This window comes from Eikenella halliae (genome assembly GCF_001648475.1).
Lineage (GTDB): Bacteria > Pseudomonadota > Gammaproteobacteria > Burkholderiales > Neisseriaceae > Eikenella > Eikenella halliae.
The window spans coordinates 1-56,159 of sequence record NZ_LXSQ01000011.1; the positions used below are offsets into that span (position 1 = coordinate 1).

At 55.0% G+C, this 56,159-nt stretch carries 58 protein-coding genes (1 of these 58 running past the window's edge); 41 read left to right on the forward strand and 17 right to left on the reverse strand.

The window, feature by feature from the left end; genetic code table 11:
* Window positions 1-330: 330 nt before the first annotated feature.
* Window positions 331-867 carry a crossover junction endodeoxyribonuclease RuvC gene (gene ruvC, locus A7Q00_RS03820; RefSeq protein ID WP_064089308.1) on the reverse strand — a complete coding sequence of 179 codons (537 nt, stop codon included), beginning with the start codon at window positions 865-867 and terminating at the stop codon, window positions 331-333.
* Window positions 868-1,072: 205 nt separating this feature from the next.
* On the opposite strand from ruvC, the gene minC reads away from it, so the two are divergent.
* The 20 genes from minC (at window position 1,073) to rfbD (ending at window position 18,478) form a co-directional block, all read left to right on the forward strand.
* Window positions 1,073-1,792, forward strand: a complete 720-nt coding sequence (gene minC, locus A7Q00_RS03825) for a septum site-determining protein MinC (protein WP_064089309.1) — start codon at window positions 1,073-1,075, stop codon at window positions 1,790-1,792.
* 124 nt (window positions 1,793-1,916) lie between these two features.
* Window positions 1,917-2,729: a septum site-determining protein MinD gene (minD, locus tag A7Q00_RS03830; RefSeq protein ID WP_064089310.1), complete on the forward strand. Its 813-nt coding sequence runs from the start codon at window positions 1,917-1,919 to the stop codon at window positions 2,727-2,729.
* Between the two features lie 3 nt (window positions 2,730-2,732).
* Complete coding sequence (gene minE, locus A7Q00_RS03835; RefSeq protein ID WP_064089311.1) at window positions 2,733-3,005, forward strand: cell division topological specificity factor MinE; 273 nt, start codon at window positions 2,733-2,735, stop codon at window positions 3,003-3,005.
* Between the two features lie 3 nt (window positions 3,006-3,008).
* Complete coding sequence (locus A7Q00_RS03840; RefSeq protein WP_064089312.1) at window positions 3,009-3,929, forward strand: hydrogen peroxide-inducible genes activator; 921 nt, start codon at window positions 3,009-3,011, stop codon at window positions 3,927-3,929.
* Window positions 3,930-4,163: 234 nt separating this feature from the next.
* Window positions 4,164-5,075, forward strand: a complete 912-nt coding sequence (gene glyQ / locus A7Q00_RS03845; protein WP_064089313.1) for a glycine--tRNA ligase subunit alpha — start codon at window positions 4,164-4,166, stop codon at window positions 5,073-5,075.
* 88 nt (window positions 5,076-5,163) lie between these two features.
* Complete coding sequence (gene glyS, locus A7Q00_RS03850) at window positions 5,164-7,227, forward strand: glycine--tRNA ligase subunit beta (RefSeq protein WP_064089314.1); 2,064 nt, start codon at window positions 5,164-5,166, stop codon at window positions 7,225-7,227.
* A gap of 64 nt (window positions 7,228-7,291) precedes the next feature.
* A complete protein-coding gene (locus A7Q00_RS03855; RefSeq protein WP_064089315.1) occupies window positions 7,292-8,323 on the forward strand; it encodes a WaaS/CpsH family glycosyltransferase in 1,032 nt (343 codons plus the stop codon).
* Window positions 8,324-8,341: 18 nt separating this feature from the next.
* Window positions 8,342-9,184, forward strand: coding sequence for a glycosyltransferase family 2 protein (locus A7Q00_RS03860; protein WP_082887738.1), 843 nt, complete (start codon window positions 8,342-8,344; stop codon window positions 9,182-9,184).
* 28 nt (window positions 9,185-9,212) lie between these two features.
* Window positions 9,213-10,019, forward strand: a complete 807-nt coding sequence (locus tag A7Q00_RS03865; protein ID WP_064089316.1) for a class I SAM-dependent methyltransferase — start codon at window positions 9,213-9,215, stop codon at window positions 10,017-10,019.
* Between the two features lie 91 nt (window positions 10,020-10,110).
* Window positions 10,111-10,926, forward strand: coding sequence for a glycosyltransferase family 25 protein (locus A7Q00_RS03870; RefSeq protein WP_082887739.1), 816 nt, complete (start codon window positions 10,111-10,113; stop codon window positions 10,924-10,926).
* A gap of 51 nt (window positions 10,927-10,977) precedes the next feature.
* Window positions 10,978-12,030, forward strand: a complete 1,053-nt coding sequence (locus tag A7Q00_RS12755) for an acyltransferase family protein (RefSeq protein WP_082887740.1) — start codon at window positions 10,978-10,980, stop codon at window positions 12,028-12,030.
* Window positions 12,027-13,097: a dTDP-glucose 4,6-dehydratase gene (gene rfbB, locus A7Q00_RS03875; protein WP_064089318.1), complete on the forward strand. Its 1,071-nt coding sequence runs from the start codon at window positions 12,027-12,029 to the stop codon at window positions 13,095-13,097. Before A7Q00_RS12755 ends, rfbB begins: the two co-directional genes overlap by 4 nt.
* A gap of 14 nt (window positions 13,098-13,111) precedes the next feature.
* The gene (locus A7Q00_RS03880) at window positions 13,112-13,486 is read left to right on the forward strand and encodes a hypothetical protein (RefSeq protein ID WP_082887741.1); all 375 of its coding nucleotides are present in this window, start codon (window positions 13,112-13,114) and stop codon (window positions 13,484-13,486) included.
* Between the two features lie 79 nt (window positions 13,487-13,565).
* The gene (rfbA, locus tag A7Q00_RS03885; RefSeq protein WP_064089319.1) at window positions 13,566-14,432 is read left to right on the forward strand and encodes a glucose-1-phosphate thymidylyltransferase RfbA; all 867 of its coding nucleotides are present in this window, start codon (window positions 13,566-13,568) and stop codon (window positions 14,430-14,432) included.
* 103 nt (window positions 14,433-14,535) lie between these two features.
* Window positions 14,536-15,531: a capsular polysaccharide synthesis protein gene (locus tag A7Q00_RS03890; RefSeq protein ID WP_064089320.1), complete on the forward strand. Its 996-nt coding sequence runs from the start codon at window positions 14,536-14,538 to the stop codon at window positions 15,529-15,531.
* Complete coding sequence (locus A7Q00_RS03895) at window positions 15,528-16,322, forward strand: glycosyltransferase family 25 protein (protein WP_064089321.1); 795 nt, start codon at window positions 15,528-15,530, stop codon at window positions 16,320-16,322. Before A7Q00_RS03890 ends, A7Q00_RS03895 begins: the two co-directional genes overlap by 4 nt.
* On the forward strand, window positions 16,319-16,462 hold the full coding sequence (locus A7Q00_RS13365) for a hypothetical protein (RefSeq protein ID WP_156503726.1): 144 nt from the start codon (window positions 16,319-16,321) through the stop codon (window positions 16,460-16,462). Before A7Q00_RS03895 ends, A7Q00_RS13365 begins: the two co-directional genes overlap by 4 nt.
* Before the next feature lie 106 nt (window positions 16,463-16,568).
* A complete protein-coding gene (locus tag A7Q00_RS03900; RefSeq protein WP_064089322.1) occupies window positions 16,569-16,970 on the forward strand; it encodes a hypothetical protein in 402 nt (133 codons plus the stop codon).
* 69 nt (window positions 16,971-17,039) lie between these two features.
* Window positions 17,040-17,582 (forward strand): dTDP-4-dehydrorhamnose 3,5-epimerase, encoded by a 543-nt coding sequence (gene rfbC, locus A7Q00_RS03905; RefSeq protein ID WP_064089323.1) that lies wholly within the window; start codon window positions 17,040-17,042, stop codon window positions 17,580-17,582.
* A 23-nt stretch (window positions 17,583-17,605) separates the two neighbouring features.
* Window positions 17,606-18,478, forward strand: a complete 873-nt coding sequence (rfbD, locus tag A7Q00_RS03910; RefSeq protein ID WP_064089324.1) for a dTDP-4-dehydrorhamnose reductase — start codon at window positions 17,606-17,608, stop codon at window positions 18,476-18,478.
* 479 nt (window positions 18,479-18,957) lie between these two features.
* Here rfbD and A7Q00_RS03915 read toward each other — a convergent pair whose 3' ends face one another.
* The 4 genes from A7Q00_RS03915 to A7Q00_RS03930 all read right to left on the reverse strand — a co-directional run bounded on the left by A7Q00_RS03915 (window position 18,958) and on the right by A7Q00_RS03930 (window position 24,128).
* Complete coding sequence (locus A7Q00_RS03915) at window positions 18,958-19,833, reverse strand: prephenate dehydrogenase (RefSeq protein WP_064089325.1); 876 nt, start codon at window positions 19,831-19,833, stop codon at window positions 18,958-18,960.
* A gap of 271 nt (window positions 19,834-20,104) precedes the next feature.
* On the reverse strand, window positions 20,105-22,399 hold the full coding sequence (gene metE, locus A7Q00_RS03920; protein ID WP_064089326.1) for a 5-methyltetrahydropteroyltriglutamate--homocysteine S-methyltransferase: 2,295 nt from the start codon (window positions 22,397-22,399) through the stop codon (window positions 20,105-20,107).
* 388 nt (window positions 22,400-22,787) lie between these two features.
* Complete coding sequence (locus A7Q00_RS03925) at window positions 22,788-23,309, reverse strand: hypothetical protein (protein WP_064089327.1); 522 nt, start codon at window positions 23,307-23,309, stop codon at window positions 22,788-22,790.
* A gap of 213 nt (window positions 23,310-23,522) precedes the next feature.
* Window positions 23,523-24,128, reverse strand: coding sequence for a tetratricopeptide repeat protein (locus A7Q00_RS03930; protein WP_245637521.1), 606 nt, complete (start codon window positions 24,126-24,128; stop codon window positions 23,523-23,525).
* Between A7Q00_RS03930 and ligA the strand changes: the two genes are divergently transcribed.
* The 4 genes from ligA (at window position 24,106) to A7Q00_RS03950 (ending at window position 29,450) form a co-directional block, all read left to right on the forward strand.
* On the forward strand, window positions 24,106-26,496 hold the full coding sequence (ligA, locus tag A7Q00_RS03935) for an NAD-dependent DNA ligase LigA (RefSeq protein ID WP_064089328.1): 2,391 nt from the start codon (window positions 24,106-24,108) through the stop codon (window positions 26,494-26,496). The two genes, A7Q00_RS03930 and ligA, sit on opposite strands and share 23 nt — an antisense overlap.
* Before the next feature lie 144 nt (window positions 26,497-26,640).
* On the forward strand, window positions 26,641-27,294 hold the full coding sequence (gene cmk / locus A7Q00_RS03940) for a (d)CMP kinase (RefSeq protein WP_245637522.1): 654 nt from the start codon (window positions 26,641-26,643) through the stop codon (window positions 27,292-27,294).
* A gap of 164 nt (window positions 27,295-27,458) precedes the next feature.
* Entirely contained in the window at window positions 27,459-29,135 is a 1,677-nt protein-coding gene (gene rpsA / locus A7Q00_RS03945) for a 30S ribosomal protein S1 (protein WP_023887868.1), read from the forward strand.
* A 12-nt stretch (window positions 29,136-29,147) separates the two neighbouring features.
* Complete coding sequence (locus A7Q00_RS03950; protein ID WP_003824966.1) at window positions 29,148-29,450, forward strand: integration host factor subunit beta; 303 nt, start codon at window positions 29,148-29,150, stop codon at window positions 29,448-29,450.
* Window positions 29,451-29,528: 78 nt separating this feature from the next.
* Here A7Q00_RS03950 and A7Q00_RS03955 read toward each other — a convergent pair whose 3' ends face one another.
* From A7Q00_RS03955 to A7Q00_RS03970, 4 genes are all read right to left on the reverse strand, one after another.
* Window positions 29,529-30,182, reverse strand: a complete 654-nt coding sequence (locus A7Q00_RS03955; RefSeq protein ID WP_064089330.1) for an IS1595 family transposase — start codon at window positions 30,180-30,182, stop codon at window positions 29,529-29,531.
* Between the two features lie 288 nt (window positions 30,183-30,470).
* Window positions 30,471-30,914 carry a hypothetical protein gene (locus tag A7Q00_RS03960; RefSeq protein WP_156503727.1) on the reverse strand — a complete coding sequence of 148 codons (444 nt, stop codon included), beginning with the start codon at window positions 30,912-30,914 and terminating at the stop codon, window positions 30,471-30,473.
* 305 nt (window positions 30,915-31,219) lie between these two features.
* A complete protein-coding gene (locus tag A7Q00_RS03965; RefSeq protein ID WP_082887743.1) occupies window positions 31,220-33,547 on the reverse strand; it encodes a heavy metal translocating P-type ATPase in 2,328 nt (775 codons plus the stop codon).
* A 99-nt stretch (window positions 33,548-33,646) separates the two neighbouring features.
* A complete protein-coding gene (locus A7Q00_RS03970; protein WP_003674677.1) occupies window positions 33,647-33,856 on the reverse strand; it encodes a heavy-metal-associated domain-containing protein in 210 nt (69 codons plus the stop codon).
* Between the two features lie 147 nt (window positions 33,857-34,003).
* Here A7Q00_RS03970 and cueR point away from each other — a divergent pair, with 147 nt between their 5' ends.
* Window positions 34,004-34,396 carry a Cu(I)-responsive transcriptional regulator gene (gene cueR, locus A7Q00_RS03975; RefSeq protein WP_064089332.1) on the forward strand — a complete coding sequence of 131 codons (393 nt, stop codon included), beginning with the start codon at window positions 34,004-34,006 and terminating at the stop codon, window positions 34,394-34,396.
* A gap of 149 nt (window positions 34,397-34,545) precedes the next feature.
* Here cueR and A7Q00_RS03980 read toward each other — a convergent pair whose 3' ends face one another.
* Together A7Q00_RS03980 and hslO are read right to left on the reverse strand one after the other, a co-directional pair.
* Window positions 34,546-36,192, reverse strand: coding sequence for an SEL1-like repeat protein (locus A7Q00_RS03980; protein WP_064089333.1), 1,647 nt, complete (start codon window positions 36,190-36,192; stop codon window positions 34,546-34,548).
* A gap of 236 nt (window positions 36,193-36,428) precedes the next feature.
* The gene (gene hslO, locus A7Q00_RS03985) at window positions 36,429-37,316 is read right to left on the reverse strand and encodes an Hsp33 family molecular chaperone HslO (RefSeq protein ID WP_064089334.1); all 888 of its coding nucleotides are present in this window, start codon (window positions 37,314-37,316) and stop codon (window positions 36,429-36,431) included.
* A 121-nt stretch (window positions 37,317-37,437) separates the two neighbouring features.
* Between hslO and rfaD the strand changes: the two genes are divergently transcribed.
* The 3 genes from rfaD to A7Q00_RS04000 all read left to right on the forward strand — a co-directional run bounded on the left by rfaD (window position 37,438) and on the right by A7Q00_RS04000 (window position 40,746).
* On the forward strand, window positions 37,438-38,439 hold the full coding sequence (gene rfaD, locus A7Q00_RS03990; protein WP_064089335.1) for an ADP-glyceromanno-heptose 6-epimerase: 1,002 nt from the start codon (window positions 37,438-37,440) through the stop codon (window positions 38,437-38,439).
* 198 nt (window positions 38,440-38,637) lie between these two features.
* The gene (locus tag A7Q00_RS03995) at window positions 38,638-39,315 is read left to right on the forward strand and encodes a response regulator (RefSeq protein ID WP_064089336.1); all 678 of its coding nucleotides are present in this window, start codon (window positions 38,638-38,640) and stop codon (window positions 39,313-39,315) included.
* Window positions 39,316-39,405: 90 nt separating this feature from the next.
* A complete protein-coding gene (locus A7Q00_RS04000) occupies window positions 39,406-40,746 on the forward strand; it encodes an ATP-binding protein (protein ID WP_064089337.1) in 1,341 nt (446 codons plus the stop codon).
* Between the two features lie 255 nt (window positions 40,747-41,001).
* Here the strand turns inward: A7Q00_RS04000 and A7Q00_RS04005 are convergent, their stop codons facing one another.
* The 5 genes from A7Q00_RS04005 to A7Q00_RS04025 all read right to left on the reverse strand — a co-directional run bounded on the left by A7Q00_RS04005 (window position 41,002) and on the right by A7Q00_RS04025 (window position 43,656).
* The gene (locus A7Q00_RS04005) at window positions 41,002-41,490 is read right to left on the reverse strand and encodes a YbjQ family protein (protein ID WP_064089338.1); all 489 of its coding nucleotides are present in this window, start codon (window positions 41,488-41,490) and stop codon (window positions 41,002-41,004) included.
* Window positions 41,491-41,499: 9 nt separating this feature from the next.
* Window positions 41,500-41,817, reverse strand: coding sequence for a YbjQ family protein (locus A7Q00_RS04010; protein ID WP_245637523.1), 318 nt, complete (start codon window positions 41,815-41,817; stop codon window positions 41,500-41,502).
* A 219-nt stretch (window positions 41,818-42,036) separates the two neighbouring features.
* On the reverse strand, window positions 42,037-42,930 hold the full coding sequence (locus A7Q00_RS04015; protein WP_064089339.1) for a LysR family transcriptional regulator: 894 nt from the start codon (window positions 42,928-42,930) through the stop codon (window positions 42,037-42,039).
* 6 nt (window positions 42,931-42,936) lie between these two features.
* Complete coding sequence (locus tag A7Q00_RS04020; protein ID WP_064089340.1) at window positions 42,937-43,239, reverse strand: hypothetical protein; 303 nt, start codon at window positions 43,237-43,239, stop codon at window positions 42,937-42,939.
* A gap of 3 nt (window positions 43,240-43,242) precedes the next feature.
* Window positions 43,243-43,656 (reverse strand): DUF2251 domain-containing protein, encoded by a 414-nt coding sequence (locus tag A7Q00_RS04025; RefSeq protein WP_064089341.1) that lies wholly within the window; start codon window positions 43,654-43,656, stop codon window positions 43,243-43,245.
* 123 nt (window positions 43,657-43,779) lie between these two features.
* Here A7Q00_RS04025 and A7Q00_RS04030 point away from each other — a divergent pair, with 123 nt between their 5' ends.
* Window positions 43,780-44,439 (forward strand): NAD(P)-dependent oxidoreductase, encoded by a 660-nt coding sequence (locus A7Q00_RS04030; protein ID WP_064089342.1) that lies wholly within the window; start codon window positions 43,780-43,782, stop codon window positions 44,437-44,439.
* A gap of 161 nt (window positions 44,440-44,600) precedes the next feature.
* Here the strand turns inward: A7Q00_RS04030 and A7Q00_RS04035 are convergent, their stop codons facing one another.
* A complete protein-coding gene (locus tag A7Q00_RS04035; RefSeq protein ID WP_064089343.1) occupies window positions 44,601-45,383 on the reverse strand; it encodes a polyamine aminopropyltransferase in 783 nt (260 codons plus the stop codon).
* 373 nt (window positions 45,384-45,756) lie between these two features.
* On the opposite strand from A7Q00_RS04035, the gene A7Q00_RS04040 reads away from it, so the two are divergent.
* From A7Q00_RS04040 to A7Q00_RS04095, 12 genes are all read left to right on the forward strand, one after another.
* On the forward strand, window positions 45,757-46,512 hold the full coding sequence (locus tag A7Q00_RS04040) for an SDR family oxidoreductase (RefSeq protein WP_064089344.1): 756 nt from the start codon (window positions 45,757-45,759) through the stop codon (window positions 46,510-46,512).
* Between the two features lie 15 nt (window positions 46,513-46,527).
* Window positions 46,528-47,016, forward strand: a complete 489-nt coding sequence (locus A7Q00_RS04045; protein WP_003823993.1) for a Fur family transcriptional regulator — start codon at window positions 46,528-46,530, stop codon at window positions 47,014-47,016.
* Entirely contained in the window at window positions 47,004-47,933 is a 930-nt protein-coding gene (locus A7Q00_RS04050) for a CobW family GTP-binding protein (protein ID WP_064089345.1), read from the forward strand. Before A7Q00_RS04045 ends, A7Q00_RS04050 begins: the two co-directional genes overlap by 13 nt.
* 229 nt (window positions 47,934-48,162) lie before the next feature.
* A complete protein-coding gene (locus A7Q00_RS04055) occupies window positions 48,163-48,411 on the forward strand; it encodes a hypothetical protein (RefSeq protein WP_064089346.1) in 249 nt (82 codons plus the stop codon).
* A gap of 104 nt (window positions 48,412-48,515) precedes the next feature.
* Complete coding sequence (locus A7Q00_RS04060) at window positions 48,516-49,142, forward strand: HI_0552 family protein (protein ID WP_064089368.1); 627 nt, start codon at window positions 48,516-48,518, stop codon at window positions 49,140-49,142.
* Window positions 49,143-49,258: 116 nt separating this feature from the next.
* Entirely contained in the window at window positions 49,259-50,026 is a 768-nt protein-coding gene (locus A7Q00_RS04065) for a sulfite exporter TauE/SafE family protein (RefSeq protein ID WP_064089347.1), read from the forward strand.
* Between the two features lie 279 nt (window positions 50,027-50,305).
* Entirely contained in the window at window positions 50,306-51,484 is a 1,179-nt protein-coding gene (gene metZ / locus A7Q00_RS04070; protein ID WP_064089348.1) for an O-succinylhomoserine sulfhydrylase, read from the forward strand.
* Between the two features lie 292 nt (window positions 51,485-51,776).
* Complete coding sequence (gene zapE / locus A7Q00_RS04075) at window positions 51,777-52,910, forward strand: cell division protein ZapE (RefSeq protein WP_064089349.1); 1,134 nt, start codon at window positions 51,777-51,779, stop codon at window positions 52,908-52,910.
* 63 nt (window positions 52,911-52,973) lie between these two features.
* Complete coding sequence (gene pth, locus A7Q00_RS04080; RefSeq protein WP_064089350.1) at window positions 52,974-53,546, forward strand: aminoacyl-tRNA hydrolase; 573 nt, start codon at window positions 52,974-52,976, stop codon at window positions 53,544-53,546.
* Window positions 53,547-53,610: 64 nt separating this feature from the next.
* Window positions 53,611-55,089, forward strand: coding sequence for a 4-hydroxy-3-polyprenylbenzoate decarboxylase (ubiD, locus tag A7Q00_RS04085; RefSeq protein ID WP_064089351.1), 1,479 nt, complete (start codon window positions 53,611-53,613; stop codon window positions 55,087-55,089).
* An 81-nt stretch (window positions 55,090-55,170) separates the two neighbouring features.
* The gene (locus A7Q00_RS04090; RefSeq protein WP_064089352.1) at window positions 55,171-55,746 is read left to right on the forward strand and encodes an NAD(P)H-dependent oxidoreductase; all 576 of its coding nucleotides are present in this window, start codon (window positions 55,171-55,173) and stop codon (window positions 55,744-55,746) included.
* Window positions 55,747-55,923: 177 nt separating this feature from the next.
* Window positions 55,924-56,159 carry the 5' portion of an ABC transporter permease/substrate-binding protein gene (locus A7Q00_RS04095; RefSeq protein ID WP_064089353.1) on the forward strand. 1,282 nt of this gene lie beyond the right edge of the window, so 236 of the gene's 1,518 nt are visible here — the first part of the coding sequence; it begins with the start codon at window positions 55,924-55,926; its stop codon lies off the right edge, out of view.

Sequence of the window (56,159 nt, forward strand, 5' to 3'; positions counted from 1 at the left end):
TTCTGGTCTGCTTCAAAGAAACCGACAGAACAATGTCAAACATCGTCTTGTCTTCTTCTCAACAGTGCAGGTGTAAAACACCCACACTTATCGGTAATCTGATTGTTAAAGAGCTGCTGAACCGAACTAACACATAAACACAACCACAACTGCAAATAGCAAGCGAAAAGTAAATTGTGCTGTAAGGAACAGCGAAGATGCGAACTATACGCCTCCCAGAATACTTTGTCAAATACTAGGAAACAAAACATCTAACGGAAAACGCTAAATCACTAAGCTGAAATGAAATTTATCCTGCACAGATGCGACCAACCACTGGCTACCTGAAAACTAAACCTGAAACCGACCGCCTTTAATCTGTGAAGCGTTGTGTAATTTTGCTGCCAAACTGTGGTTACGCAATGCGTGCGTGAGTGCTACAGCCAACCCGTCAGCCGCATCAGCTTGCGGCTTCCCTGATAGCTTCAGCATCTGCACCACCATATGCTGCACCTGCTCCTTGGCCGCCTTGCCCTGCCCCACCACCGCCTGCTTCACCTGCAAAGCCGTATATTCATACACCGGCAATCCTCGCAGCACCAGCGCCGCCACCGCCGCACCGCGCGCCTGCCCCAGCATCAGCGTGGCAGCGGGATTAACATTCACAAACACCTGCTCCACCGCCGCCTGATTCGGCCGATAAGTATCAATAATCTCACCGATGTGCTGCACGATAATGCCAATGCGTCCGGCCAGCTCGTCGCCCGGGATGGTTTTGATGCAACCGGATGCCACATAGCGCTGGCTCTGCCCCAGCACATCAATCACACCAAATCCCGTTACCCGGCTGCCCGGGTCGATGCCCAAAATCCGTATCGGCTTCTGCATAGCTTTTCCATTTAAATTGCTCAAACTGGTTTTCAGGTAGCCTCACTCTTGCCAAATAGGCTACCTGAAACCGATTGGCCACATTATAAGCCAAGTTTTCAGGTAGCCTGCTACAAGCCGATATGATGCGCAGATTTGAAGTAGCCTACATAAAACGGTAAACTGCGAGCCGTTTCAATTCCTAAATTACGACTCCATCGCACCGATGAAGCCAGCATTCGACATCAAATCCGCCCGTCTCAACGCGCTCGCCATCCAGCTCAACACCACCGATCTGGCTGCCATCCGGCAAACCCTCACCGAGCGCGCTGCACAATACTGCGAGCTCAGCGATATGCCGCTGCTGCTCGACGTGCAGGCATTCGACTCGCCGGATAATCTGGATTTAGACAGCCTGCTCGGCTTGTTTGCCGAACACAGCCTGCCCATCGGCACCCTGCGCCATCACGACGAACAATGGCAGGCAGCCGCCCGCGCCCATCATTTAGCCTTTTGCAGCGATAACGCCAATGGTGAGGAACACAAAAGGCTACCTGAAAACACGCAACACGAAACGCCCAACACCCCGCCAGCCCCTGTCGTGCGCCAAACCCTTGTGGTGGAGAAACCCATCCGCACCGGTCAGCAGGTGTATGCCGAAAACGCCGACCTGATCGTGCTGGGCTTGGTAAACGAAGGAGCCGAAGTGATTGCCGACGGCCATATCCACGTTTATGCCCCCCTGCGCGGCCGCGCCCTGGCCGGCGCGGGCGGCGACCAAACCTCCCGCATTTTCGCCCAATCGATGCAGGCCGAACTGGTATCCATCGCCGGCATCTACCGCACTTTCGACCAACAACTGCCGCCGCACCTACACCGCCAAGCCGTGCAGGTTTACCTGCAAAAAGAGCGGCTGGCCATCGCCGCCCTCAGCGAGATTATTTGAAAGCAGCCCACATTTAATCGGCTACACACAAAATACAAACGGCGGCAAACCATTTTCAGGTAGCCCGCCAAGCACAACAACCCATTTCACAAAACAGATTCACTTAAGGGAAAGGACCATAACCGTGGCAAAAATCATCGTAGTAACCTCCGGCAAAGGCGGCGTGGGCAAAACCACCACCAGCGCCAGCATCGCCAGCGGCCTGGCTTTGAAAGGACACAAAACCGCCGTCATCGACTTCGACGTCGGCCTGCGCAACCTCGACCTCATCATGGGTTGCGAACGCCGCGTGGTGTACGACTTAATCAACGTCATCCAAAACGAAGCCACGCTCAACCAGGCTCTGATTAAAGACAAACATTGCGACAATCTGTTCGTGCTGCCCGCCTCGCAAACCCGCGATAAAGACGCACTCACCCGCGAAGGCGTGGAACGCGTGCTCTCCGAGCTCACTGAAGAAATGGGTTTCGAATTCGTGATTTGCGACTCGCCCGCCGGCATCGAAACCGGCGCACTGATGGCACTGTATTTTGCCGACGAAGCCATCGTTACCACCAATCCCGAAGTGTCCAGCGTGCGCGACTCCGACCGCATCTTGGGCATCCTGCAGAGCAAGAGCCGTCATGCCGAAAAAGGCGAACAGGTGAAAGAACACCTGCTGATTACCCGCTACAACCCCGAGCGCGTGGAAAGCGGCGAAATGCTTTCTGTGAAAGACATCGAAGACGTGCTGCGCATTCCCCTCTTGGGCGTGATTCCCGAATCGCAAAACGTGTTGCAAGCCTCCAACGTCGGCTTGCCCGTCATTCATCAGGAAGGCGTGCCTGCCGCCGAAGCCTATAAAGACGTGGTGGCTCGTTTGTTGGGCGAAAACCGGCCGATGCGTTTCCTGGAAGCAGAGAAAAAAGGCTTCCTGCAACGCCTGTTCGGAGGATAGGCCATGTCATTGATTGATGTATTGTTCGGCAAGAAAAACAAATCCGCCAGCATCGCCCGCGACCGCCTGCAAATCATTATTGCGCAGGAACGCGTGAAATCCCAAGCGCCGGACTACCTGCCCACCCTACAGAAAGAGCTGCTGGAAGTGCTGTCGAAATACGTGCATGTTTCGCTCGACGACATCCGTATCTCGCAGGAAACGCAAAACGGCGTAGACGTGTTGGAACTCAACATCGTTTTGCCCGACCTGCAACGCAAAAGCGAAGAGGGCTGAGCCATGACCCTGACCGAACTGCGCTATATTGTGGCCGTTGCACAAGAACGCCACTTCGGCCGCGCCGCCCAACGCTGCTTTGTCAGCCAGCCCACCCTCTCCATCGCGATTAAAAAGCTGGAAGAGGAGCTTTCCGTTTCGCTGTTCGACCGCAGCAGCAACGAAGTCAAGCCTACAGAAACCGGCGAGCGCATCATCACCCAGGCGCACCGCGTGCTAGAGGAAGCCGACCGCATCAAACACCTGGCCGCCTCCGAGCAAAACGAGCTGGCCGGCGTATTCAAGCTGGGGCTGATTTTCACCGTAGCGCCTTATTTGCTGCCACGCCTGATTTTGTCGCTGCGCAAGCTGGCGCCCGATATGCCGCTGATGCTGGAAGAGCACTACACCGCCAACCTCACCGACTCCCTAAAAAAAGGCGAGTTGGACGCCATCGTGGTGGCCGAGCCCTTCCAAGAGCCCGGCATCATCACCGAGCCGCTGTATGACGAGCCGTTTTTCGTCATCGTACCGAAGGGGCACGAGTTTGAAGAGCTCGACGCCGTATCCGTGCAGCAGCTGACAGAACAGCAAGTGCTGCTGCTCAGCGAAGGCAACTGCATGCGCGACCAAGTTTTAGAAAGCTGCAGCAAACTGGCCTCCCGCCAGCGCATTCTCGGCCTGGCCAACACCCTGCAGGGCAGTTCCATCAACACCATCCGCCACATGGTGGCCAGCGGCCTGGGCATCAGCGTGCTGCCTTCCAACGCCCTCACAGATAACGACCACCTGCTGTTTTCCATCATCCCCTTCGAGCCGCCCGTGCCCAACCGCCGCATCGTATTGGCCTCGCGCCGCAACTTCGTGCGCCCACAAGCATTGCAGGCTCTGCGCCAAGCCATTCTGAACTCCCAGCTCACCGGCGTGCGTTTTGCCGAAGCCTAGCCGGTTTGGCGGGGCTACCTGAAATCGCCCGATTAGTTTTCAGGTAGCCTCTCGGTGGAAAGCAGCGAACCACCCTGCCCGCCGAAGCAAAATGCTTCAGCCGTGCCTTCTTAAAGATGAAAAGGCTACCTGAAAATCCCGGCAACCATTTTCAGGTAGCCTTTGGCTTTGTTTTGTTTAATCGGCAAACCAAGTACAATACCGCCATTATTTTTCCAACCTTCCCGCACAACCATGCTCACCTTCCAACAAATCATCTTCAAACTGCAAACCTACTGGGCCGCCCAAGGCTGCACCCTGCTCCAGCCGCTCGATATGGAAGTCGGCGCCGGCACATCCCACCCCGCCACCTGCCTGCGCGCACTCGGCCCCGAACCGTGGTTTGCCGCCTATGTTCAACCCAGCCGTCGCCCCAAAGACGGCCGCTACGGCGACAACCCCAACCGTCTGCAGCACTACTATCAATTTCAGGTAGCCCTCAAGCCCGCCCCCGCCAATATCCAAGACCTCTATCTCGATTCCCTGCGTGAATTGGGCATCGACCCCAAAGTGCACGATATCCGCTTCGTCGAAGACGACTGGGAAAACCCCACCCTCGGCGCATGGGGCTTGGGCTGGGAAGTTTGGCTCAACGGCATGGAAGTTACCCAATTCACCTACTTCCAACAAGTCGGCGGCATCGACTGCACCCCCGTGCTCGGCGAAATCACCTACGGCATCGAACGCCTGGCGATGTACCTGCAAGGCGTGGAAAACGTTTACGACCTCGTTTGGGCAAAAACGCTCGACGGCAACACCATAACTTACGGCGATGTGTACCACCAAAACGAAGTCGAACAATCCACCTACAACTTCGAATACAGCGATGCCGACTGGCTGCTGCGCCAGTTCAACGACTACGAAGCGCAAGCCAAACGCCTGCTGGCCGTGGAAGACACCAGCCTCGCCCTGCCCGCCTACGAGCTCGTCCTCAAAGCCGGCCACACCTTCAACCTCCTAGACGCACGCGGCGCCATTTCCGTAACCGAGCGCGCCACCTACATCGGCCGCATCCGCGCACTGAGCCGCGCCGTGGCGCAGAAATACGTCGAAAGCCGCGAGAAACTCGGTTTCCCGCTGATTAAAAACAGAGCGCATGCAGCCTGAAAATGCTAGAATCATTACTTAATAAAACAGCATAAACACACCGCACCATACAGCAGGCTACCTGAAAACTTTTAAACGATTTGCTCCAATGACCACCCAGACCCTTCTAATCGAACTCCTTACTGAAGAGCTTCCTCCGAAAGCCCTGAATAATCTAGGCAACCACTTCGCCGCTTCTGTTGCCGAAGGCTTGGAAAAAGCACAACTGATTGATGGCGCGGTCGAATACACTGCCTACGCCTCGCCGCGCCGTTTGGCCGTTCAAGTCAAAAACGTTAAAGCCGTTCAAGCCGATCAGAAAATCGTAAAAAAAGGCCCTGCCGTGGCGAATGCCATGAAAGACGGTGCGCCGACCAAGGCTTTGGAAGGTTTCGCACGCGGCGCAGGCGCGAAAATCGAAGACTTGACCATCGTCCACGACGGCAAGCAGGATGTGTACGCCTACGAATACGTCCAAACCGGCAAACTGCTGGGCGAACTTTTGGAAGACATTATCAATCAAGCCGTTAAGAAACTGCCGATTCCGAAAGTGATGCGTTGGGGCAGCAGCACGTTTACCTTTGTGCGCCCCGTTCACGGGCTGATTGTGCTGCACGGCGACGACATTGTGAACATCAGCGTTTTGGGTCTGCAAAGCGGCAATCAAACCCTGGGACACCGCTTCCTTTCCAGCGGCGAAATCACCATTGAAAACGCCGACAGCTATACCGCACAAATGCGCGAGCAAGGCAAAGTCGTCGCTTCGTTTGCTGAGCGTAAAGCCGCGATTCAGACGGCCTTGAACGAGCAGGCAGGTCGTCTGAAAGCCACCGTTGCCGCCGATGAAGCCCTGTTGGACGAAGTTACCGCACTGGTCGAATACCCCGTTGTTTTGGAAGCCGGTTTTGAAGAACATTTCCTCGCCGTGCCACAGGAATGTTTGATTCTGACCATGCAGCAAAACCAAAAATACTTCCCGATGCTCGACCAAAACGGCAAGCTAATGAATCGCTTCCTGCTGGTCTCCAACCTGCAAACCGAAGACCCGTCGCACATCATCCAAGGCAACGAACGCGTCTTGCGCGCGCGCCTGTCTGATGCCGAGTTTTTCTACAAACAAGACCAAAAAGCGACTTTGGAAAGCCGCCTGCCCAAACTGGCAAACGTGGTGTACCACAACAAAATCGGTTCGCAGGCCGAACGCATCGAACGCCTGCAAAGCATCGCCGCCCATATCGCCAAGGCTTTGGGTGCGGATGCCACCGCAGCCGAACGTGCCGCGCGTTTGGCAAAAGCCGACTTGGTGACCGAAATGGTCGGCGAGTTCCCCGAACTGCAAGGCACGATGGGCAAATACTACGCCCGCTTGGACGGCGAAACCGAAGAAATCGCCGAAGCCATTGAGCAGCACTATCAGCCACGTTTTGCCGGCGATAGGCTACCTGAAAGCAAAACCGCCACCGCCGTAGCGCTGGCCGACAAGCTGGAAACTTTGGTCGGCATTTGGGGCATCGGCCTGATTCCGACCGGCGACAAAGACCCCTACGCCCTGCGCCGCGCCGCCTTGGGTATTTTGCGGATGCTGATGCAGTATGGCTTGGACGTGAACGAACTGATTCAGACGACCTTCGACAGCTTCCCCAAAGGTTTGCTCAACGAAAAAACGCCGTCTGAAACCGCCGATTTCATGCAGGCGCGCCTTGCCGTGTTGTTGCAAAACGACTATCCGCAAGACATCGTCGCTGCCGTACTCGCCAAACAGCCGCGCCGTTTGGACGATTTGACCGCCAAACTGCAAGCCGTTGCCGCGTTCAAACAACTGCCTGAAGCCGCCGCGCTCGCCGCCGCCAACAAACGCGTGCAAAACCTGCTGAAAAAAGCCGATGCCGAATTGGGCGAAGTCAATGAAAGCCTGCTGCAACAAGACGAAGAAAAAGCCCTGTGCGCCGCCGCACAAGACTTGCAGCCGAAAATTGCCGCCGCTGTTGCCGAAGGCAATTTCCAGACTGCCTTGTCCGAACTGGCTTCCGTCAAACCGCAAGTCGATGCCTTCTTCGACAGCGTGATGGTGATGGCTGAAGACCCCGCCGTGAAGCAAAACCGCCTGAACCTGCTGAACCGTTTGGCGGAGCAGATGAACGCGGTAGCGGATATTGCGGTGTTGAGTGAGTGAATCTTCTTCATCTACATACCATACTCGTATTAGAGTTTAATGCTCATTATAGTGAATTATAGCAATGCCAAATAAAACTGTTCTTTTTGGTATGCCCCCCGTATCTGGGCTTTACAAGTTAGTCCATGATAATCTGAAATATCATGGATTCTGTGTAATTGATTTAAGAGAAATAGAGGAAAATAGTTACTTCCATTATCCATCTTTCACAAGTTGGCTATACACAAAATGGAGGAAACTTGTATATAAAGATGCCTCTCCTAAAAAACATCTGAAACTGCAGGCATTGCAGAATAATATCCTTGAAAGAATTAAATCAGAAAACGGCTTGGACTATGCCTTTTTTATTAATGGAGAAACCTATAGTCAAGACTTCATTAAATTTGTTCGGGATCAAAGCAAGAACGGCGTTGTAAACTATCAATTTGATGGATTACACAGATTTCCAAAAATTTATCCATTAATTAATAGCTTTGATAGATTCTATGTTTTTGACCCAGACGATTTAAATACCCTAAACTACCAACTCCTCCCGGCCACTAATTTCTATTTTGATCATAACCTAGATAATCAATTGGAGAGAACTGTCGATTTCTACTTTACGGGAGTCCACATGAACTCAAGGGTAGGGGTTATTACCTCTTTTGGTCGCTATATAAAAGAGAGAAAAAAAACAGCTGATATTAATGTGTTATGGCGGGAGAGTGGAAATGGGAGAGAAATTTATCCAGATGACAGTATTACACTAATTGATCAATACATTGACTTCCAAGAAAATTTAGAGAAAGCTAACAAGGCAAGAGTCTTAATAGATTTTGTAATTGATGAACATAAAGGATTATCTTTTCGAGCCTTTGAAGCACTAGGAAGAAAACAAAAGCTCATTACAACCAACTCTCAAATTAAATACTATGATTTTTACCATCCAAATAATCACCTAATCTGGGATGGTACAAATTTTGATATTATTGATAACTTTCTAGATAAACCATATTTTGATATTGACGAATCTATTAGAAAAAAATATAGCTTCGGAAATTGGATAAACTATATTTTACAGATTTACCCATACCAAAGTATTGATTTACCAAAATAATAGATCTTACTCCTTATAATGAAACCCTCATCAAGCCCTTTAATATCTGTTATTATTCCGTGTTTCAATACTGCCCAATATTTACCAGAAACATTGGATAGCTTATTTTCTCAGACACTGCAAAACTTTGAAGTTATTGCTATAGATGATGGTTCTACAGATAATACGCTAGATATTTTATATAAATACCAAGAAAAATATCAGCAACTAACTGTCATGTCTCAAGAAAATAGTTACTGCATGATTGCAAGGATGAATGCTATCAAACATGCCAAGGGTAAATACTTAGTTTGTCTAGACTCTGATGACAAACTACATCCTGATTTTCTGAAAAAATGCAGCAATATAGCTGAAAATGATGAAACGGTTGCCATTGTCTGTAGTGATGTTCAATTATTTGGAGCTAAGAATCAAACCTGGTGTCGCCAATTTGAAATCAAAGACTTTCTCTTAGAAAATAGTATTTGTATTACATCATTAGTTAGAAAGTCTTTTTTTGATATGACTGGTGGATTTGATACCAGCCTAGAAATGTATGAAGACTGGGATTTATATATTTCTATATTAGAGTTTGGAGGTAAAGTTCATAGAATACCTGAACCCTTATTTCTTTATCGGCAGCGAGAGGATTCATCTTCAATATGCAATACAGCTAGCGAACAGAAAAAATCTGATAATTTACTAAGACTATACAATAAACACTATTTATTTTACAAAGAAAACGGATTATTCTTTCATGAACTATTAGGTGTATTCAAAAAACATAGAGAAAAGAAATTAGCTCACTATAATATGCCATTACGAAAAATATACTATAAGATATTTAAACCAAGTCGTTATAAGAAAATATATAATTCATAACTAATCTTAATACAGAAAGGATATTATTATGCAACATTTCTACGAATTTGCAATTCAGCCATACTTAGAAAAAATTTCTCCTAAGCACATTATTGAAATTGGAGCAGAAAGAGGGCTAAACACAACTAAAATTCTGACATACTGTGAAAATCATGATTGTCGTCTAACCTCTATAGATCCCTTCCCTTTATTTGATTTCAACTCCCTAAAAGAAAAGTATGGTAATAAATTTAATATGGTTTCTGATCTAAGTCTAAATGCGTTACCACAAATAGATCCTTGTGATATTACTATGATTGATGGCGATCATAACTGGTATACTGTTTTCAATGAATTAAAAACTATTGAAAAAATAAATTTATTGAATAACCACCCATTCCCTATTATATTCTTCCATGATATTGGGTGGCCTTATGCAAGAAGAGATATGTATTACAATCCTGAAAACATTCCTCTGGAGTTCCAACAACCACATAAGAAACAAGGTATTATTCCCAATCAAAACGAATTATCAAATGACTCACAACTTGGTTTGAACCATGATGTTGCAAATGCTATACATGAAGGTGGAGAAAAGAATGGCGTATTAACCGCTGTAGAGGACTTCATAAAAAAAAGCGAGCTCAATCTTGCTCTTTATCTAATCCATGGACAACATGGATTTGGAATCCTATTTGAGAAAAATGAATTCAATAATTCACTCTTTGATTTATTAGATATTCAAAGCAATGCTGCAAAACTAGCTGAATATGGAAGAATAAATTATATGGTTAAATACACTAACCTGTATTCAGAGAAAGAAAATAAAAAATCCTGGTGGAAAAAGATATTTTGATATTGTAAATCTAATTACAGATACAGGTAGATTCTTTTATAAATTCATCAAGCTACCTATTTAATATAAAATCTATTATATCCATTATATTATGCTACATAACTATGTAATTAGCATCAGAACTAGCCTTAATAGAAGGCAGCATATTATTAATGAATTTTCAAAATATAATATACCTTTCTCCTTTTATAATGCCATTACTCCATCTATAGAGTTAACCGAACTTATTCAGAGTGTTGCTCCTAACCTTAATCGGGTAACACATATGACAGATGGAGAAAAATCCTGTCTAATGAGTCACATTATGTTATGGAAAAAATGTGTTGATGAGGAATGGCCATATATTGCTATTTTTGAAGATGACATTTGGCTTGGTAAACAAGCAAATATTATATTAAACGAATCAAAATGGTTGGATGATTTATTTCTATTATATAAAAATTTTGTTATAAAAATTGAAACCACTTTGCAACTTTGCCAAGTAGATACTATTGACTACAAACTACCAAATTCCAATCATAGTCTAATGAAGTTGTGTAGTGATCACTATGGTGGTGGCGGATATATCTTGTCTCGCCAATCTGCTGCTTTTCTTTTAAAAAAAATAAGAGAGATTGAAACAGAGAATTTTATTGCGGTTGATGGATTACTATTTGATCATCTTCTTGCCTCAAAAAATTTATCTATTTTTCAGCTCTATCCTGCGATATGTATCCAAGAAATCATTATCAGGCCTGAAGATACCTTATTAAGCAGTCAACTTGAATCAGATAGAAAACTAAAGAAAAATAATAAAATGAATAGAAATTTAAAACAAAAAATACTACGCGAGTTATGGAGAGTAAATAAGAAATTACATCTATTTAAATATAGAAATATTCCAATGGATATAATCCCATTTGAGTAATTTTAGACTTATATATAGCCTCTTCACAGATAATGCAGAATTAAATTAAAAATGAATAATAAACTATCTTATTTTATAGAAAAAGGTAATAATAATTTTGATCTACTTAGGCTAATTGCAGCTATTATAGTTATCTATTCACATAGCTTTGAACTAGCCTTCTCATCTGGCCAATCAGATGTTTTTACTAAATTATCTAGAGGTTTGGCTAATGGTGGGGGCTTAGCAGTTGAGTTTTTCTTTCTTCTTAGTGGTATCTTAGTTACTAACAGCCTTATATCGAGTGATAATTTAAAGAAATTTATAATTTCTCGCTTTTTTAGAATATATCCACCTTTCCTTTTTGTGCTTATTACAACTGCTGTAATTATCTCCCCATTTCTTAGCTCATTAGATATAACTCAATATTTTAGCGATGGTGGAGTATCTCAATACTTACGCCATAGCGCAAAATTGAAAATCGAATATAATCTTCCGGGTGTTTTCACAGGGAATATATATAAAAATGCTGTTAACGGTTCTTTATGGACAATTCCCTTTGAAGTAGGAGCATATTTCTCTTTATTTTCTGCCTACATTATAACTGGTGGTAAAAAGAATATAAGATATTTATCAGTCGTGTGCCTACTTATTATCATACTACCTATCTTGAATATCGGTGATGGCTTATTTTTCTCAAAACAAAACTTAAGCGTTTCTTTAGCATTAGCATGCTTTGCTCTTGGTGCTTTATTCGCTATACATAAAGAAAATGTTCCAGTATCCTTAGCATACCCTATTGCTTTTTTTATAATATCCTATCTATCTGAAGAAAACTACCTGAAACATTTAACATTTTTCTATTTTTCATCAACATTATTACTTTATATTGGAACACTCAACTTTATAAAAAAAATCCGGGTACCAATAGATATTTCTTATAGCGTATATCTATGGGGATTTTTTGTGCAACAAATTGTGTATATGTATTTGCCAAATTTAAATATATATGTTAACCAAATTATTTGTATATTATTGACCATTATTATCTCTATTCCTACTTTTAAATTTATTGAGAAACCCTCAATGACCTTAGGGAAAAAACTTAATCGGAGATTTGATTGAACCTCCTCATTACCGGCGGTGCCGGCTTTATCGGCTCGGCAGTTATCCGCCACATCATCCGCCACACTCGAGATTCCGTTATCAATCTCGACAAGCTAACCTACGCGGGCAACCTTGAATCCTTGGCAGAAGTTTCAGGTAGCCCCCGCTATACCTTCGAGCAAGTGGATATTTGCAACCGTGCCAAGCTCGACCGCGTATTTGCCCAGTATCAACCCGACGCGGTGATGCATCTGGCAGCAGAAAGCCATGTGGATAGGAGCATAGACAGTGCCGGTGAATTTATCCAAACCAATATTGTCGGCACCTTTAATCTGCTCGAAGCAGCTCGTGCCTACTGGCAGGGGCTACCTGAAAACCGCCGCTCGACATTCCGCTTCCACCATATTTCCACCGATGAAGTGTATGGCGACTTGCACGGCACGGATGATCTATTCACCGAAACCACGCCCTACGCCCCCTCCAGCCCCTATTCCGCCAGCAAAGCCTCCAGCGACCATCTTGTACGCGCCTGGCAACGCACCTACGGTCTACCCACCATCATCACCAACTGCTCCAACAACTACGGCCCCTACCACTTCCCCGAAAAACTCATTCCGCTGATGATTCTGAACGCCCTGGCCGGCAAACCGTTGCCTGTCTACGGCAACGGGCAGCAAATCCGCGATTGGCTCTTCGTGGAAGACCATGCCCGCGCACTGTACCAAGTCATCAACCAAGGCAAAATCGGCGAGAGCTACAATATCGGCGGCCACAACGAAAAAACCAATCTCGAAGTAGTGCAAACCATCTGCACTCTGCTGGAAGAACTTGCTCCAGAAAAGCCGGCCGGCGTAGCGCGTTATGAAGACTTAATTACCTTCGTACCCGACCGCCCCGGCCACGATTTGCGCTACGCTATCGATGCCGCCAAAATCGGCCGCGAGCTCGGCTGGCGGCCGCAGGAAACATTTGAATCCGGCATGCGGAAAACCGTACAATGGTATTTGTCCAACCGCCCTTGGTGGCAACGCATTCTCGACGGCCGCTACCGCCTGGAACGGCTCGGCCATTCATCAACCCGATAAATTGGAGCCTCTTCATGAACATCCGCCACACCGCACTACTCGGCTTCCTTGCCCTCGGCCTTGCCCTCTCCGGCAGCGTGGAAGCCAAAACCCGCCCCCACCGCGCACCCGCCGCCACTCAGCAGCAGCAACGTGCTGACGGCAGCAGCCAAGAGCGCGCCGTAGTTATCCACGAAAACGACACCCCGCGCGGCATTGCCGCCGAAAACCGCTGGATTGCCCAAAACATGCCCGGCTACCGCAAAGTCGGCCAAGCCCTGGTTCAAGGGCAAAACGGCATCTACGACCGCATCAGCGTAGTCGGCCCGAACGGCGAGCGCAAAGAAGTATTCTTTGAAATCAGCGAATTCTTCGGCCGCTACAACGGCAAACTGCTGGGCGCGGAATAAACACCTAGCAACTCGCAACAGGCTACCTGAAAACGCTTTACCGCTTTCAGGTAGCCTTCTGCAAAGGAGAAATGAAGGAATGAAAGGCATCATCCTTGCCGGCGGTTCCGGCACACGGCTCTACCCCATCACACGCGGCGTATCCAAACAGCTTCTGCCCGTATACGACAAACCGATGATTTATTACCCCCTATCGGTGTTAATGCTGGCCGGCATCCGCGACATCCTCATCATCACCACCCCCGAAGACAACGCCGCCTTCCGCCGCCTGCTCGGCAACGGCAGCGACTTCGGCATCCGCCTGCAATACGCCGTACAACCCAGCCCGGACGGCCTTGCCCAAGCCTTCATCATCGGCGAAGAATTTATTGGCAGCGACAACGTCTGCCTCGTATTGGGCGACAACATCTTCTACGGCCAATCCTTCACCCAAACCCTGCAGCAAGCCGCCGCCCAAACCCACGGCGCCACCGTATTCGCCTACCAAGTGAAAGACCCCGAACGCTTCGGCGTGGTCGAATTCGACCCGCACCTCAAAGCCCTATCTATCGAAGAAAAACCCAAACAACCCAAATCCAACTGGGCGGTAACCGGCCTCTATTTCTACGACAAACGCGTAGTCAAATTCGCCAAACAAATCAAGCCTTCCGCACGCGGCGAGCTCGAGATCTCCGACCTCAACCAACTCTATCTCGAAGACGGCAGCCTTTCCGTACAACTGCTCGGCCGCGGCTTCGCCTGGCTCGACACCGGCACACATGAAAGCCTGCACGAAGCCGCCGCCTTCGTGCGCACCATCCAAAACGTGCAAGCCCTTCAGGTAGCCTGCCTCGAAGAAATCGCCTGGCGCAACGGCTGGCTTTCCAATGAGCAATTGGCCGATTTAGCCAAACCCATGGCCAAAAACCAATACGGCCAATACCTGCTGCGGCTGCTCAAAAAATAGTTCAGGCTACCTGAAAACCCAGTAAACCCCGTCACAGCCATCTACCATTCCAATAGTGTAAAATAGCCCGTACCGTTTTCAGGTAGCCTAGGAACATCAGCCCATGCCGTTTCCCGCCGATCATTTCGCCTCCACCGCCACCCCGCTGCTGCGTCTCAACCAAAGGCCGTGGAAAATCTTCTACCGCGGTCTCATCCCCAAACCCCTGCGCAATACAATCAACGCATACGCCAGCCGGAAACAGATGTATCACACTGCCGAATTATGGCGACCTTTCCTGCAAGCCTACTTCCAAGGACAGCTGCCCCGTTTTAATTTTCAAGCCAAGCAAGATTTGCGCGGGCAAAAAATCATCTGGCAATACTGGGGACAAGGCCTGGAACCAGAGCAACTGCCAGAAATGGTGCGCCTGTGTTTCCGCTCAGTTGAACAAAATCTCGGCGACTACCAACTTATTCGGCTAGACGACCAAACTCTGCACAATTATTTGGATCTGCCCGATTTCGTTCAAGCCAAACGCCAACATCCAGCATTCAAACCCGCTTTTTTTGCCGATCTGTTGCGTTTGGCATTATTGGATATTTACGGCGGCGTTTGGCTGGATGCCTCTATACTGCTCACTGCCCCACTCCCAAAAGAATGGGCGCAAATAGATTTCTTTATGTACCAACGCTCTCCAAAAGCTGCCCATCAGGACTTTTGGCAGAGCTTCAACGCCGATGTATTCAATTGGTCGCCCGATCATCCAGTTCAGGTAAACAACTGCATTATCGCCGCCCGACCCAGCAACTTACTGATTCACACCTGCCTCGATGTGATGTTGAATTTTTGGCAAACCCAAAACCACATACCGCACTACTTCTTCTTTCAAATCATGTTCAATGAACTGGTGCGGAACCATCTGCAAGGCCAAGCCGGCGAACCCGTAGACGACACCCTGCCTCATCTGCTCCTGGCCAAATTAGAACAACCCTACAACGCCGAAGCTTTTGCCGAAATCACTGCACAAACCCCAGTGCACAAACTCGACCGCCGTTTAAGCTTCCAACCCGGCACCTTCGGCGCACACTTGAAACAACTCTTTGATCCCACGTCATGATTCCAACTTACATTATCTCCCTTGCCAACCAGCAAGACCGGCGCGAACACATGCAGCAGGAATGTGCGCGGGTGGGCATTGAAGCTACATTTATCGATGCCGTGGATATGCGCCAAGCCAGTCAATCCGATATCGAACGTCTCTCATCCCGGCTACTACATAAAAAAACCAAAAAACAACGCTGGCTTACCCAAGGCGAATTAGGCTGTGCCCTCAGCCATCATCAGGTTTATGCCCACATTGTCCGCCAACAGCACCCCTACGCCCTGATTTTGGAAGACGATGCCGAATTTATCCGCAATCCTCAGCCCTTATTGAATGAAGGCTACCTGAAAGCCCTATCCGCCCAATATCCGTTCGACATCCTGATATTAGGTTACGTCAAAACCCTGCCACACCAACTCCCCTACTACTACCGTCGCATCCCCATCAAGCATCGTGCCAAAATGAATACAGACGGCCACGCTATCTATTTTGGCACCCCATGGGAGCAATACGGCTGCGGCACCGTTGCCTACATCATCAGCCGTGAAGGCGCGGAAAAATTGTGCCGGGCAACACAAACCCCTTGTGCCACGGCCGATGACTGGCTCTACTTCGAACAACACCACGGCCTACGCATCTTGCACAGCCGCCCCGCCTTCGTACTCGAAGCGCTAGAAAAATTCGACAGTACCATCCGCCAAGAAAAAGCAGGCTTCCTCCAGCCGAAAACCAGCAGCGTTATCATCCGCAGCATCAAAGGCTACCTGAAACATATCGGCATGAACTACCTAGGTATGAAATCATGACCAAGCTCCACACCCTCCTCATTCTCCTGCTCGCTGCCCCATTCGCCCGAGCTGGCATCGGAAATGAACCCATCAGCTTCTACAGCAACACCCAAATGCTGGGCCACCTCAACCCCAGGAACTATATCGGATCAAAATAAGAATGAGGCCAGGCAGCAAGCCGCAGACAATATACACATACGGCAAAGCCAACCAACGCAGTAGCATTTTTATTTCAATTCACCATAACCCAGGCTACCTGAAACCATGCCCTCCAACACCAACCACGTCTGCTTCCACTGCCGCACCGCCGTGCGCCGCGCCAAAACCCACGGCCAAGCCGTGCCCTGCCCCGAATGCGGCCGCCCCTGCACCCGCCTCAGCTACAAGCTCGCCATCCCGCCCAAACACCAACCCAAAGCCTGGCAGGCGCTGCAAAATAAAATTCAGGCCTACCACGCCGGCCAAGCCGCCTATGCCGACCAAATGCAGCAACGCAACAAAGCCGAGCTGCAACAGCGCATCGCCCGGATCAAGCAGCAAGCCAAACAGCCCGGCTGCGGCAGCAAAGAACACGAACACCTCAGCCGCCAGCTGGCCGAAGCCCGGCAGAAGCTCGGGCAAATCCAACGGCAACAATACATCAGCCACACCCTGGAGCATTCGTAAACCCGTTTTCAGGTAGCCCCAAAGCAAGCACAGGCTACCTGAAACCCTTTTCCCAACCCAACGCCTATTATGAACATCCTCCCCACTGCCATTCCCGACGTCAAACTCCTCCAGCCCCAAGTCCACGGCGACGAACGCGGCTTCTTTATGGAAACCTTCCGCGACAACTGGTTTCGCGAACACATCGCCCCGCGCACCTTCGTGCAGGAAAACCACTCCAAATCCGGCCAAGGCGTCTTGCGCGGCCTGCACTACCAAACCGAAAACACCCAAGGCAAACTCGTGCGCGTGATTGCTGGCGAAGTGTTCGATGTGGCTGTCGACCTGCGCCGCAATTCCCCCACCTTCGGCCAATGGGCCGGCGCCATCCTCTCCACCGAAAACAAACACCAGCTCTGGGTGCCCGAAGGCTTCGCCCACGGCTTCTATGTATTGAGTGAAGAAGCCGAATTCGTTTACAAATGCACCGACTACTACAACCCCAAAGCCGAACATTCCCTGCTGTGGAACGACCCTGCAGTCGGCATCGAATGGCCGCTGCAAGGCGAACCCAAACTCTCACCCAAAGACCTCGCCGGCAAACTGCTGAATCAAGCCGTATTATTTGATTAACCATCCCCATTTCAGGTAGCCCCATGAAACTCCTCATCACCGGCCACCACGGCCAAGTTGGCCAAGCCCTCATCCAGCAGGCCGCCGCCCACAATTTTCAGGTAGCCGCTTACGACCGCAGCGGTCTCGACATCGCCGACCGTGCCGCCGTATTGCAAGCCGTCGAGCGCGAACAGCCCGCCGTGATCATCAATGCCGCCGCCTACACCGCCGTAGACAAAGCCGAAAGCGAACCGGCCGCCGCCTATGCCGCCAACGCCGAAGGCGCCGAAAACCTCGCCCACGCCGCCCACGCCACAGGCGCCGCCATCCTGCATATTTCCACCGACTACGTTTTCAACGGCCGCACCGAGCGCCCCTACCGCGAAACCGATGCCCCCGACCCCCAAACCATATACGGCCAAAGCAAGCTGGCCGGCGAACAAGCCGTGCAGGCCGCCTGCCCGCGCCACATCATCCTGCGCACCGCCTGGGTATTCGGCGAACACGGCCACAACTTCGTGAAAACCATGCTCCGCCTCGGCCGCGAACGCGACAGCCTCGGCATCGTGGCCGACCAAAGCGGCGCCCCCACCTATGCCGGCCACATCGCCGCCGCCCTGCTGCACATCGCCGGGCGCACCCAAACCGAAAACTGCCCCTACGGCCTCTACCACTTTTCAGGTAGCCCCTACACCACTTGGCACGGCTTTGCCGCCGAAATCTTCCGCTGCGCCGCCGAACAAGGCGTTCTGCCCCACGCGCCCGAACTGCGCGCCATCACCACCGCCGACTACCCCACCCCCGCCCGCCGCCCCGCCGACTCCCGCCTCGATTGCAGCAAAATCCACCGCGCCTTCGGCCTCGCCCCCAGCGATTGGCAAAGCGCATTGGGTAATCTGGCCGACTATCTCTAGGGTCTGTTGACAGCCCTAGCCACACAAACTTTCAGGTAGCCTCCTCCCCCCGCAGGCTACCTGAAATCGTTTAGCACACTCATACATTGACGCTGATACGCCTTTCCCAATCATCAAAAACTTTCAAGTAGCCCCAAAGGCTACCTGAAAGCACAGCTTCAACGAAGTTAAAACGACACAAGGTTGGGCTAGCCGCAGGCATAACCCAACCAATAAAGTGAACCGTTGGCTTTCCCAACCCAAGCTACGCGCTGGGCGGCTGTAGGGTGTGTGCCGCAGGCACGCACGCCGCTGTTTGTGGGTTGAATAACGCGTGCGTGTGTTCCGCACACACCCTACACACCCCGCAAGGGAAGGCTACCTGAAAAGCCGTAGGTCGGACTCAAAAACACAACCTACTTCTGCTTCAACGAAGTTTAACCACCGTTGCCACTCATCCAAAAACTTTCAGGTAGCCCCAAAAGGCTACCTGAAATTCCCTACCCCTTTCCCTTTTCCCACTTCCGCCGCGCCGTGCTCGCCTCGGCAAACATTTCCCACAAGCCCGCTCCGTCTTCCTGCGCCAAACATTTGCGCAGCCGCGCCAGCTGTTGCTGTTGCCCGTCCAATAAAGCCAGCAGATTTTCGCGGTTGGCCAGCGCAATGTCCGTCCACATCGCTGGTTCGCTGGCTGCCAGGCGGGAAAAGTCGCGGAAACCGCTGCCCGCCAGCCGCAGCCATTCTTCACTCTCCGCCGCAATCGCCACCTGCCTCATATAGGCATAGGCCAAGAGCTGCGGCAGGTGCGATACCGCCGCAAACGCCGCATCGTGCGCCTCGGCATCCATGTGTTCCACCCGCGCGCCCACTGCCTGCCACAATGCTTCCACCCGCGCCAGTGCCGCCGCATCCTGCCCTTCGTGCGGGCAAATAATCAGCCGTTTGCCGGTAAACAACCCGGCCTGTGCCGCCGCCGCGCCCGAACGTTCCGTGCCTGCAATCGGGTGTGCCGCCACACAGCGTGGCCATGCAGCGGGCAAATACTGCGCAAACGCCGCCAGCGCCGACTGTTTGGTGCTGCCCACATCGCTTACCGCACACCCCGCAGGCAAGAGCGGCGCCAATTCCGCACAAATCCGCCCCAGCGCGCCCACCGGCGCAGCCAGCAGCACCAAATCCGTATCGGCCGATAAGGCTTGCCCAAGCGAAGCAACACCCTCATCCACCACGCCCAAATCCAGCGCCTGTTGCAGATTGGCCGCATCCGTATCCACGCCCGCCACGCAATCCGCCAGCCCCAGCCGCTTCACATCCAAAGCCAGTGAGCCGCCAATCAGGCCAACCCCAACCACCACCATCCGCCGCAGCACAGCCATTGTTTGTCCTTTTCCAATTCACTCATCACAGGCAAATATTCTAGCCGCAAAGCCCGCCCGGCAATAGGGCAGTTTCCTACCGCCGCATACCAAAGGCTACCAGAAAGCGCAGCTTCAACGAAGTTTCCGAAGAAAGCCGAGTTGCCGCAAAGCTAAAGCATAGCTTTGGCGAAGTCCAAACAGCGCTAAAGGCTACCTGAAACCCACACACCAGCAAAAAGGCTACCTGAAAGTTTCAGGTAGCCTTTGCTCATTCCAACTGCCTCAGCGTTTAGCGGGTAACGTTTTTATCCGCCAATTCCTTACGCAGTTTCTTAGTAACCGCCATCATCACTTCAAGCTGTTCCAAGGTTTCTTTCCAGCCGCGGGTTTTCAGGCCGCAGTCGGGGTTCACCCACAGGCGCTCTACCGGCACCACTTCCATCGCTTTGCGCAGCAGGCGTTCCACTTCGGCTTCGGTGGGCACGCGCGGGCTGTGGATGTCGTACACTCCGGGGCCGATGTCGTTCGGGTATTTGAAATCGCCGAACGCGGTGAGCAATTCCATGTCGGAACGTGAAGTTTCAATGGTAATCACGTCTGCATCCATACTGGCGATGGCGGGCAGGATGTCGTTGAACTCGGAGTAGCACATATGGGTGTGGATTTGGGTGCTGTCTTCCGCGCCGGTGCTGGACAGGCGGAAGGATTCGCAGGCCCAGGCCAGGAATTCGTCCCACTGCGCTTTTTTCAGCGGCATGGCTTCGCGGATGGCGGGCTCGTCAATTTGGATGACTTTGATGCCGGCTTTTTCCAAGTCCAATACTTCGTCGTTCAGTGCCAACGCGATTTGTTTGGCCACTTCGCCCAACGGGATGTCGTCGCGGACGAAAGACCATTTGAACATGGTTACCGGGCCGGTGAGCATGCCTTTCATCGGGCGTTTGGTGAGACTTTGCGCGTAGGTGGACCAATAAACGGTCATCGGATTGGGGCGGGATACATCGCCGAAAATAATCGGCGGTTTCACGCAGCGGCTGCCGTAGCTCTGCACCCAGCCGAACTGGCTGAAGCAGTAGCCGGCCAGCTGTTCGCCGAAGTATTCCACCATGTCGTTGCGCTCGGCTTCGCCGTGTACGGGCACGTCCAGCTCCAATTTCTCTTGGATTTCCACGCAGTAGGCGATTTCTTTCTTCATCGCGGCATCGTAGTCGGCAGCGGAGAGCTCGCCTTTCTTGAACGCGGCGCGCGCTTGGCGGATTTCAGTGGTTTGCGGGAAGGAGCCGATGGTGGTGGTGGGCAGCACGGGCAGCTTCATCCATTCCTGCTGTGCCTTAATGCGCTGGGCAAACGGCGATTTGCGTTGGTCGGCGCCTTTGGGCAGGTCGGCCACGCGTTTTTGCACGGCTGCGTTGTGGATTTTCTTGTTGGTGGCGCGGTCGGCGGCTGCGGCATCGGATTCGGCCAAGGCAGCCTGAACGGCGGCTTTGCCGTGTGCCAGCGCTTGTTTTACCACGCCCAGCTCCACCAGTTTCTGCGCGGCAAAGGCCATCCAAGATTTGATTTCGCCGTCCAGTTTTTCTTCCACGGCCAAGTCTTGCGGGCTGTGCAGCAGCGAGCAGGAGGGGGCAATCCACAAGTTGTTGCCGAATTTGGCTTTCACGGGCTCGAGCGTGTCGATGACCTTGTTCAGGTTGGCGCGCCACACGTTGCGGCCGTCAATCAGGCCCACAGAAAGCACGCGGTTGTCCGGCCAGCCGTCGGCAAACACGGAGAGCTGCTCCGGTGCGCGCACGCAGTCGATGTGCACGCCGTGTACGGGCAGGGATTTCAGCAGGTTCAGGTGTTCGGCCACGGAGGCGAAATAAGTGCCGATGACGATGCGCACGCCGGTGTTGGCCAGTTCCTGATACACGGGGGCGAATGCGTCCAGCCACACCTGCGGGGCTTCGGCGGCCAAAATCGGCTCGTCAATCTGAATCCAATCCACGCCTTCGGCAGCCAGCTCGCGCAAAAGTTGCGCATAAGCAGGCAGCAGCTTGGGCAGCAGCAGTTTGGTTACGCGGCAGCCGAAATCTTCTTTTTTCTTGCCCAACCAAGCCAGCGTAACCGGGCCCACCAGCGTGGGCTTGATGTCGTGGCCTTGCGCTTTGGCTTCTTTGATTTGGGCAATCAGGTTTTTGGCGTTTACCTTAAATTCGGTGTCGGCCGACCATTCGGGCACGATGAAGTGGTAGTTGGTGTCGAACCATTTGGTCATTTCCATCGCAAACTGGGTGGCGTTGCCGCGTGCCAGCTGGAAGTATTCCGGCAGGGTCAGCTTGGCCGCATCAAAGCCGAAACGGGAGGGGATGCCGCCCAGCGTGCAGAGTAAATCCAGCACATGGTCGTAAAACGAAAAATCGCCCACCGGCAGCAAATCGGCACCGGCGGCTTTTTGAGTAGCCCAGTTCGCACGGCGGATATCGGCCGCTACCTGCTGCAATTCGGCTTCGGATTTCGCGCCTTTCCAAAAGGCTTCAACGGCAAATTTCAGCTCGCGCTTCGCGCCGATGCGCGGATAGCCGGAGAGGTGGAATGTGTTCATAAAAACTCCTTCAATGGTTTGCAAAACGGGAAATATTTAGGAAATAAGTAAAATTTCTCAGGGGGCGAGTTTGCGGCAGGACGAGGCAAGTTGCAAGCGATAAATTTGCTGCTTTGTATGAATGAAATTAATGCAATCGGCAAAGCCAGCCCGAACTAATTCTATTTAATTTTAAGAAAAATATTATTTTTCAAAATATTGAATAAAATTCCAATATTCTACGTTCTTCTCTCCTTTCCACCTCACCCCTTCTTTATAAATAAATTTTTAATGGATAGAAGAAAAAAGTCTAAGCCGGATTGGTTCAGCCAACCTTACCGCGTTACGGCAAAAAGGCTACCTGAAAGCGCAGCTTCAACGAAGTTATAAACATAGCCGCACTCAGCTTTCAAAGCCATTTCGGCCACAGTTCACGGCTTTTCGGGTTGGCAAAAAACGGCTGCAACAGGCGTTGCAACTGCGGCAGGTAGGGGGTGGCGGCAGGGTCGTGGCAAATGGCAGCGCGGTAATACAGGGCAAAGATTTCAGCCTGCTGCTCCATATTGAGGCGGTTGAAGTGCGGTACGGTGTCGAGCATGGGCAGGCGGTAGGCGCGGTTTTTCAGGTAGCCCAAACGCAAAGCCTGCAAACTGCCGCCAAGCCACACGGGAAAGCCGTTTTGGTGCTGCCAAACATGCGTCAGCTCGTGTACCAGCCAGGCGCGTTCGATCAAGGGGCGCTGGGCGAAATCGGGGCAGAACCGGTTGGCGGGGAAGTAAACATGGCCGAAGGGGGCAACGGCGATATTGCGGGTAGGCAGCCACCACGCGCCGCCGTGCAGGCGGATGCGTTCATAGCGCAACCCGCTGCCAAACACGCTGCGGGCGAGCTTGGTTTCGGCGGGGGTGAGCGGGCGGGAACGTGGGGGCATGGGTGGTTTATCAATCCATAGGGTAAGAGGCTACCTGAAAATTGTTAGCCTTTTGGAAACAATAGCTTATAGTTTAACTAGCAGCAACTCGGCTTGCTTCACTTTGTTACAGCCTCGGCCTACTCCGCAGAAACTCAGCTTCTTGCGGAAGCCTTGTTTTAACCTCATTGAAGCTGTGCTTTCAGGTAGCCTTAAATGGCAAAACAACGCAGCTCAATGTTTACGGCTGTAGTTTTCGATGTCCTCGCACACAGTGGCGAGGAAGTCGAGGTATTTCGGGTCTTCGCCCGCCCACATTTCCTCTTCGCCCAGCGCGTAGGCGCGGATGAGTTCGTCGGCGGCGCGCTCGAAGTTGCCCAACTCAAATTGCGCCTGGCCGAGCCGCAAATGCAAAAAGGGGTTGCCGATGGCATCTGGGCAGTGCATGGCGTGACTGAGGGCTTCGCGGGCGGCTTCGTGGCTGCCGCGCAAAAATTCGGTGTCGCCCACCGCAGCCAGTATCCAAGTGGCGGCTTCCCATTCGGTTTGCGGCTCGGGCAGCAAATCCCATGCCTGCCAAAAACGTTCGATGGCTTCGGCATAGCGCTCCGCATCGGCCAGCTCGTCGCCTTGTTCGCACAGCGCGGGATTTGCTCGTAGATATGGTCGTTCAGTTCGGCCATGGCAGGCTCCTTCTTTAGAGATGCCGCGTATTATACAGGCTACCTGAAAGCCTTTATTCCTTCCTTTCAGGTAGCCTCTTCCCCTTGGGCGCGTGATAATATGCGCCGTCTTTTTGTTCACACCACCCGCCACCATGTCCACCCCCCAACAACGCATCCGCACCCTTGTGCAAACGCTCAACCGCTACGCCCGCGAATACTACACTTTGGACGCGCCCAGCGTGCCCGATGCCGAATACGACCGGCTCTACCGCGAGCTGGAAGCCCTGGAAGCCGAATATCCGCAGTTCAGGCTGCCCGAAAGCCCCACACAGCGGGTGGGCGGCGCGGTGCTGGACGGCTTTGAAACCGTGGTGCACGCCGTGCCGATGTTGTCGCTGAATAACGCGTTTTCGCCGCGCAACGACGAAACGGGCGCGTTCGACCACGCCGAATTTTTGGCGTTTGACGAGCGCGTGTGCAAAGAATTGGGCGTGTCGCAGGTGGAATACGCCGCCGAACCGAAGTTTGACGGACTGGCCGTCAGCCTGTTGTATCAAAACGGGATTTTGGTGCAGGCGGCCACGCGCGGCGACGGCACCACGGGCGAAAACGTGACCGAAAACATCAAAACCGTGCGCAATATCCCGTTGAAGCTGCACGGCGAAAAGCAGCCTGCACTGTTGGAAGTGCGCGGCGAAGTGCTGATGCTCAAAGCCGATTTTGCCGCGCTGAACCAACGCCAGCTCGAAGCCGGCCAAAAGCCCTTCGCCAACCCGCGCAACGCCGCCGCAGGCAGCCTGCGCCAGCTCGATTCCAAAATCACCGCGCAGCGCAAACTGCATTTCTTCGCCTACGGCATCGCCCAACTTTCGGGCGCGGAAAGGCTACCTGAAAGCCACATGGAAGAGCTCGCGCTGCTGCACGAACTCGGCTTTTCGCTGCCCGAAGGCTATTTCGGCGCGTACACCGGCGCGGCGGCCGTGTTGCGCGAATACGAACGGCTGGCCGAGCACCGCCCCCGCCTGCCGTATGAAATCGACGGCATGGTGGTCAAAGTGAACTCGTTGGCCGAGCAGCAACAACTCGGCTTCGTGTCGCGCGCGCCGCGTTGGGCGATTGCGCACAAATTCCCCGCCGAAGAAGCGCTCACCACCGTGGAAGCGATTGACGTGCAGGTCGGCCGCACCGGCGCAATCACCCCCGTGGCGCGGCTCGCGCCCGTGTTCGTAGGCGGCGTAACCGTGACCAACGCCACGCTGCACAACCAAGACGAAGTGGCGCGCAAAGACGTGCGCGTGGGCGACACCGTGGTCGTGCGCCGCGCAGGCGACGTGATTCCCGAAGTGGTGCGCGTGCTGTTGGAACGCCGCCCGATGGTTGAAAAGCAGCCTGCACTCGGCGGCGACTTATTTTTGCTTCGCAGAAACTCGCAAAGCTCGTTTTCAGGTAGCCTCGAACCGCTGCACGAACCGTTCAGGCTGCCTGAAACCTGCCCCGTATGCGGCAGCGCCGTCGAACGCGAAGCAGGCGAAGCCGTCGCCCGCTGCACCGGCGGCATGCTCTGCCAAGCCCAGCGCGCACAAGGGCTCATCCACTTCGCCAGCCGCAAAGCCATGGACATCGCCGGGCTGGGCGACAAGCAAATCGAAGCACTCGTCGCTGCCGACGTATTGCACAGCTTTGCCGATATTTATCAATTAGATATCGCCAAACTGCAAACCATCAAAGACAGCAAATCCGCCGCCACCAAATGGGCGCAGAACATCTTGGACAGCATCGCCCAAAGCCGCACCCCGCCGTTCGCCCGCTTCCTGTTCGCCCTCGGCATCCGCCACGTCGGCGAAAGCACCGCCAAACAGCTGGCAGCCGCGTTCGGCAACCTCGACACCGTGCGCCGCGCCCCCGAACCCATCCTCGCCTGCCTGCCCGACATCGGCAGCATCGTCGCCCACGCCATCGCCCACTATTTCAGGCAGCCTGCACAGCAAAAAATGCTGGACGACCTATTGCAGCACGTCACCCCCCAAGCTGCCGCCCCGTCGCCCCAAACCCGCGCCCACGCCGCCCCCGAACAATGGCTGCAACGCCTGCCCGGCATCAAACTCAGCGAAAAACGCGCCGCCGAACTCTGGCAGCTCGCAGGCAGCCTGCACGCCCTGCAAACCGACCAAGCCCTGCCGCAAGAATGGCAAGACTGGCGCAGGCAGCCTGCACACGCCACCTTGCTGCAAGACATCATCGCCTTCACCGAAGCGCTGCCTGAAAACAGCGCAGGCGACGTTTCAGGCAGCCTGCACCCCGAAAACAGCTCCATCGCCGGCAAAACCTTCGTCCTGACCGGCACCCTGCCCACCCTGAAACGCGACCAAGCCGCCGCCCTCATCGAAGCCGCCGGCGGCAAAGTGAGCGGCAGTGTATCCAAAAAAACCGATTTCGTAGTGGCGGGCGAAGCCGCAGGCAGCAAACTGGAAAAGGCACAGGCGCTGGGCGTGACCGTGTTGAGTGAAGAAGAGTTGCTGGGGATGCTGGGGGGAGCGGATTAAAATGCTACCTAAAAACCTGTTTCCTACCATTTAGCCCTCCCATTTTTCAGGTAGCCTTTTCTGCCCACACCGCCCCTATCTGCGCCATCCCTGCCCCGCTCATCGGCAATCTCGGGTAAGATGGCGCTTTTTTCGGAGACAGCTATGCCGCAAAAAGTAATCGCAATCGACGGGCCGAGCGCATCGGGGAAAGGCACGGTGGCGCAGCGGGTGGCGAATGCCTTGGGCTGGCGTTATCTGGATTCGGGTGCGCTCTACCGCATCACCGCGCTCTATGCGCGCAACCGCCAAATCGCTTGGGATAACGAAGCTGCGGTGGCCGCGCTGGCGCAGGCTTTGCCGGTGGAGTTTGTCGAGGGCGCGGTGCTGTTGGACGGGGAGGATGTTTCCGCCGCCATCCGCAGCGAGGAAATCGGCATGGGGGCATCACGGGTGGCGGCGCTGCCGACGGTGCGCACGGCTTTGTTGCAGCGGCAGCGCGCGTTTCTAACCGAACAGGGGCTGGTGGCCGACGGGCGCGATATGGGCTCGGTGGTATTCCCCGATGCCGTGCTCAAGGTTTTCCTCACTGCTTCGCCGCAAGTGCGTGCCGAACGCCGCGCCAAACAAATCGGCGTACCGCTTGCAGGCGCGGGTTTCGAGCGCATCTTGGCCGATATCGAAGCACGCGACGAAGCCGACCGCAACCGCGCCGTTGCGCCGCTGCAAAAGCTACCTGAAGCCCATCTGCTCGACACTTCGGCGCTGACGATTGAAGAATCGGTAAAAAAAGTGCTTGATTGGTATCGGGAAAAATAAAGTTACTGTATAATGCCGCGTTTTCGGCGCATCCGTTCCGCTTGGGCGCGGCTGTGTTGTATAAACAATTGATTTAACTCACGCCTGCCATGCCAAGGGTGGCAGGCTTCTATCAACTCCAACCCTCCGCACTCCTTGGCCGTGCGTGGAAAAGACAAAACCTTATGGAAAATTTTGCCCAGTTACTGGAAGAATACTCAGCCGTACAAGAAATGAATCAGGGCGAGGTGATTACCGCCGAAGTGGTGGCGATTACCGACAAACACGTTATCGTGAACGCCGGCCTGAAATCCGAATCCCTGATTGATTTGAACGAATTCAAAAACGCCCAAGGCGAACTGGAAGTTAAAGTCGGCGATTTCGTTACCGTAACCATCGAATCCGTAGAAAACGGCTTCGGCGAAACCAAACTCTCCCGCGAAAAAGCCAAACGCGCTGCCGATTGGCTGGCTTTGGAAGAAGCCATGGAAAGCGGCGAGATCCTCTCCGGCGTGATCAACGGCAAGGTCAAAGGCGGCCTCACCGTGATGATCAACAGCATCCGCGCTTTCCTGCCGGGCTCTCTGGTAGACGTGCGCCCGGTGAAAGACACTTCTCACTTTGAAGGCAAAGAAGTTGAATTCAAAGTGATCAAACTGGATCGCAAACGCAACAACGTAGTGGTATCCCGCCGCGCCGTGCTGGAAGAAACCCTGGGCGAAGAGCGCCAGGCCCTGCTGGAAACCCTGCAGGAAGGCACCGTGGTGAAAGGTATCGTGAAGAACATCACCGACTACGGCGCATTCGTGGACTTGGGCGGTATCGACGGTCTGCTGCACATCACCGATTTGGCATGGCGCCGCGTGAAACACCCCAGCGAAGTGCTGGAAGTGGGCCAGGAAGTAGAAGCCAAAGTATTGAAATTCGACCAAGACCGCAGCCGCGTATCTTTGGGCATGAAACAGCTGGGCGAAGACCCCTGGAGCGGCCTCGCCCGCCGTTACCCCGCCCGCACCCGCCTGTTCGGCAAGGTAACCAACCTGACCGACTACGGCGCATTCGTTGAAATCGAACAGGGCATCGAAGGCTTGGTACACGTTTCCGAAATGGACTGGACCAACAAAAACGTTCACCCGAGCAAAGTGGTTCAGCTGGGCGACGAAGTAGAAGTGATGATTCTGGACATCGACGAAGACCGCCGCCGCATCAGCCTGGGCATGAAACAATGCCAGGCCAATCCGTGGGAAGAATTTGCCGCCAACTTCAACAAAGGCGACAAACTCACCGGCGCGGTTAAATCCATCACCGATTTCGGTATTTTCGTTGGCCTGCCCGGCAACATCGACGGCCTGGTACACCTCTCCGACCTCTCTTGGAGCGAAAGCGGCGAAGAAGCCGTACGCAAATACAAAAAAGGCGAAGACGTGGAAGCCGTTGTATTGTCTATCGATGTAGAGAAAGAACGCATCAGCTTGGGCATCAAACAGCTCGAAGGCGACCCCTTCGGCAGCTACATCAGCATCAACGACAAAGGCGCTTTGGTGAAAGGCACCGTGAAATCTGTTGAAGCCAAAGGCGCCGAAGTGCAGCTGGCCGACGAAGTAGTGGCCTACCTGCCCGCTTCCGAGTTCGACAGCGAGCGCGTGGAAGACTTAACCACCAAGCTCAAAGAAGGCGACGAAGTGGAAGCCGTCATCGTTACCGTAGACCGCAAAAACCGCAATATCAAGCTGTCGGTAAAAGCCCGCACGGCCAAAGAAAACCGCGAAGCGCTCAACACCGTGAACGCAGCGGCCAGCCATGCCGGCACCACCAGCCTGGGCGATTTGCTCAAGGCCAAGCTGGGCGGCGAAAACGAATAAGGATAGCGCAAAATGACCAAATCAGAGTTGATGGCCCATCTGGCCGAGAAGTATCTGGCTCAAGGGCATTCCCGCCTGGCTGTTAAGGATGTGGAGCAAAGCGTGAAGGTTTTGGTGGATGCCATGACCCGTGCGCTGGCTCGTGGTCAGCGTATCGAGATTCGCGGGTTCGGCAGCTTCGACCTGAACCACCGTCCGGCACGCATCGGCCGCAATCCGAAAACCGGCGAAAAAGTGAACGTGCCCGAAAAATACGTGCCGCACTTCAAAGCTGGTAAGGAATTGCGCGAACGCGTAGACCAAGCCGCCAAGTAAGATTGGCATTCAGCCGAATAAAAGGCTACCTGAAAATTTCAGGTAGCCTTTTATTTTAGGGGCTGACGTAGATTAGCCCTAAATTCCACACCAATCCCGCAGGATTTTAAGCTGTTGAGACGGTGTGCCGAAGTTAAATCGAAACTCACATTCTTTCAAGAACAGCGGGAAAGATTTGCGGTCGATTCCGTTGTATTTCCGTAAGACGCGTTTTGCCTGATTCCAAAAATTCTCAATGCCGTTGATATGGTTCTGGCGGTCTGCAAATTCCTTGGAATGGTTGATGCGGTGATGGATAAAACCGCTCACGTCCAACTTGTCGTAGCTGCTCAGGCTATCCGTGTAAACAATGCTGTCCGGCATGATTTTCTGTTTGATAACAGGCATCAAAGTATCAGACTTGGCATTATCTACGACAACGGTATAGACCCGTCCGTTGCGTTTCAGAATGCCGAAGACAACCACTTTTCCTGCCGCACCGCGACCGCGTCTACCCTTGCGGTGTCCCCCGAAATAACTTTCGTCCAACTCGACAGGCCCCTCGAAAACCTCATCGGCAGCCAAGGCTAGATAATGGCTGATAACCATGCGGATTTTACGGTAAAACAGAATAGCGGAGTTGGGCTGAATGCCCAAAATATCGGCAGCGGAACGGGCGGTAACTTGGAGTACGAAAAATTCAAGCAGTTTATTTTGAATTCTCTTACTTAATTTACAATTAGTTATCTTCATTTCCGTAGCCTAGCATAGCTGCTAATCTACGTCAGCCCCTTATTTTATCCAACCGTTCCCGCAATGGCGTTATGTATGCACCTCGGTTGTTTAGATATAGCAGCCGAATCCACTTTCAAAACCATTCGGCAAGCCTCAGGCAATACAATCAGTACGGTAAAATGCGCATACCGTCATGCTTAGTTTAATCCGCCATATCTGTCCCATGCCTATCAGCCCCGGGGCTTTGAAAAGCCGCCCGTGCCTTTAAGGCACTTCGGGGAAGAAAGGCGGATGGAAGAATCCGGCCTATGACTGCTCCGCCACCTTGCATACCACGCGGGCAGCTACTTTCGATACACCTTGTAGGCGGTTAAACGGAATGCGCGCGCCTTGCGCATTGGTGTGGCGCGCCACTTCGCGCACGGTTTTTTCTGCACACTGCACCGAATAAACCTTGCTGCCGGCAGATCTGGTGTTGCGCACATATTCCGCCAGCGTTCTGCCCGGAACGACTACAAAGGCCGGAGAATTTTGGAGCACGCTCAACAAATGGATAGAGGCAATTTTGCCCTCGTGAGCGCCGCCATCCACAAAAATAAAGGTTTCCGATATATCTTGGGCGGGCGTGCCGTAGGTTTGATAGCCGTCAACCACATCCAGCGGTTTGAAATCGGCAAAACTCGGGTCTTTGGCCAAAGCTGCCGAAGCGGATACGGCCAATGCGGTAAGCAACAAGGTTTTTTTCATCATTTTTCCTTCAAGATAACGCCGCCTCGTCGGCAAAGGTGGTGCGGCACATGACGCATGGTTTCAGGTAGCCTGCAGCGGGCAGGCCGCCCAGGTAGTAAACACCGCCATTCTACACAGCCGCCTGAAGCCAGCCAATTTCCCGCATACCGGCAGGCCGGGCATGGCTGCCGCAGCGGGCAAAATAAGCGCAGGCGGTATTTATCTGCAATCCCGCCTACCTTTGCCTTACCCTTCTTTAATCTTCCGTATAACGTTAGAGGCCGCTTGAAAACCAAGGGGAATGTTTTCAAGCGGCCTCTAAATTCTCACTCAATCTTCACCCGTTTCAACCTCAAGGCATTGCCCAACACCGACACCGAACTTGCCGCCATTGCCGCACCTGCGATGACAGGGTTTAAGAAACCGAGTGCGGCGAGCGGGATGCCCAAGATATTGTAGAAGAAGGCGAAAAACAGGTTTTGCTTGATGTTTTTCAAAGTCGCCTGCGACACCAGCAGGGCATCGGCGAGCTGGTTGACCGAATGCTGCATCAGCGTGGCAGATGCGGTGTGTTCGGCAACGTCTGCGCCGCCTTTCATGGCGAAGCTGACGTTGGCGGCGGCGAGGGCGGGTGCGTCGTTGATGCCGTCGCCGACCATCGCCACGGTTTTGCCGGCGGTTTTGAGTTTCTGCACTTCGGCGGCTTTGTCGCGCGGACTCATGTTGCCGAAGGCGTGTGCGATACCCAGTTGTTTGGCGACGTATTCGACCGTGCCTTGGTTGTCGCCGCTCATGATGTAAACGTCGATGCCGTGTTTTTTCAGACGGCCTATGGCTTCGGTGGTGTCGGCTTTCAATGCGTCGGCAAGTGCGAATGCACCGATGGGCTTGCCGTTGGCGGAAACGGCGACGATGCTTGCGATGCGCCAGACGTCGTCTGAAAGGTTTTCAGGTAGCCCTAGGGCAGGCTGACGGTTTGAAATTTCGTCCCTTTCACGTCCTAAACCGCCGTCTGCCGCGTTGAAAATACTCGCAAGGTGTCCAACCTTGCTGCGTTTTTCGCCTTGCATCCGGTGGTTTATGCCGCGAAATGAACTTGAAATCAAACCATCATCCTGCCCTAATTCGGCAAAATCAAGTTTACCCGCTTTCACCAAACCCACGCCTTCAACTTCGGCGGCAATGCCTGCGCCGACGACGGTTTGCGCGTTTTGTGCGGCGGGAATGTCCAAACCGCGCGCTTGGGCGGCGGAGACGATGGCACGGGCGAGCGGGTGGGCGGCGTTTTGTTCGACGGCAGCGGCAATGCGGTACAAATCGTCTTCGTCAAAGCCGCTGTCGGGAACGTAATAGACGGCGGCAACCTGTGGTCTGCCTTCGGTCAGCGTGCCGGTTTTGTCCAACACGACGGCATCGACGTGGGCGGCTTCTTCCATCGCCGCCGCGTCTTTGAACCAAATGCCGTGTTTCACCGCCTTGCCCATGCCGACCATAATCCCGGCGGGTGTCGCCAGACCGAGTGCGCACGGGCAGGCAATTACCAAAACGGCAACGGCGTGCATCAGTGCAATCGTCCAATCGCCTTTCACCAGCCAAGTGGCGATAAAAGTCAAAAGCGCGATGCCCACGACGGTAGGCACGAATACCGCCGCCACTTTATCCGCCACGCGCGCAATCGGCGCCTTGCTGCCTTGCGCTTCAGACAGCGCGTTCATCATGTCGCCGAGCAGGGTTTGGCTGCCGAGCTGCGTAGCGCGATACACCACGCTGCCTTCGGTCATCAGCGCGCCCGCCAACACTTTGCCGCCCGCCTTTTTCTCTTCGGGATTGGATTCGCCGGTGAGATGGCTCTCATCCGCCCAGCCGCTGCCGCTTTCGATAATGCCGTCGGCGGCGATGCGTTCGCCGTGGTTGGCGCGGATCAGGTCGCCAATTTGCACTTGATCGATGGGCAGTTGTTTCCATTCGCCATCGCGTTGCACGTTGACTTGAGTCGGCGTGAGTTTCAGCAGCAGACCCAAGCTGTTCAGGCTGGATTTTTTGGTGCGGTGTTCCAAAAATTTGCCCAGAGACACAAAACCGATCACCGTCACGCCCGCTTCAAAATACACATGCGCCATGCCGTGCGCCGCGTGCGGGCTGAAAAACAGCATATAAGCGGAATACAGGTAAATCGACACCGTGCCAATGGTAACGAGCACGTCCATATTCGCCAGCCCGCCTTTAATACTCGCCCACGCGCTTTTGTAAAACGGGATTGCCAGCCAAAGCTGCACCACACTCGCCAATGCGAACTGCCACAACGGCGGAATCATCCAATCGTTTCTGCCGATCATCATCCCCGCCATGCCGATAAGGAACGGGACGTTGATGGCGAACAGCAGCCACAGCCGCCAGCTTACATGCGCGGTTTCTTCGGGTTGCGGCAGCGCGTCTTCCGTTTTTTCTTTTGCACCGTAACCGGTTTTCTCGATGATTTTGGCGATGTCGGCGGCGGAGGTTTGGCTGTCGTCAAACACCACCTGCGCCTCCTCGCTGGCGAAGTTCACCCCCGCCGATTCGACAAAGTCTTTTTTGTTCAACACTTTTTCAATGCGCGAAGCACATGCCTGACAGGTCATGCCTTCGATTTGGAAACGGACTTTTTGTTGCATGGTTTCTTCCTTCTGAATGTGGTTGGGCTACCTGAAAAAAGCGGAGCAGGGTTTTCAGGTAGCCTTTGGGGTGTTGCAGTCGATTTGTTGCGATTCGATTTACAAAGCCGCATCAAAGCCGCCGTCTTCCACCGCTTCTATCAGCGCGGCGGGGTTGGTTTGGGCGGGGTCGAATTCCACGACGGCGTTCTTGTTTTCCAGGCTCACTTCGGCCTTGTCCACGCCGTTTACGCCTTCGAGGATGCTGGTAACGCTTTTCACGCAGCCGCCGCAGGTCATGCCTTCGATGTTTAATGTGATGGTTTGCATAGGGTTTCCTTTCTGTTGGAATGAGGCTGAAGTTTTAAGGCCCGTTACCGCTAAAACTTTCAGGTAGCCTGAAATGATGGGTCTGCTCTTGCTTTCCCGCTAAGTGTCGCCACTATAAAGCTTCACCCGAAGTAAAGGTCAAGCATCATGATGAACATCAGCCAAGCCGCGGCCGAGAGCGGCCTTTCCGCCAAACAAATCCGCGACTACGAAAAGCACGGCCTGCTCGCCCCGGCCGCGCGCAGCGAAGCGGGCTACCGCCGCTACGGCCAGGCCGACCTTGCCCGGCTGCGCTTTATCCGCCATGCGCGGGAAGTGGGTTTTTCGCTGCCGCAGATCGGGCAGCTTTTGAGCCTGCAACACAATCCGCAGCGCACCAGCCGCGAAGTGAAAACGCTCACTGCGCAACACATCGCCGAGCTGGAAGCCAAAATCGAACACCTGCAGGGCATGGTGGCCGAGCTGCAACGCTGGCACGACGCCTGCGCAGGAAACGACTGCCCCGATTGCGCGATTTTGGCCGGGCTGGAGGAGCATTAGGCGGCGGGGGCAGAAGGGGAAAAGGCTACCTGAAAACTTGAGCTTCAACGAAGCGGAAAGTTTCAGGTAGCCTTTTCAGCGTTTGAGGCTACCTGAAAAATATAGCGCACGTTTTTCAGGTAGCCTTTCGGGCATGGGCAGCCTGCCCGTTATCTCAGTTGCCGCAATTTGGCTTTAGCCCCCGTATGCCCCAACCCGGCGGCATAGTAATACATGGTGCGTGCCTCGGTAATATCTCTTGGTATGCCTAGCCGACCCTGCTCATAAATTGTGCCGAGCGTATAGTAGGCCTTGGCCGCGCTTTCTATGGGTGCTGTGGCGGTAGCCTGTTCATACAGGGCTTTGGCACGGGCATAGTCGCGCTCTACCCCCCAGCCTTTCTCGTATAGCATGCCGAGATTGATTTGGGCAATGACATCACCTTGTGCTGCGGCTTTTTCAAACCAAGAGCGTGCTTGGGCGTAGTCCCGTTTCACACCCCGGCCTTTTTCGTACAGCATACCGAGATTGCTTTGGGCTCGGGCATTGCCTTGTGTGACGGCTTTTTCGTACCAAGCACGGGCTCGGGCAAAATCTTGCTTCACACCATTGCCGCTTTCGTACATCATGCCGAGATTGGTTTGGGCAACGGCATTGCCTTGCGCCGCGGCTTTTTCGTACCAAGTACGCGCACGGGCATAATCCCGCTTCACGCCCCAACCGTTCTCATACAGCACGCCGAGATTGTTTTGGGCACTGGCACTGTCTTGTTCAGCAGATTTGGCTAACCAAGCGTGTGCCTGGGTATAGTCCTGCTTCACGTCCCTGCCGTTTTCATATATCAAGCCAAGGTTATTTTGAGCTTCGGCATGGCCTTGTGCAGCGGCTTTTTCATACCAGGCACGGGCTTGGGTATCGTCTTGCTTCACACCCCAACCCTTTTCATACAGCACGCCGAGATTATGTTGGGCATAGGCATTATCTTGTGCGGCAGCTTTTGCGAACCAAGCGTGTGCCCGGGTATAGTCCTGCTTCACACCCAAACCGTTTACATACAGCACGCCGAGATTGACTTGGGCATCGGCATAGTTTTGTGCAGCAGCTTTTTCATACCAGGCAAGTGCTTGAGCATAGTCCTGCTTCACGCCCCGCCCCTCTTCATACAGCAAACCGAGACTGGTTTGGGCTCGGGCAAGGCCTTGGGCAGCGGCTTTTTCGTACCAAGCGCGGGCTTGATCGAAGTCCTGCTTTACACCATTGCCGCTTTCATACAATTCGCCAAGATTGGTTTGAGCTCGGGTATGGCCTTGCACGGCGGCTTTTTCATACCAGGCGCGGGCTTGGACATAGTCCTGCTTTCCACCACTGCCGTTTTCATGCAACAAACCCAGATTGTTTTGTGCATCGGCATTACCTTGGGCCGCGGCCTTTTCGTACCAGGCACGGGCTTGGGCATAGTCCTGCTTCACACCTAAGCCTTGTTCGTACACCCAGCCGAGACTGGCTTGGGCTCGGGCGTAGTTTTGAGCGGCAGATTTCTGATACCAATCCATTGCCTTAGCATAGTCTTGCTTTACCCCCAAGCCTTGTTCATATAGCCGGCCGAGTTCGTTTTGTGCGGCGGCGTGCCCTTGTTCGGCGGCTTGGCTGAAAAAACGGAAAGCAGTTGCGTGGTCTTGCCGCTTGAGGGCGGCGATGCCCTCTTGGTAGGCAGCTTCGGTGGTGGTAGGTGTATGGCTTTGTCGGTAATACACGCCGCCGCCAATCAGGGCGGCAGCGGCAATGGCTGAGGCAAGCAGGTATTTGGCCTTGGGCATGGGAATTTCCGGCTGGTGCTGTTTTAAAAAGCGGTATTATAGCCAAAGGGCGGTATGGTTCCGTTGGTTTCTCGGCAAAATAAAGAGGAGCAGCAATACCCGGGCACTTGCCGTTTCAGACCATGCGACCAAACAAGAAATTCGGGTTGGGCAATCCGCCGCCCAAAGTAAAGGCTACCTGAAAACCGAAAGCCGGTTTTTCAGGTAGCCTTCATGCTGATTCAAGCAACGCCGCTTTATTGCAGCTGCTGCCCGGTCATGGCTTCGATTTCCATGCCGAACAGGGCTTGCACGTCGGTGTCGTCGAACACGTATTTTTCGCCGCAGAAATCGCAGTCGATGGCGATGCTGCCTTGTTCGGCCACGATGTTGCCCACTTCCTGCCCGCCCAAAAGCAGCAGCATATCGCTTACTTTGCCGCGCGAGCAGGTGCAGGCGAATTCGATTTGTTCGGGCTCGAATACGCGCGGCGGGGTTTCGTGGAATAGGCGGTAGAGCAGGTGTTGGGCATCGAGTTTGATCAATTCCTGCGGGGTAACGGTGTCGGCCAAGGTGGTGTAGTGCGCCCAGGCGTCGGCGTCGATTTGTTGTTCGGGCAGCCTTTGCAGCAGCAGGCCGCCGGCGGCGTGTTCGGAAGCGGCGAGGCTGATGTGGGTGTCGAGCTGCTCGGAGCGGCGCATATAGGCGCTGAGCATTTCGGCGATGTTGCTGCCTTCGAGCGGCACGATGCCTTGCCAGGGTTCGCCTTCGTTGGGCTGGAGGGTGATGCCGAATACGGCGTTTTCGCCGAGCAGCTCGATCAGGCTGCGGCCGTCGTCTAAGTTGGTTTGTTCGTTCCAGCGGGCGGTGGCGCGGCAGCTGTGGTTGGAATCGGTTTCGGCCACGAGCATTTTGAGGTCGCCCTGCCCTTGGATTTGCAATATGAGCTTGCCGGGCAGTTTGAGGTTGCTGGAAAGCAAAACGCCGGCAGCCAGCAGCTCGCCCAGTGCGCTGCGGATGGCGGCGGGGTAGGGTTTGCGCTGTACGATGTGCTGCCACACGCTTTGCAGCTGAACATGCAGGCCGCGCACGGGCTGGTCGTCGAAAATAAAGCGGGTGCGCAGATTGGCGGATTGGGTGGTCATGATTGTTGTCCTTGTTGTTATCTTGATTGGGCTGCTATATGGTTTCCAAGAGCGGATATTCAAGTTTCAGGTAGCCTGAAATCGGTTAAAATACCCGCCAACCCGTTATCAGGAAAAGCTCATGACCATCATCGTTACCGGCGCCGCCGGCTTTATCGGCAGCAACATCGTGCACGCGCTCAACCGGCGCGGCATCACCGACATCATCGCGGTGGACAACCTCAGCCGCGCCGACAAATTCCGCAATCTGGTGCAGGCCGATATTGCGCACTATCTGGACAAACACGAATTCATCCGCCAAGTGCGCGCCCACCAAATCAACGGCGGCGACATCGAAGCCATCTTCCACCAAGGCGCCTGCTCCGACACCATGAACCACGACGGCGTGTACATGATGGACAACAACTACCAATACACGCTCGACCTGCTCGACTGGTGCCAAGACGACCGCATCCGCCTGATCCACGCCTCCTCCGCCGCCGTATACGGCAAAGGCCAAACCTTCCGCGAACAGCGCGAATTGGAAGCCCCGCTCAATGTATACGGCTATTCCAAATTCCTGTTCGACCAAGTATTGCGCCGCCGCATGGCAGAAGGGCTGCACAATCAAGTGGTTGCCCTGCGCTATTTCAACGTATACGGCCGCCGCGAGCAGCACAAAGGCCGCATGGCCTCCGTGGCCTACCACCACTTCCACGAATACCGCGAGCACGGCCGCGTTACCCTGTTCGGCAGCTACGACGGCTACCCCGCCGGCGCGCAAAGCCGCGACTTCATCTGCGTGGAAGACGTAGTCAAAGTAAACCTCTTCTTCTACGACCATCCCGAAGTATCCGGCATTTTCAACTGCGGCACCGGCCGCAGCCAGCCCTTCAACGACCTGGCCGCCGCCACCGTAAACGCCTGCCGCGCCCGCGAAGGCAAGCCCGAACTGCCGCTGGAAGAGCTGGTAAAACAAGGTTTGATTGTGTATAGCGACTTCCCCGACGCGCTCAAAGGCAAATACCAAAGCTTCACCCAGGCCGACATCAGTACCCTACGCGCCGCCGGCTATGCCGAAGCATTCGACGACGTGGCCACCGGCGTGCGCCGCTATGTGGATTGGTTGGCCGAGCAGGATTAAGCGCCACACCGTAGCATTCTGATTTCAATCTACTATACTTAGTTGCACTTATGTTTTCAGGTAGCCCTTCCGATATGGAGGCTACCTGAAAACATAGCAGCGCAAAGTTGCTGCCAAGCCCAAACCTTCCCGCCCTAATTTCCCCCTAATTCACGCCTGCTATACTGCCACCATACCCCCACCCCAAGCCAAACCGCCATGCGCATCCTCCTCATCGAAGACGACACCATGATTGCCGACGCCGTAGCCGGCAGCCTCAAAGACAGCGGCTACGCCGTAGATTGGATCAATAACGGCCGCACCGCCGTTACCGCCTTCGGCAGCCAAAGCTACGACCTCATCCTGCTCGACCTCGGCCTGCCCGGCCAAGACGGCCTCGACGTATTGCAGCAGCTGCGCGGCAGCGGCAACCCCACCCCCGTGCTCATTCTCACCGCCCGCGACGACCTACACAGCCGCCTCTCCGGCCTCGACGGTGGCGCCGACGACTACCTCATCAAACCCTTCGACATGGCCGAATTGCAAGCCCGCATCCGCGCCGTCCTGCGCCGCCAACACCAACGCACCAGCCCCCTGCTGAGCAACGGCGCCCTCACCCTCAATCCCGCCGCCCACCAAGTGGAAATCGTCGGCCAGAGCGAGCCCGTTGCATTGAGCAACAAAGAATTCGCCATCCTCGAAGCCCTGCTCCAACGCCCCGGCACCATCCTTTCCCGCAGCAGCCTCGAAGACAAAATCTACGGCTGGGGCGAAGAAGTGGAAAGCAACGCCATCGACTACCTCATCCACGCCCTGCGCAAAAAAATCGGCAAAGAACACATTAAAAACATCCGCGGCGTCGGCTGGATGGTGCCCAAAGAGTCCAAGCCGGATTGAACTCATGCCGCTCATCACCGCCACCCCATAAGGCTACCTGAAATCCGGCAAGCGGCTTAAAATCAGAACATTAATAAACCTTAAACCTCCATGCGCCTCCCCATCCCCTTCCGCCACTCCATCCAACTGCGCCTGGCCGCCGCGCTCAGTGCCGCCCTGCTGCTCGCCGCACTCCTGGCCGGCGGCTTTGCCTTTTACGACAGCTACCGCAGTACCAACAAACTGCAAGACGACCTCCTGCGCCAAATCGCCGCCCACATCGACCCCAACAGGCTACCTGAAAACACCGAAAGCCAGCGCGACGCCCACATCCGCATCCAAACCCCCGCCGGCGACCGCGCCCGAAGCCGCGATAGCGACGACGATGATGACGACCACATCACCCTCCCCGCCAACCTGCCCGAAGGCCTGCACACCTTCCAAGAGCCCGATGGCGACGACACCTACCGCGCCTACATCCGCCACACCCCCCAGGGGCCCATCGCCGTACTCCAAGAAAACGACTTCCGCGAAGACATGGCCGAACGTGCCGCCTGGAGCAGCGCCCTGCCGCTCATCCTGCTCGCCCCCCTCAGCATCCTGCTCACCATCTTTATCGTCCGCCGCACCATGCAGCCCGTGCACCACCTTTCCCAAAGCCTCGAAGCGCGCCACAGCAGCGACCTCGCCCCCCTGAGCACCGAAGACATCCCCAATGAAATCCGCGGTTTCATCCAAGCCATCAACCGCCTGCTTGAACGCACCCACCAAGCCATGCAGCAGCAACAGCGCTTCATCGCCGATGCCGCCCACGAACTGCGCAGCCCCATGACCGCCCTTTCCCTGCAAGCCGAACGCCTGGCCGCCAACAGCCTGCCCGAACCCGCCGCCGGCCAGCTCGCCAACCTCCTGCAAGGCATCCACCGCAACCGCCGCCTGCTCGAGCAACTCCTCTCTCTCTCCCGCGCCCAAGCTCCCGAAGCCCGGCGTCCCCAAGAGCGCCTGTCCAGCCAAGACCTCTTCCGCAGCGTGATTGAAGACCTCCTGCCCCTGGCCGAAGCCAAAGAGCAAGACCTCGGCGTATCCAGCCCCGCCAACCCCGTCTTCCACGCCAACGAAGCCGACCTTTACACCCTCGTCAAAACCCTGGCCGACAACGCCATCCGCTACACCCCGCCCGGCAGCCAAATCGACTTGAGTGCCGAAGAAACACCCGGCCACATCATCTTCCGCATCGAAGACAACGGCCCCGGCATCCCACCCGCCGAACGCAGCCGCGTGTTCGACCCCTTCTACCGCATCCTCGGCAGCGGCCAGGAAGGCACCGGCCTCGGTCTCTCCATCGCCCGCACCATCGCCGAACGCCACGGCGGCCGCATCGAACTGGCTCAAAGCCCCCACCACCCCAGCGGCCTGCTCGTGAGCGTGTATCTGAGCAAACAATATTTGTAGCGTTTTTCAGGTAGCCTTGTTCATTAAAGGCTACCTGAAAACAGTGATTGCCGGATTTTTGCAGAGAGGGCATAAATGCCCACACGGTTTTTAACTTCGTTGAAGCGGTGCTTTCAGGTAGCCTGAAAGGGATGCGTGGCAACGAGTGTCCCATCCTACGCTTGCTGTAATTCGGTTTAACCAAGAATACAAGGCCGTCTGAAAAACTCAGACGGCCTTGTATTCTTGGCATCAATTATGTAGAGACTGAACCGGCTAAGACAGCACTCCTGCCGTGCCATAAGCCAACACTTCAACCGTACCTACCACACCGCCTTGTTGCGGTTGATAGATATTATCCAAAGAGGCCGTTTCCAATTTGAAGTTCAACACGGCATTTGCCCCTTTCGCTGCGGCCTGTTCTTTTAGGCGCAGTACGGCTTCGCGCCGTGCACGGTCGAGCAAGGTTTCGTAGCTGCGGATATTGCCGCCGAAAAAATTGCGGAACGCTGCCAACATACGGCGGAAATAATCGCTGGAAACCACAACTCCCGCATAAACCAATTCTCCGCCACTGAAATCCTGCGGCGTTTTTTTAACAGCAATAACCATGATATGCCGCAGCGCAGCTTCCCGCGCCTCTATATCAGCATAATGCTTCCGCTCAATATGGCGGCCGGTGAAATAGGTGATCAGCAGCAGCCAAATCGGCCACAGGCACATCAGCAGCAGGATAACGGAAAATCCATCGTTGTCGTTCGACATCGCAGCCTCCTATTCCAAAACCACAGCTGTACCGTAGGCAAAAATTTCGGCAGCCCCTGCCGCTACGGATGCAGTGGAAAAACGCACATTTACCACGGCATTGGCCCCGGCCTGGCGCGCTTGTTCAACCATGCGTGCAATCGCCTCATCACGGGCTTCGTTTAAAAGCTCGGTGTAGCCCTTCAATTCACCGCCAACCAAGTTTTTCAAGCTCGCCATAAAATCCCGGCCGGCGTGTTTGGCGCGCACGGTCGAACCCTGAACCAATCCCAAATGGCGGACGACGGTGCGGCCGGGAACGGTTTCAATATTGCTCAGTAACATCATATTTTTCCCTTTCGTTACATTGATATTTTATGCAGGCTGCCTTGGCAGGAACCTGCGGCAGCTCCGTTATGAACAACGGCTACCCATCATATCATTTCCGCCAACACCCAAACAATTCGGCCACCATCCTTGCTTCTTCCGAGCAGGCTTCTCCGTTGGGCTGGGCAACTGCTTGCCCGCACGGGTGAATCAGTACTTATCTGCACCCCAACGTATTTTTCAGGTAGCCTCTGCCTCCCCCATAAAGCTCTCTTGCAAGATCCGCAACACGGCAGCGGTGCGAGCGGCTTGAACGCGGTGGGGCGTTACGGCATAGAGGGTAACGGCGGGTAGCTGCCAATCGGACAGGAGGATTTGCAGCCGGCCTTGGGCAACGGCATCGCGGGTTTCGCCGGCAATAATCAGGGCAAGACCGAGGCCGGCTTCGCACAGGTGGCACACGGCGGCGAGCTGGTTGCAAACGGTGCCGCGATCGATGTTGAGCAGATAGCGTTCATTGCCGCGTGCCAGCTCGATGTGCGGCGGCAGGTGGTACACCCAAGGGTGGGCGGCTAAATCGGCAGGATGGGTAATGTCGGGGGCGGTTTTCAGGTAGCCCGGAGCAGCGCAAATTTGCCAAGGCCATTCGGCCAGCCTGCGGGCAACCAGGTCGGGCTCGTCCAAGGCATGACCGCCGCCACGCAAGGCAATGTCGATACTGCCTTCGCGCAGTTCTTCGATGGCTTCGCCAAAGTGTAATTCAAGGCTGAGGGCGGGATGTTCGCGGCGGATGCGCCGCAGGGCGTGCTGAAAGGCGGCAGCATTCACTAAACCGGTGGGCGCGGCCAAGCGCACGCTGCCGGCAATGTCGGTTTTGAGGCCGTCGAGCGCGGTGCGGGTGTCTTGCACGGTGGCAAGCAGACGGCGGCAATGGGCAGCAAGTGCTTGGCCGGCATCGGTGGGAGCCAGGCGGCGGGTGCTGCGGTGCAGCAGCTTCACGCCATGCAGCTTTTCCAGCCGGCTGATGTGCTGGCTCACGGCAGACGGGGTCATGCCCAAGGCTTGCGCGGCGGCGTTCATACTGCCGTGTTCGAGCACGGCAGCAAAGGCGAGCAGGGGTTTGAGATCATCCATAACAGTTTATTTAAACAAATTTTTTGTCTTCACCGAATAAGCGCTGCCTTCAAACACGCGTATTTCAAACTCAAGCCGTGTGCAGATACTTTCCAAGGGGCGACGTTTTTTAGCGCTGAGCGTGAGGCTGTCTTGCTCTGCGGCGAGCTCGACATTTTTGATGTTTTCCTCCCGCATGATGCGGCGGATGATTTTGGCCAGCTCATGGCCGCTTGGGGCGTATTGCGAGAAAAAACAGTGTTCATGGCCGCCTAAACCGGCAAACGACAGGCTGAAGCGGTTGCCGGTTTGAACAATTTGATTGTGCATGGTTTATGTGCCCAGCAGTTGGTCGAGCAACTCATCGCTCAGCAGGCGGTTGGGCTCGCGCAGCCAATCGCCATCGGCCTCGGGGAAGGCGTTGCGGCAATAACCGGCGTGGGCGGCAAAGTCGAACACGGCGTGGATGTAGCCGTTGATATCAAGCACGGCCAGGCCGAGGTCTTCGCTCCATAGAATGCTGATTTCGGATGGGATATGACGGTCGGCTACGTCTTCCACGTTATAAATATGCAGCGCATCGAGGATACCTTCCTCTTGGTGCACGGCATAGAAATAGCCGGTGCCGCAATCGTCTTCAAACACCACGCCGTAGGGGCTTTGTTCGAAAAAAGATTCCAACACCAGCTCTTGGCCGGGGGTGAATTGCTCAGGTTCGCGGCCCAAATACAGGGTTTTTTGTGTCATGACGGTCTCCATTGTTTAGTTGGGCTTCACAGCGTAAACAGTTTACAGCGGATTATCAAGCTGGATGAATGCCCTTAGAATGCGCTCCATCATGATTAATCAACAAAACTTAAGGAGCTAAATATGAAATTCGCTGTAATCGGTGCCACCGGATATGTGGGCAACGCTGTGGTGCGCGAGCTGGCAGAACGCGGGCATGAAGTAAGCGCCTTTGCGCGCAACACGGATAAGGTGTTGGCCGCGCCGAATGTGAAAGCCGTGCAGGCCGATGTGCATGCAGCCGATTTTGCCACGCAGCTCTCCGGCTTCGATGCAGTGGTGAGCGCGTTCAACCCGGGTTGGGCAAATCCGAACATCGGCCGCGATTTCACCGCCGGCTACGCAGCCATCCTAGCGGCAGCCAAAGCGGCGAAAGTGCCCTATCTTTTGGCCGTGGGCGGCGCGGGCAGCCTGTTTGTGGCACCCGGCGTGCAGCTGATTGATACGCCTGTATTCCCAAAAGAAATTTTCGATGGCGCCAACGCCGCACGCAATCTGCTGCGCGACTTGCAAACCCAACATGCCGATGTGAACTGGGCGATGATTTCCCCGCCCGCCTGCCTCGGCGCCGACGGCGGCTTCAGCGAAGAGCGCACCGGCCAATACCGCCTGGGCGGCGATGAACTCCTGATGACGGGCGATGCACCGGCCGGCATCAGTGTGGCAGATTTGGCCATTGCGATTGCCGATGATGTGGAGAAGAAAGCCCATCTGCACCAACGCTTCACCGCAGCAGCCGTATAAATAAGGCATACCAAAAGGCTAAAAGCTACCTGAAAACCATATGGTTTTTTCAGGTAGCCTTTATTTCATTCCACAAAACGGGCACTAGCCGCCCGTACAGATGCTTTTCAGGTAGCCTCTCATAACAATGGGCAGGTATCAAACCCGCCCTTCAAACACGCTCAGCGCAGCCACTGCCAAGTGCTGCCCGGCGGCACGTGTGCCTGATGCAGCATGGTTTTGAAGTCCAGCCCGTATTGCTCGCCCAGCTTGGCGGCTTTTTTCTGCAGGGCGGCCAGCGGCTGGGGCGCTTGGTTTTGGAAGGCAAGCACGGCCACGTTGCCGTGGGTTTCGGCGGGCACGCACAACACACGCTGCTCAAACACCTGCGCGAGCCGTTGCAGGAAAAGCGGGTAGCGTTTGTCGCCGCTCCACCAGTTGGTGACGAAAATGCCGTTGTCGCTCAGGGCGGTGCGGCAGTCGGCAAAAAACGGCTCGGCCACCAGGGCGTCGATAATCTGCACGCCGTCGAAGCCGTCCACCAGCAAAATATCTGTGCCGCCGCGCAGGGTTTTGATGTATTCCGCGCCGTCGGCCTCGATGATTTCAAATTTTTCGCCCTCAAACGGCAATTCAAACAGGCCGCGCGCCACGCTGATTACCTGCGGGTTGATTTCCACCGCCGTTTGCGCCACTTCGGGCAGGTGGGCATCGATCCAGCGCACAAACGAGCCGCCACCCAGCCCGATTTGCGTGATGTGGCGCACGTTTTCAGCAAACAGGAGCCAAGCCATCATGGCGCGGCTGTAGGAAAGCACCAGCTCGGCGGGGTAATCCACATTCATCGAGCTTTGCACCGTTTCGCTGCCCAAATGCAGCGAGCGGATGTTGCCGTGTTCGGAAATGCCCACTTCGGGCAGGGCGAAACGTGCCGAACGCAGGCGGCGGTAGGGATGACGTGCCATATCAACAAGCCTTTGGCCAAAATGCGGAAGGCGGGCATTCTAGCACGGTTTTCAGGTAGCCTTATACCGCCTCCCGCCGCTATTGGGCAGAATACCGCGCTCCGCCACAGGCTACCTGAAAATATAGTGGATCAGAAATAAGAATGAGACAAGGCGGCAAACCGCAGACAGTACAGGTAGTACGGTAAGACAAACCAATGTGGTGGCGAAAGTTAAGTAGAGCCTTGCTGCCATTTTAAAGCTGCCGGCAAGCTGTCGGTGTTATACTATTGCTTTTAGCCAAAGCCGTTATTCCTTCCTGCAAAGCGAGCCAACGCCATAGGAAGAGAAGCACCCCGGCTATATCGAGCAATCCAGCACAACGGAGGCAATCATGAGCATTTTGGTTACCGGCGCATCGGCCGGTTTCGGGCGGGCCATCTGCCGCACGCTCGCCGCAGCGGGCTACCGCGTGATCGGCGCAGCGCGGCGTGCCGACAAACTGGACGAACTGCGCGCGGAATTGGGCGCCAACTTCCTGCCGCTGCAAATGGATGTGAGTGATACCGCTTCCGTGGATACCGCGCTCAAAGGGCTACCTGAAAACTTTGCCCGGATCGACTGCCTGGTGAACAACGCCGGCCTGGCCTTGGGTTTAGACCCTGCTCATCAAGCCGATTTCGCCGACTGGCAAACCATGATTCAAACCAACATCATCGGCCTCACCTACCTCACCCGCCAAGTGCTGCCCGGCATGGTGGCGCGCGGCAGCGGCTATATCATCAACCTCGGCTCGGTGGCCGGCACCTACCCCTACCCCGGCGGCAATGTGTATGGCGCCACCAAGGCCTATGTGCGCCAATTCAGCCTGAATCTGCGCGCCGATTTGGCCGGCACGGGCGTGCGCGTGAGCAACATCGAGCCCGGCCTGTGCGGTGACACCGAGTTTTCCAACGTGCGCTTCAAAGGCGACGACCAACGCGCCGCCGATGTATATAAAAACGTGGACTACATCCGCCCCGAAGACATCGCCGACACCGTGCTGTGGCTCTACCGGCGCCCCGCGCACATGAACGTGAACAGCATCGAAATCATGCCGGTGGCGCAGAGCTTCAACCCGCTCGCCGTTGTGCGCCACCCCAGCCAATAATAATAGGAAGCAGCCATGACCAAGCACTCCGCACCCGACTACAAAACCGCCATCATCGCCCGCGCCCGCGAGCAAGGCCTGCAGATTACCGCCCTGCGCGAGCAGGTGCTGGATATCGTTTTGCGGCAGGAAGGCGTGATTAAGGCCTACACCGTGCTGGCGCAAATGCAGCAGCAGAGCAACGGTGTGGTGGCGCCGCCCACCGCCTACCGCGCGCTCGATTTCTGGGCCGAACACGGCGTGCTGCACAAAGTGGCCGCAGTAAACGGCTATGTTTTATGCAGCCATGCCCGCCACCATTGCGACGACCACTGCCACAGCAGCGACGAGCAGCAACACCACCACAGCGCCTTCATTTTGGTGTGTACCGAGTGCGGCAACACCGATGAGCAAACCCTCTCCCGCGAATGGCAGGCGCTGTGCGCCGGCGTGGCCGCAGGCGGGTTTAAATTAAAAGAAGAACATGTTGTTTTAACAGGAATATGCAAACAATGTCAGAAATAAAGAAAGCAAAAGTACATCTGTTTTCCGGCTTTTTGGGAACAGGCAAAACCACCGCCCTGCGCCACCTGATGGAGCAGAAGAGCCCCGATGAAAAATGGGTGATCGTGGTAAACGAATTCGGCGAAATCGGCATCGACGGCGCCGTGCTGAGCGACAACGGCATCCCCGTGGCCGAAATCGCCGGCGGCTGCCTGTGCTGCGTGGCCGGTGCGCAGATGGGCACCACCATCAACCGCATGGTGAGCGGCAACAAGCCCAACCGCATCATCATCGAAGCCAGCGGCCTGGCACACGCCGCCAGCGTGATCGACGAGTTGCGCGCCAAACCCTTCGACCAAATGCTGGATATCGGCGCCGTATTTACCCTGGTCGACCCGCGCCAATTCACTAACCCCGACTACGCCAACCAGCCGCTCTACCGCGACCAGGTGAGCGTGGCCGACGTGCTGATCGCCAACAAAACCGACATGTGCAGCCCCGAAGAAATGGCCGCCTTCCGCAGCAAAGCCGCCCAACTCTTCCCGCCCAAAGCCGCCGTGCTGGAAACCACCGATGCTTATTTAGACATCGCCCTGCTGGAAACCCCGGTGGCAGAAAAAAGCCGCTACCGCATCAAAGAGCTGCCCGACAACAGCATGGGCCTGCAATCGCAAGGCTACACCTTCCCCGCCGGCAGCAGCTTCGACGGCGAAAAGCTCACCAAATTCTTCAACGACCTGCCCAAACTGTGCGAAGGCCTCATCCGCGCCAAAGGCGTGTTCCAAGTACTTGGCAGCTGGGTGTGGCTCAACTGGAGCGAAGGCCAATGGGGCGCCAACCAAGTGGCCTGGCGGCGCGACAGCCGCTTTGAAGTGATCGCCAAATCCTTCGACAGCGACACGCTGGAACAGAGATTGCAAGCCGCGCTGGAGAAATAAAACGGAAAGGCTACCTGAAAAAGGTTTCAGGTAGCCTTGACTTGGCAGTTGACCAGAAAATGCGGATACCTATGCGGCAGCGAAGAAACGGGTATTCATTCACAAGGAGGATGTATAGTGGATTAACAAAAATCAGGACAAGGCGGCGAACCGCAGACAGTACACACGTTACGGCAAGGCGAGCCAACGCTGTACTGGTTTTTGTTAATTCACTATAATGAAATCCGGGATGATGATTTCTCAGAAGATACAGGAAATAAGATTGGCTTTGAGGGCGCTTCCCCTGCCGCACATTTTCCTGTGCCTGTTTGTGCCACTCGGCATCGGCTCATTTTTGGCCTGCTTGATCATTGGTCTGGAGTCGACTGATTTAGCTGCCGCTCACATTCTGTTTGCTGCGCGAATTGGTTTTGCCGGTGCTGCCGCTATCGCAGCGGTGGGCACTTTGTTGGAATATGTTCAGCGGATTAAATCGTAATTTCTGAATTTCTCTGCTCCAGGTGCGTGCCAAACCGACTTGAGGCTACCTGAAAATCTATTTTTCAGGTAGCCTCTCCCTTTTTCATGCCCCGCCAAACCATCATGCTCACCCCGCAAAGCTGCGACCTGTTCCAACGCCCGTTTTTCCAGTTCGCCCAAATCCGCCAATACCAGCCCGAAACCGAAGCGCAAACCAAGGCCGACTACAAAGCCGCGTGGCAAGTGTGGCGCACGCTGGTTTTTCAGGTAGCCACCGAATTGGGCGCAGGCTTTGCCCCGCCGCATATCGAACGCTGGTGCAACGGCTGGCAGGTGCGCGCCCACTTTTTCGCCTATTTCAAATATCAAACCCATGCCGATACGGCGGTCATCCTCTCGCTGCTGCTCAACCGCCGCAGGCTCACCGCCAGCCTCGAATGGCACGAATACCGCGCCGCCCGCTCCACCCTGCCGCTGGCCTGCTACCAACAGGCTTTGGCCGATTTCCCGCACGCCGACTTTGCCGACTTCCAAATCTGGCATGGCAGCGACAGCGAATACGCCGACTACCCCGCCATCGCCGCCGTCCCGCCTGAGGCCTTCTCTCTGCGCAGCCCGCAAGACTTCCTCTGCCTCGGCCGCCACTTGGAACGCGACCAACTGGGGCAGGCCGACAGCGCGGCCTGGCTAGTCGAAACCCTGCACCGCCTGCTGCCGGTGTACGAAGCCTGCCACAACGTGCGGCTGTGAGCGAAAGCAAGCTTTCCCCCTACTGCCGTTAGGGCTACCTGAAATCTAAAAGAAACAAACAAAACCAATAGGCGGCGTATCAATGCCGCCCTACCCCATCATCAACGGAGAAACCCATGGAGCTTTCCTTTATCCTGCTGCTCATCACCGGCTTTTTGGCCGGGCTGATGGATGCGGCCGTGGGCGGAGGCGGGCTGTTGCAGCTGCCCGCACTGTTCGGCGTGTTGCCGCCCGCCACGCCCGTGCCCACCGTGCTGGGCACCAACAAGGCGGCTTCATTCGCCGGCACTTTCACCGCCGCCGGCCAGTTCGCCCGCCGCCTGAAGCTGCCGTGGAAAATGCTGCTGCCCGCCGGCGTGCTGGCTTTTGCCGCCTCGTTCGCCGGCGCGAAGCTGGTGGCCTATGTGCCGGTGCAATATATGAAACCGGCCATGCTGGTGATTATGGTAGCGATGTTTGTGTACACCTTCTTCCGCAAAGATTTGGGGCAAACCGAGCGCACCCGCGCGCTCACGCGGGGCGAAATGCTGCTGGGCACGGCGTTTGGCGCGGCCATCGGCTTTTATGACGGCCTGTTCGGCCCGGGCACGGGCAGCCTGCTGGCCTTCGTGTTCGTGCGCTTTTTTGCCTACGATTTCCTCACCGCCACCGCCTGCGCCAAGGTAATCAACCTGATGACCAATCTGGCCGCGCTGAGCTTTTTCATCCCCAGCCAACATGTGCTGTGGCACTGGGCGCTGCCGCTGGCGGCGGCCAACCTAATCGGCGGCTTCTGCGGCGCGAAACTGGCGGTGCTCGGCGGCAGCCGCTGGCTGCGCTACGGCTTTATGGCTTTGCTGTGCCTGTTGATTGGCAATTTTGCCCGCCAGCTTTGGTTATCTTAGGCAGCGGGTTTTCGGCGGCAGGCAAAAAGAGTATGCTTAAGGCCGTTTGCCGCATCGTTTATTTATAGTGAATTAAATTTAAACCAGTACAGCGTTGGCTCGCCTTGCCGTACTATTTGTACTGTCTGCGGCTCGCCGCCTTGTCCTGATTTAAATTTAATCCACTATACTATCGTGCCCCCAACAGCACGAAAATTGCTTTTCAGGTAGCCTAATCAGGCAAAATTGAGGCTACCTGAAAACTCCATCCTCCCTATTCATTCACTTGGAAAAGACACCATGACCCAACCGCTTCATCCGCAAACCCTCGCCATCCGCGGCGCCAAAGAGCAAACCGACTACAACGAACACAACCAAGCCCTGTTCCTCACCAGCAGTTTCATGTTCGATTCCGCCGCCGACGGCGCCGATTTGTTTGCCCACAGAAAACCCGGCTTCACCTACTCGCGCACCGCCAACCCCACCGTTTCCGCCTTTGCCCGCCGCATCGCCCTGCTCGAAGGCGGCGAGGCCGGCATCGCCACCGGCACCGGCATGGCCGCCATCCAAGCTGCCCTGCTCACATTCCTCTCCGCCGGCGACCACCTCGTGAGCAGCCGCAGCCTGTTCGGCACCACCTTGGGCTTTATCCAAAACCACCTCGCCCGTTTCGGCATCGAAGTTACCCTCGTGCCGCAAACCGAACCCGCCGCCTGGCGCGAGGCCGTAAAGCCCAACACCAAAATGCTGTTTGTGGAAACCCCGTCCAACCCGCTCAACGAAATCGCCGACATCGCCGCGCTGGCCGACATCGCACACAGCAACGGCGCCCTGCTCGCCGTAGACAACTGCTTCTGCTCTCCCGCCCTGCAGCAGCCGCTCAAACTCGGCGCCGATTTATCCGTGCAATCCGCCACCAAAGCCATCGACGGCCACGGCCGCGTGATGGGCGGCGTGGTGTGCGGCCGCGCCGAGCTGATGGAAAAAGTGGCGGTATATGCCAACTCCGCTGGCCTACTGCTCTCCCCGTTCAACGCCTGGGTGCTGCTCTCCGGCTGCGAAACCCTGCCCCTGCGCATGGAAAAGCAAAACGCCCAGGCGCAGGCCGTGGCCGAATGGCTGGAGAAACGCAGCGAAGTGGCCAAAGTGTATTACAGCGGCCTGCCCAGCCACCCCCAAGCCGCGCTTTCCGCTAAACAGCAATCCGGCGGCGGCATCGTGGTGGCCTTCGAGCTCAAAGGCGGGCAGAGCGCCGCCTGGCAAGTGATCGACCGCGTTAAAGTATTCTCCAAAACCGCCAACCTCGGCGACGTGCGCTCCACCATCACCCACCCCTGGACCACCACCCACTGCCGCCTCGAGCCGCAAGCCAAACTCGAAGCCGGCATCCGCGAAGGCCTCATCCGCCTCTCCATCGGCCTGGAAGACACCGCCGATCTGATTGCCGACTTGCAACAGGCATTGGAAAGCATCCGCTAAGCCCCGCGCGGCACACAAAAGGCTACCTGAAAACGAATAAAGCTTTTCAGGTAGCCTTCAATCTGTCAGCGGGCGGGCATCTGAATAGCCGGAATAATGTTTCCTTCAACACCCAGCATCGCGCCGCAGCCAGCATGGCCAATACGGTATGAAAACGAGGCATTCCGGCCATGGCCCGCCCGTTTCATCGCCTGTTCACACCTGTTCATCCCCCGCCATATCAGGCAAAATAGCAGCGTTTTTCATTCATCCAGCCTTCCAAAGGCTACCTGAAACCCACCCACCGCACATCATGACCACATTCACCCCGCCCCCCTTCGCCGGCCACAGCCCCCTGAGCTGGTATCAGGCCGCGTCCCGGCAGCCCGGCTTTATCCGCGATGCCGCCCAAGAAACCGCCATCCGCCGCCTCGACCAGCTCTGGCACGAGCTCAATGCCCACCGCCAACAGCGCGGCCGCCTGCTGGGCAAACTCTTCGGCAAAAAAAACCAGCCGCCCAAAGGCCTCTATTTCTACGGCGGCGTCGGGCGCGGCAAAAGCTTCCTGATGGACGCCTTCCACGGCTGCCTGCCGCCCGGCACCGCCCGCCGCGTACACTTCCACGCCTTCATGGCCGAAGCCCACCGCCGCATGCGCGAACACAAAAACCAAGCCAACCCGCTGCAAGCCGTGGCCCGCGACATCGCCCGCGACGCCCAAATCCTCTGCTTCGACGAATTCCACGTGAGCGACATCGCCGACGCCATGATTCTCGGCCGCCTGCTCGAAGGCCTGCTGGCCGAAGGCGTGGTGCTCGTAGCCACCTCCAACTACGAGCCGGCCGGGCTCTACCCGCAAGGCCAAAACCGCAGCAGCTTCCTGCCCACCATCGCCCTGCTCGAAAAAAGCCTCGACATCCTCAACGTGGACGGCGGCCAAGACTACCGCCAACGCAGCCTCAGCCCCGCCGACATCTTCTTCATTCCCGACAATGCTGAGAGCGAAACCCGGCTCGCCGCCCTGTTCGAGCGCCACACCGGCCAAGCCCCCCAGCCCGGCAGCCTGCCCCTGCTCGGCCGCGAAATCCCCACCCAAGGCCAGGCCGACGGCGTATTGTGGTTCCATTTCGACGCCCTGTGCCGCGGCCCCCGCTCCCAGGCCGACTACCTCGCCCTGGCCGAAACCAGCCGCATGATTTTCGTCTCGCACATCCCGCAGCTCAACGAAACCGAACGCGCCGAAGCCCGCCGCCTCACCTGGCTCATCGACGTACTCTACGACTACCGTGTCAAACTCAGCGCCAGCCTCGCCGTGCCGCCCGAACAAATCTACACCCACGGCGACTTCGCCAACGAATTCGTGCGCAGCGCCAGCCGCCTCACCGAAATGCAGTCCGAAGCCTACCTCGTCCTGCCACACCTCACACTGGACAAAGAGGCTACCTGAAAAACCAGCCTCAACCCAAACAGCCACCCCTTTTCAGGTAGCCCGAACCCATAAGGAAACCCCATGCCCATCAAACTCATCGTCGGCCTCGGCAACCCCGGCCCCGAATACGAAGACACCCGCCACAACGCCGGCTTCTGGCTGCTCGACCAGCTCGCCCAGCAATGGCACAGCCATTGGCAAGACGACAGGAAATTCTTCGGCCACCTCATCCGCAGCACCCGCCCCAGCGGCGAAATCCGCCTGCTCAAGCCGCAAACCTATATGAACCTCTCCGGCCAAGCCGTGCAGGCCGTTGCCTCGTTTTATAAAATCCAGCCGCAGGAAATCCTCGTTATCCACGACGAGCTCGACCTCGAGCCCGGCCGCATCAAATTCAAACTCGGCGGCGGCAACGGCGGCCACAACGGCCTCAAAGACATCCAAGCCCGCCTCGGCAGCCCCGACTTCTACCGCCTGCGCCTGGGCATCGGCCACCCCGGCGACCGCAACGAAGTGGTGAACTACGTGCTAAAAAAACCCCGCCGCGAAGAGAAGGAACTGATCGAAGACGCCATCGACAAATCCATCGCCACCCTGCCCGACATCCTCGCCGGCAAAATCGAAGCCGCCCAGCGGGTGTTGCACGGGAAATAGGCTATAAAGGCTACCTGAAACGCCATCCACATTTTCAGGTAGCCTTAAATTAGAAAGCAACCCAATGAAATACAAAGACCTACGCGACTTCATCGCCATGCTCGAGCAGCGGGGCAAACTCAAGCGCATCGCCCATCCCGTTTCCCCGCATTTGGAAATGACTGAAATCGCCGACCGCGTGCTGCGTGCCGAAGGGCCGGCGTTGTTGTTTGAACACCCGATTAAGCCCGACGGTACGCGCTACGATTATCCTGTGTTGGCAAACCTGTTCGGCACGCCCGAACGTGTGGCGATGGGCATGGGCGCGGACAGCGTGTCCAAGCTGCGCGAAATCGGGCAGACGCTGGCGTATCTGAAAGAACCCGAACCGCCCAAAGGCATCAAAGACGCGTTTTCCAAACTGCCGCTGCTGAAAGACATTTGGAGCATGGCGCCGAACGTGGTGAAAAATGCGCCGTGTCAGGAAATTGTATGGGAAGGTGAAGACGTTGATTTGTATCAACTTCCGATTCAACATTGCTGGCCGGAAGACGTTGCGCCACTAGTAACGTGGGGCTTGACCGTAACGCGCGGTCCGCACAAAAAACGCCAGAATTTAGGCATTTACCGCCAACAACTAATCGGCAAAAACAAGCTGATTATGCGCTGGCTGTCGCATCGCGGCGGCGCGCTGGATTATCAGGAGTTCCGCAAACTCAATCCCAATACGCCGTATCCCGTCGCTGTCGTACTCGGCTGCGACCCTGCCACCATTTTGGGCGCGGTAACGCCCGTTCCCGATACCTTGAGCGAATACCAATTTGCCGGACTGCTGCGCGGTTCGCGGACGGAACTGGTGAAATGTATCGGCAACGATTTGCAAGTGCCCGCACGCGCAGAAATCGTGCTGGAAGGCGTGATTCATCCGAACGAAACCGCGTTGGAAGGCCCATACGGCGACCACACGGGCTATTACAACGAACAGGACCATTTCCCCGTGTTTACGGTCGAACGCATCACCATGCGCGAAAACCCGATTTACCACTCCACCTATACGGGCAAACCGCCCGATGAACCCGCCGTTTTAGGCGTGGCGTTGAACGAAGTGTTCGTACCGCTCTTGCAAAAGCAGTTCCCCGAAATCACCGATTTCTACCTGCCGCCAGAAGGCTGCTCCTACCGCATGGCGGTGGTCAGCATGAAAAAACAGTACGCCGGACACGCCAAGCGCGTGATGATGGGCTGCTGGTCGTTCCTGCGCCAGTTTATGTACACCAAATTCATCATCGTGGTCGATGATGATGTGAACGTGCGCGACTGGAAAGAAGTCATCTGGGCGGTAACCACGCGCATGGACCCTGTACGCGACACCGTTTTGGTGGAAAATACGCCCATCGACTACCTCGATTTTGCCAGCCCCGTCAGTGGACTCGGCGGCAAAATGGGCTTGGACGCAACCAACAAATGGCCGGGCGAAACCGACCGCGAATGGGGACGGGTAATCAAAAAAGACCCTGCGGTTACGGCTAAGATTGATGAGATTTGGGGGGAATTGGGGTTATAGAGAAAGTGTTGAAGTATTCCAATGGTTTTCAGGCAGCCTGCAACGGATAATCCATTATTTTGATTGTATTAGGAGAGAAAAATGTCATTCACTACAATTATCTACGCGCACCCATACGAGCAAAGCTTCAATTACGGTATTTTGCAACGGGTACAGCAACTGTTAGACGAAAAAGGCGAAAAATACCAACTGATCGACTTATATGAAGACGGCTTCAACCCCGCCTACACCAAAGAAGAGCTTGCCCTGTTCAATCAAGGCAAAGCCCTTGATCCGCTGGTTCTGCGTTATCAAGAACTTTTGAAAGCCTCCAGCCGCCTAATTTTCATCTTCCCAATCTGGTGGGCGGATATGCCGGCCATCGTCAAAGGATTTGAAGACAAGGTTTTCCTGAAAACGTTTGCCTATGTCCCCACCGCCACCGGTCTGAAAGGCAACCTGACCAATATCAAAGAAGCCTTGGTCATCAGCACGTCCACCGCCCCCACATGGTATCTGAAATGGTTTTGCGGCAACGGCATCGGCAAAGCGATGGTGGGACACACGCTCAAAGGCATCGGTATCGCCAAGCGCCGATGGCTCAACTTCGGCAACATGGACAAATCCACCGCCGAACAGCGGCAGGCGTTTTTGGCAGATTTAAGTCGAAATATATGATTTTAAATCATTAAATTATTGGAAGCACTATTTCAATATCACAAAAAGCAGCCTGCACTTAATAAATCCAAAGTGCAGGCTGCTTTTCCCACCTCCGCCTTCACGCCGCCATTCCTTGCCACATGCCCAAAACCCCTATACCATTCAATCCACTAACCATCAACACGGCCAACCCTCATGCCCACATCCCTCCCCTTCTCCCCCGCCGAACTCTGGCAAATGCTGCTCACACATTTATGGCTCTCCGGGCTGGCTTTGCTCGCGGCAGTGGCCATTGCCGTGCCTGCCGCCGTGTTGTTTGCGCGCAGACAGTGGGCAGCGGAAGCGGTATTGCAGTTCACCAATATATTGCAAACCATCCCGTCTTTGGCGCTGCTGGGCTTGCTGATTCCATTTGTCGGCATCGGTTCGCC

What these genes read in the sequence shown, in the direction of transcription:
- ruvC (WP_064089308.1), bottom strand. Translation starts at nt 867, where the DNA reads ATGCAGAAGCCGATACGGATTTTGGGCATCGACCCGGGCAGCCGGGTA.
- minC (WP_064089309.1), top strand. Translation starts at nt 1,073, where the DNA reads ATGAAGCCAGCATTCGACATCAAATCCGCCCGTCTCAACGCGCTCGCC.
- minE (WP_064089311.1), top strand. Translation starts at nt 2,733, where the DNA reads ATGTCATTGATTGATGTATTGTTCGGCAAGAAAAACAAATCCGCCAGC.
- A7Q00_RS03840 (WP_064089312.1), top strand. Translation starts at nt 3,009, where the DNA reads ATGACCCTGACCGAACTGCGCTATATTGTGGCCGTTGCACAAGAACGC.
- glyQ (WP_064089313.1), top strand. Translation starts at nt 4,164, where the DNA reads ATGCTCACCTTCCAACAAATCATCTTCAAACTGCAAACCTACTGGGCC.
- glyS (WP_064089314.1), top strand. Translation starts at nt 5,164, where the DNA reads ATGACCACCCAGACCCTTCTAATCGAACTCCTTACTGAAGAGCTTCCT.
- A7Q00_RS03855 (WP_064089315.1), top strand. Translation starts at nt 7,292, where the DNA reads ATGCCAAATAAAACTGTTCTTTTTGGTATGCCCCCCGTATCTGGGCTT.
- A7Q00_RS03860 (WP_082887738.1), top strand. Translation starts at nt 8,342, where the DNA reads ATGAAACCCTCATCAAGCCCTTTAATATCTGTTATTATTCCGTGTTTC.
- A7Q00_RS03865 (WP_064089316.1), top strand. Translation starts at nt 9,213, where the DNA reads ATGCAACATTTCTACGAATTTGCAATTCAGCCATACTTAGAAAAAATT.
- A7Q00_RS03870 (WP_082887739.1), top strand. Translation starts at nt 10,111, where the DNA reads ATGCTACATAACTATGTAATTAGCATCAGAACTAGCCTTAATAGAAGG.
- A7Q00_RS12755 (WP_082887740.1), top strand. Translation starts at nt 10,978, where the DNA reads ATGAATAATAAACTATCTTATTTTATAGAAAAAGGTAATAATAATTTT.
- A7Q00_RS03880 (WP_082887741.1), top strand. Translation starts at nt 13,112, where the DNA reads ATGAACATCCGCCACACCGCACTACTCGGCTTCCTTGCCCTCGGCCTT.
- rfbA (WP_064089319.1), top strand. Translation starts at nt 13,566, where the DNA reads ATGAAAGGCATCATCCTTGCCGGCGGTTCCGGCACACGGCTCTACCCC.
- A7Q00_RS03890 (WP_064089320.1), top strand. Translation starts at nt 14,536, where the DNA reads ATGCCGTTTCCCGCCGATCATTTCGCCTCCACCGCCACCCCGCTGCTG.
- A7Q00_RS03895 (WP_064089321.1), top strand. Translation starts at nt 15,528, where the DNA reads ATGATTCCAACTTACATTATCTCCCTTGCCAACCAGCAAGACCGGCGC.
- A7Q00_RS13365 (WP_156503726.1), top strand. Translation starts at nt 16,319, where the DNA reads ATGACCAAGCTCCACACCCTCCTCATTCTCCTGCTCGCTGCCCCATTC.
- A7Q00_RS03900 (WP_064089322.1), top strand. Translation starts at nt 16,569, where the DNA reads ATGCCCTCCAACACCAACCACGTCTGCTTCCACTGCCGCACCGCCGTG.
- rfbC (WP_064089323.1), top strand. Translation starts at nt 17,040, where the DNA reads ATGAACATCCTCCCCACTGCCATTCCCGACGTCAAACTCCTCCAGCCC.
- rfbD (WP_064089324.1), top strand. Translation starts at nt 17,606, where the DNA reads ATGAAACTCCTCATCACCGGCCACCACGGCCAAGTTGGCCAAGCCCTC.
- A7Q00_RS03915 (WP_064089325.1), bottom strand. Translation starts at nt 19,833, where the DNA reads ATGGCTGTGCTGCGGCGGATGGTGGTGGTTGGGGTTGGCCTGATTGGC.
- metE (WP_064089326.1), bottom strand. Translation starts at nt 22,399, where the DNA reads ATGAACACATTCCACCTCTCCGGCTATCCGCGCATCGGCGCGAAGCGC.
- A7Q00_RS03925 (WP_064089327.1), bottom strand. Translation starts at nt 23,309, where the DNA reads ATGCCCCCACGTTCCCGCCCGCTCACCCCCGCCGAAACCAAGCTCGCC.
- ligA (WP_064089328.1), top strand. Translation starts at nt 24,106, where the DNA reads ATGTCCACCCCCCAACAACGCATCCGCACCCTTGTGCAAACGCTCAAC.
- A7Q00_RS03930 (WP_245637521.1), bottom strand. Translation starts at nt 24,128, where the DNA reads ATGCGTTGTTGGGGGGTGGACATGGTGGCGGGTGGTGTGAACAAAAAG.
- cmk (WP_245637522.1), top strand. Translation starts at nt 26,641, where the DNA reads ATGCCGCAAAAAGTAATCGCAATCGACGGGCCGAGCGCATCGGGGAAA.
- rpsA (WP_023887868.1), top strand. Translation starts at nt 27,459, where the DNA reads ATGGAAAATTTTGCCCAGTTACTGGAAGAATACTCAGCCGTACAAGAA.
- A7Q00_RS03950 (WP_003824966.1), top strand. Translation starts at nt 29,148, where the DNA reads ATGACCAAATCAGAGTTGATGGCCCATCTGGCCGAGAAGTATCTGGCT.
- A7Q00_RS03955 (WP_064089330.1), bottom strand. Translation starts at nt 30,182, where the DNA reads ATGAAGATAACTAATTGTAAATTAAGTAAGAGAATTCAAAATAAACTG.
- A7Q00_RS03960 (WP_156503727.1), bottom strand. Translation starts at nt 30,914, where the DNA reads ATGATGAAAAAAACCTTGTTGCTTACCGCATTGGCCGTATCCGCTTCG.
- A7Q00_RS03965 (WP_082887743.1), bottom strand. Translation starts at nt 33,547, where the DNA reads ATGCAACAAAAAGTCCGTTTCCAAATCGAAGGCATGACCTGTCAGGCA.
- A7Q00_RS03970 (WP_003674677.1), bottom strand. Translation starts at nt 33,856, where the DNA reads ATGCAAACCATCACATTAAACATCGAAGGCATGACCTGCGGCGGCTGC.
- cueR (WP_064089332.1), top strand. Translation starts at nt 34,004, where the DNA reads ATGATGAACATCAGCCAAGCCGCGGCCGAGAGCGGCCTTTCCGCCAAA.
- A7Q00_RS03980 (WP_064089333.1), bottom strand. Translation starts at nt 36,192, where the DNA reads ATGCCCAAGGCCAAATACCTGCTTGCCTCAGCCATTGCCGCTGCCGCC.
- hslO (WP_064089334.1), bottom strand. Translation starts at nt 37,316, where the DNA reads ATGACCACCCAATCCGCCAATCTGCGCACCCGCTTTATTTTCGACGAC.
- rfaD (WP_064089335.1), top strand. Translation starts at nt 37,438, where the DNA reads ATGACCATCATCGTTACCGGCGCCGCCGGCTTTATCGGCAGCAACATC.
- A7Q00_RS03995 (WP_064089336.1), top strand. Translation starts at nt 38,638, where the DNA reads ATGCGCATCCTCCTCATCGAAGACGACACCATGATTGCCGACGCCGTA.
- A7Q00_RS04000 (WP_064089337.1), top strand. Translation starts at nt 39,406, where the DNA reads ATGCGCCTCCCCATCCCCTTCCGCCACTCCATCCAACTGCGCCTGGCC.
- A7Q00_RS04005 (WP_064089338.1), bottom strand. Translation starts at nt 41,490, where the DNA reads ATGTCGAACGACAACGATGGATTTTCCGTTATCCTGCTGCTGATGTGC.
- A7Q00_RS04010 (WP_245637523.1), bottom strand. Translation starts at nt 41,817, where the DNA reads ATGATGTTACTGAGCAATATTGAAACCGTTCCCGGCCGCACCGTCGTC.
- A7Q00_RS04015 (WP_064089339.1), bottom strand. Translation starts at nt 42,930, where the DNA reads ATGGATGATCTCAAACCCCTGCTCGCCTTTGCTGCCGTGCTCGAACAC.
- A7Q00_RS04020 (WP_064089340.1), bottom strand. Translation starts at nt 43,239, where the DNA reads ATGCACAATCAAATTGTTCAAACCGGCAACCGCTTCAGCCTGTCGTTT.
- A7Q00_RS04025 (WP_064089341.1), bottom strand. Translation starts at nt 43,656, where the DNA reads ATGACACAAAAAACCCTGTATTTGGGCCGCGAACCTGAGCAATTCACC.
- A7Q00_RS04030 (WP_064089342.1), top strand. Translation starts at nt 43,780, where the DNA reads ATGAAATTCGCTGTAATCGGTGCCACCGGATATGTGGGCAACGCTGTG.
- A7Q00_RS04035 (WP_064089343.1), bottom strand. Translation starts at nt 45,383, where the DNA reads ATGGCACGTCATCCCTACCGCCGCCTGCGTTCGGCACGTTTCGCCCTG.
- A7Q00_RS04040 (WP_064089344.1), top strand. Translation starts at nt 45,757, where the DNA reads ATGAGCATTTTGGTTACCGGCGCATCGGCCGGTTTCGGGCGGGCCATC.
- A7Q00_RS04045 (WP_003823993.1), top strand. Translation starts at nt 46,528, where the DNA reads ATGACCAAGCACTCCGCACCCGACTACAAAACCGCCATCATCGCCCGC.
- A7Q00_RS04050 (WP_064089345.1), top strand. Translation starts at nt 47,004, where the DNA reads ATGTCAGAAATAAAGAAAGCAAAAGTACATCTGTTTTCCGGCTTTTTG.
- A7Q00_RS04055 (WP_064089346.1), top strand. Translation starts at nt 48,163, where the DNA reads ATGATGATTTCTCAGAAGATACAGGAAATAAGATTGGCTTTGAGGGCG.
- A7Q00_RS04060 (WP_064089368.1), top strand. Translation starts at nt 48,516, where the DNA reads ATGCTCACCCCGCAAAGCTGCGACCTGTTCCAACGCCCGTTTTTCCAG.
- A7Q00_RS04065 (WP_064089347.1), top strand. Translation starts at nt 49,259, where the DNA reads ATGGAGCTTTCCTTTATCCTGCTGCTCATCACCGGCTTTTTGGCCGGG.
- metZ (WP_064089348.1), top strand. Translation starts at nt 50,306, where the DNA reads ATGACCCAACCGCTTCATCCGCAAACCCTCGCCATCCGCGGCGCCAAA.
- zapE (WP_064089349.1), top strand. Translation starts at nt 51,777, where the DNA reads ATGACCACATTCACCCCGCCCCCCTTCGCCGGCCACAGCCCCCTGAGC.
- pth (WP_064089350.1), top strand. Translation starts at nt 52,974, where the DNA reads ATGCCCATCAAACTCATCGTCGGCCTCGGCAACCCCGGCCCCGAATAC.
- ubiD (WP_064089351.1), top strand. Translation starts at nt 53,611, where the DNA reads ATGAAATACAAAGACCTACGCGACTTCATCGCCATGCTCGAGCAGCGG.
- A7Q00_RS04090 (WP_064089352.1), top strand. Translation starts at nt 55,171, where the DNA reads ATGTCATTCACTACAATTATCTACGCGCACCCATACGAGCAAAGCTTC.